Genomic DNA, 56,924 nt, shown 5'->3' with positions numbered 1-56,924 from the left:
GGCCTGCTGCTGGCGGCCGGGCTGCTGCACGAGACGGTACCGCCGTCGATGGTCGTCGTGACGGTCGTCGTGGTCGGCTGCGTGGCGGGCGCGAAATACTTCTCGAAAGTGGCACCCGTGCGGCGCGCGGGCTGACGCGCGCGCGTGGTGGAGGGAACGGGCGCGACCCGCCGCAGGTCGCGCCCGTTCGCGCTCAATCGTCCGGGGTGCATACGCGCAAGCGGTGGCCGTCCGGGTCGAGCGCGACGAACGTCAGGCCGAACACGGCCGTCATCGGCGCCTGCTCGAACGTCACGCCGAGCGCCTTCCACGCTTCGTACAGGCGCCGCACCTCGTGGTCGTCGTCGACCCTAACGGATCGTGTGGCCGTTCGCGCTCGGCTATTTCAATGACGTGCGCATCCTGGCGGCGTGGTGCGAAGGCCGGAACGATTTCCGGCATTTCCGGACGGATCGCATCGTCGCGCTCGAACGGCTGGACATGCGCTATCCGCGGCGGCGCGCGGCGTTGCTGAAGGCGTGGCGTGCGGCGGGCGCCGACGTGCGCGTGACGGTGAGGTGAGGGGGCGAGATGCGCAGGCCGCGCACCCCGTTCCGTCGTGCCGGCCTTACTCGAACGTTTCGAGGGCGAGCAATTCGTCGATCGTCTGCCGGCGGCGGATCAGCCGCGGCGTGCCGCGATCGACGAGCACTTCCGGCGCGAGCGGCCGGCTGTTGTAGTTCGAGGACATCGACGCGCCGTACGCGCCCGCGTCGTGCAGGAACAGCAGGTCGCCGATCTGCGGCTGCGCGAGCTTGCGGTGCGTGACCACGCCGCCCGCGTCCTGCGTGAACACGTCGCCCGACTCGCACAGCGGCCCCGCGATCGCGAGGTCGACCAGCGGCCGTCCGGCCGGCAGCGCGCCGTCGTGCGCGTGCACCGACACCGCGTGGTAGCTGCCGTACATCGACGGGCGCATCAGGTCGTTGAAGCCCGCGTCGATCAGCACGAAATCGTGCTTCGGCCGGCGGTTGACGGCCTGCACTTCGGTGACGAGCGTGCCGGCTTCGGCGACGAGGAAGCGGCCCGGTTCGATCTCGATGCGCACCGGGTGGCCGAGATGCCGTTCGATCCGCTTGCGCGCGGCGTCCCACTGGCTGAAGTAGTGCCCGACGTCGACGCGCGGCTCGCCGTCGCGATACGGGATCGACAGGCCGCCGCCGGCCGAGATCGCGTCGATGTCATGGCCGAGCGACGTGACGAGGTCGACCATCGCATCGCATACCTGCGACAGGTGGCCGTAGTCGACGCCCGACCCGATATGCATGTGGATGCCGACCAGCTTCAGCCCGTACTGGCGCACGATCTCGATCGCGCGCGGCACGTCGTCGATCCAGATGCCGTGCTTGCTCTGCGGGCCGCCGGTGTTGGTCTTGTTGCTGTGGCCGTGGCCGAAACCGGGGTTGACGCGCAGCCACACGCGGTGGCCGGGCGCATGCTCGCCGATGCGCGCGAGCATGTCGAGCGAACCGGCGTTGACGGTCACGCCGTGCTTCAGCACCGCCGCGAGCGTCGGGCGGTCGATCAGGTCGGCCGTGAACACGACGCCTTCCGGCTCGCCGGCCGGGCTGAACCCGGCCGCGAGGCTGCGCTCGATCTCGCCGAGCGACACGGCATCGACGCACGCGCCTTCCTCGCGCATCAGCTTCAGGATATGGACGTTCGAGTTGGCCTTCTGCGCATAGCGGATCACGTCGAACTGACGCAGTTGGGCGATGCGGTCGCGGATGACGTCGGCGTCGTACACCCACAGCGGGGTGCCGTATTGCTGCGCGAGCGTCGCGAGCTGGCGGGAATCGAGGGACATGGCGGATGAATCGGGTCGAATGAACGGATAACGTGAATGATGCGCCTGTTTATCTATGCAGTAAAATGCCTATTTATCGAAATTCGATTCATATTTGATATAGAAGATCATGCTCACGCACCGCCATATCGAGGTCTTTCGCGCGCTGATGGTCACCGGCAGCACGACGCGCGCGGCCGAGATGCTCTATACGTCGCAACCGACGATCAGCCGCGAGCTCGCGCGCATGGAGCAGGTCGTCGGCTTCGCGCTGTTCGAGCGCGCGCACGGCCGGTTGCGGCCGACGATGGCCGCGCTCACGCTGTTCGACGACGTGCGGCTCGCGTATGTGGGGCTTGAACGCGTCGCGGCCACGGCCGCGCGCCTGCGCGAGTTTCGCGACGGTCAACTGTCGGTGATCGCGCTGCCGGCGTTCTCGCACGCGATCCTCCCCGGCGCGGCGCGCCGGTTTCGCGACGCCCATGCGGGCGTCAGCCTGTCGGTCGAAACGCAGGAATCGCCGATGCTCGAAGAGTGGCTGACCGCGCAGCGTTACGACCTCGGGCTGACCGAGCACGACGTCGCGCCGGCCGGCACCGTGCTCACGCCGTTGCTCGAAGTCGACGAAGTATGCGTGCTGCCCGACGGCCATCCGCTGCTCGCGCAGGATGCGATCGATCTGCCGGATCTCGCCGATCGCCCGTTCGTGAGCCTGTCGCTGAACGATCCGTATCGCATCCTGATCGACGAGGCGTTTGCGCAGCTCGGCGTGGCGCCGCGCTCGGTCGTCGACACGCCGTCGGCCGTGTCGGTGTGCGCGTTCGTGCGGCAGGGGCTCGGCGTCGCGATCGTCAATCCGCTGACCGCGCTCGATTTCGTCGGGCGCGATCTGCACGTGCGGCCGCTCACACGGTCGTTTCCGTACCGCGTCAGCGTGATCGTGCCCGAGCACCGGCCGAAAAACCTGCTCGTCGACGCGTTCACCGATGCGCTGCGCGGCGAGGCGAAGGCGATCCGCCGCCGGTTGGCCGCGGTCCTCGGCTGACGCGGCCGTATGATGGGCGTTTCGCCGCCAACGCCGTTTTTTCGTCTTTTCCGGAACCGCTCATGACCACCGATGTTTCCGCTTTCCTCGAGCAACCGATTCTCACCGGCGAACGCGTCGAACTGCGGCCGCTCGAACGATCCGATCGGCAGGCGCTGCTGGACGCTGCCGCGGACGGCCTGTTGTGGAACCTGAAGGTCACGGTCGTGCCGGGTCCGGACACGATCGACGCCTACATCGACACGGCATTGCAGGGGCGTTCGGCCGGCACCGTGATGCCGTTCACGATCGTCGATCGCGCGTCCGGCCGTGCGATCGGCAGCACGCGTTTCTGGAAGATCGATCGCAAGAACCGCAAGCTCGAGATCGGCCATACGTGGCTGAGCGAATCGGCGCAGCGCACGCGTGCGAACACCGAAGCGAAATCGTTGCTGCTGGGTTATGCGTTCGACGTGCTGCAATGCGTGCGCGTGCAGTTCACGACCGACGAGCTGAACGAGAAATCGCGCGCGGCGATCCTGCGGCTCGGTGCGAAGCAGGAAGGCATCGTGCGGCACGAACGGATCATGCCGGATGGCCGCAAGCGCAATTCGGTACGCTTCAGCATCATCGACGACGAATGGCCGGAGGTGAGGGCGCGGTTGATGGCGAAGCTCGCGACATAACCTGTCACGTAAGACGCCTGGCGTGCGTCGCGTCGCCGGAGGGGGGCGACGCGACGACAGGGGAAGAACCCGTGCGCCGCGCACGGCGCGCGGCGCGGCGGCGCGTTACTGCGCCGATGCGAGGTGGTGGCGCTCCGCGAGCTTCTGCGCGTCGGCGTAATGCTTCTGCAGGATCGGCAGCGACTGGCGTGCGACTTCCTTCAGCTTCGTGTCGCGGCCCGATGCGATTTCGGCCTGGAAGGCCGAGATGGCCTTCTGCTGGCCGGCGAGCGCGACCTGCTCGATGTACGCCTTGTCGAACTCGGCGCCGCGCAGGGTCTTGATGCTGTTCAGCACGGCCGTGTCGGGGTCGTTGGCGGGCACGTCGACGCCGCGCGGGCTGGCTGCGCGCATCGCCTGGATGATCTTTTCATCGTCGGCCGACACGCGTTGCGCGAACGCCTTGACCTGGCTGTCCGACGTGCGCGAATCGGCGATGCGCGCCGCGTCGTGCTGCGTCGACACCGTTTTCGTGCCGTCGGTGATGAATGCCTGGTCGGCTTCGTGGATGCGCGTCGCAGCGGCGGCCGGTGCGGCCGGTGCAGCCGGTGCCGGTTGTGCGGTTTGCGCGGTCGCCGTCACGGCGACGAGAAGCAGGCCAGCGGCAGACAAAGCAAGGCGCGAGACGTGGGGAAAGCGGTTCATGGGGACCTCCTTTCAATCGGGGCTCTGGTTGAAAAACGGATCGGGTGATCCGTTGCTGTGCGAGAGACCGGGCGCGCCCGGGCCGGATTCGACCGCCGCTCTGCCGCGGCGCCGGTCGAAGTGTTTCCCGGCCCGACTGATTCTAGGAGGGCGATCCGGTAGCAGGTGCAACCGCGCTGTGGTTTGTGTAACGGTTGGTAAGACGAATCGATGAGCATGCGTGTCGGCAGGTATTGCGTACCTGTCGCGTGCGTGGCGGCGGCAATTTTTGCGCGCATGCGGCGTGCGGGATGCACGTGGGTGTCATCTGGCAGTCATCGTCACGCCGCGGTGACGTGCGCGTCGAGCGTCGACGCTGGCCGGCTCGCGATGCGCGCGAACGCGTCACACGCGGTCGAGCAATGCGTCGAGACGCGGCAGCAACGGCGTCGCGCAATGTGCCTGCAACGCGTCCGGCGCGGTGTAGCCCCACGCGACCCCCTGGAATGCGATGCGCGCGCGTCGTGCCGCGTCGGCGTCGCGGATTTCATCGCCCACGTACAGCACTTCGTCGTTGCGCAGGCCGGCTTCGTGAACGAGTGCGCGCAGGCGACGTGCCTTGCCGAACAGCGGAATGCCGCACGCGAAATGTTCGACGCGGCTGCTGGCGTGCGGGCCGAGCCGGTCGCGCACGATCTCCTCGGTGTTCGACGTGGCGATCGCGATGCGGATGCCGCGCGCGGCGAGCGCGTCGAACGTTTCGCCGACGCCGGGGAACAACGCCACTTGCGCGACGCGCGGCCGCATCAGGCGACGCATGTCGATCGTCACGCGCGGCACTTTCCACATCGGCACGTCGAGCGCGCGAATGATGTCGCGCGCCGACATCCCGCGCAGTGCCGGGCGCAGCTCGGGCGTGGCGTCGCGAAAGCCGTGCATGCGCGACGCTTCCGACAGCGCCGCGAGAAAACTGTCGAGCGAATCGGCGAGCGTGCCGTCGAAGTCGAATGCGATGAGGCGGTAGGGCATGAAGCAGCGTGGCGGGTTATCGGGCAGACGACATTGTCACCGAATCGGGGCCCGTCGCCCGCACGGTCGGTTGCGCCCGCGGCGAAACGAGAGGGTCGAGCCGCTGCTTCGCGTCGTCCGGATGATCGGTGCTGTCCCTTGTCCCTCGCCGCGCTGCGCGGTATCGTCGACGCTTCGCTTTCCACCACCCCGACCGGAGACCGACGTGCCTGCTGCCACCCCCGCCACGCTGAGATTTTCCACCGACAAACGCGAACTCGACGTCGACGCGATCTTCGACTTCCTGCATCGCGACGCGTACTGGTCGCAGGGTATTCCGCGCGACGTGGTGGAGAAGGCGATCGAGGGTTCCCTGTGCTTCGGCGCGTATATCGGCGACCGGCTCGTCGGCTTCGCGCGCCTTGTGACCGATCACGCGACGTTCGCGTACCTGTGCGACGTGTTCGTGTTGCCGGCCGAACGCGGCAACGGCTACGGCCGCGCGCTGATCGACCACGTGTTCGCGCAGGAGATGGTGCAGGGCCTGCGCCGCATCATGCTCGTGACGTCCGATGCGCACGAGCTGTACCGGCCGGTCGGCTTCGGGCCGTGCGCGAACCCCGAGCGGGTGATGGAGATCCGCCGCCCGGACATCTACGCGAAACGCTGACGCGCGGCGCAGCGCATACAATACGCGCTTTCCGTTTTTGCCGAAGAGAAACCCATCATGACCGAACAGGAAGCCGAACAGCTCGCGACGCATCGCCATTACAAGGGCGGGCTGTATCGCTACATCGGCGTTGCCCGCCATTCCGAAACCGAGGAATCGGTGGTCGTGTACGAACACCTGTGGCCGCATGCGCGCGGGTTGTGGGTGCGGCCGGAAGCGATGTTCAACGGGAACCTCGAAGACGGCACGCCGCGTTTCCGCAAGCTGCGCGACTGATCCTCGGCCGGCCGCGTAAGCCGGCCTTGCGGGCCGGCTGCGCGAGCCGAATGTCGAGCCGAATGTGCGGGTATCAGTCGCCGGCCAGCGCCCTCACCAGTTCCGGCGGTGCGTGCCGGGTCGTGACTTCCGGCGTGCCGTGCCATGCCGCGAGTTTCTTCACCGCCTTCGCGACATCGGCGGCGAGCCCCGTGCCGAACCGCACGCCCGGCTCGACATGCACGGCCTTCAGTTCGAACGTGCGGAGCGTGCGATGCGCCTTCGCGTCGACGCGCCCGACCAGCCGGCCGCGATGCAGCACCGGCAGGCAGAAATAGCCATAACGCCGCTTGTGCTCGGGCGTATAGCATTCGATCGTGTAATCGAAACCGAATAGCGTCGATGCACGCCGCCGGTCCCATACGACCGGGTCGAACGGCGACAGCAGCGTCGTGACCGTCGAGCGCAGCGTGTCGGCCTCGGCGGCCGGCAGCAACGCTTCGAGCGAGCGATGCACGTAGGCCGGCTCCTTCCAGTCGTCGATCGCCACCGGGATCAGGTCGCCCGCGTCGGCGAGCTGCTCGAGCTCCGCGCGGTACGAGCGGCGCGGCAGCCGGTAGTAGTCGGCCACCCAGTCCGCGCGCACGACGCCGAGTGCACGGCACGTGTAGTCGAGCAGCGCGGGCAGCACGGCTTCGCGCGGCGGCAGGTCGCGCGTGTCGTCCCAGTCGGGCAGCACGCGCTCGCGCACGTCGTACACGCGCTGGAAATTGCGGCGTTCCGACACCATCAGGTCGCCCGTCGTGAACAGCACTTCCAGGTGGCGCTTCTCGGGCTTGCGATCCCACCAGCCGTTGCCCTTCACGCCATCCTCGCGGACGAAATCCGCCGACTTCACCGGGCCTTCTTCGCGAATCCGCGCGAGCAGCCGCTCGATCTCGGGACGATTCTGTTCATGCCATTCGGCCGCATATTTCCAGCCCATCCCCGACGGATCGAGCATCTTGTAGCGCATCAGGCCGAACTGCTCGACCGGCAGGAAGCACGCTTCGTGCGACCAGTATTCGAACAGGCGCGCCTCAGCGAGATGCTCGTCGAGCCACTGCGGCGAGAAATCGCCGAGACGGCTGAACAGCACGAGATACGGGCTGCGCGCGACGACGTGGATGGTGTCGATCTGCAACTGCGCCATCCGGCGGATCGTGTCGAGCACGTCGGCTTTGGTCGCCTTGCGGCGGGGCGGTGTCAGCAGGCCCTGCGCGGCGAGATGCAGGGCGCGGGCGGCGGCGGGCGAGAGCGTAAGCATCGGAGGGGCGGCCGGGAGTGATGGTCGGGAACCACTTTAGCGCGAAAGCGGCGCGCGCGTGCGACGTGCCGATGCAACGTGTCTGACAATGGTTGACAGATACGTTTCGCAAGTTTCCCTATAGTGCAGTCCATGGCGCGACGAAATGTGCGCGCAACGATTCCGCTTCCGACGCACATATGTCCATGGCACGCAGGAAGCGAATCCGGGATTCTCAACCCCCATCGGGAGACCCGGAGCCCTGAGCGGACATCCATGCGGCTGTGCACCGGCCCCGTGTGGATGTCCGCTGATTTTTTTGTTTTTTCCGGTTTTCGTCCGTTGCCGCGCAGGTCATGCCGCGGCGCTCGTCTCTCCGGGCCGCAGCGCGCGGGACAGGTCGTAGTGCTTCGCCGCGCCGTAACGCGGCGAGCCGAAGTGCCAGTCGTAGTTGCCGCGAATATACGAGTGGGCCTCGTCGAGCAGGCGCAGCGACGCGCGATCGTCGGTGCGCGTACGCACCTTTTTTTCCAGATCGAGATAGCGCGCGAGATAGCCGTTGTGGATGTCCGCCGCCGCGTCGAGCGCGGCTTGCGGCGCGAGCCCGTGTTCGTGCATCAGGACGCAGACGAGATTGCTGCTCGATTCGCCCGCCTCCTTCGGATACGAAAAGATGTCGTTGCACAGGCAGAGGATCAGGCCGGACAGCTTGCGCAGGCGCTCGACTTCTTCGTCGGCGTAGAACGCGGCGGGCGCTTCGTAGCCCCCGGCGATGTCGATCAGCGCGAACGCGCCTTCGCCGCATCCGTTGTAGGTGCGACCGGAGAGATACTCGGCCTCGCCGGGCACGACGTCGGTCGCGAACCGGCCGGCTTCCCACAGCGTCGAGAACAGGAACGTCATCATCCCTGCCACCCAGCGTGCGTACTGCACGCGCGTGGACGCGGCCGCGATGCGCGCGCACACGTCCTGCGTCGCCCGTTGCAGGGCGGGCAGGAACGCGGCCATGTGCGGCAGGCGCGCCGCCAGCGCGGCGCGCAGCGGCGCTGGATCGCGGCCGGTCGGATCGGCGATCATTTCGTACAGCCACAGGTAGAGTGCACCGAGGTCGCCCGGAGCGCGCGCGACGCCGTGCAGGCTGCACAGGCCGTCGTCGATCGCGAAGATCCAGCCGTACGCGCGGGTCGTCGTGCACAGGCCGTCGAAGGTTGCGTGCGCATAGACGCGGGAGCAGTATTCGCCGATCTTGCCGTGACGGATGCCGTTGGCCCAGCGCGGATCGTCGAGCAAGCCATGGCCGTTCATCCACGCGAGCAGGTCGGCTTCGGCGCGGTCGGCGTCGGGATGCACGGGCGTGTCGAACGGGTGGAACAGGTGCGGAAGCACGAGTGCGGGCGCGGCGGCTTCGGCGGCAACGGTTTCGACGGTGGACATGGCGTACCTCGCGGATGGCGGGTGGCAACAGGTGTCGTGAAGGCAGTCCGGCCTACTTGCCGAACCGGCGCGCGCGCTTGCCGTACGCATCGATGGCCTGTTCGAAATCGTCGCGTCCGAAATCGGGCCAGCACGTCGGCGTGAAATAGAACTCGGAGAAAGCGGTTTGCCACAGCATGAAATTCGACAGGCGCTGCTCGCCCGACGTGCGGATCACGAGGTCCGGCTCCGGCTGGCCGGCCGTGTAGAGCCGGCTCGCGATCAACTCCGGGCTGAGCTGCGCGAGCAACTGATCGACGGTGCCGGCCGCGACGTGTTCCGCGATCAGCGAGCGGACGGCGTGCAGCAGGTCGAGGCGGCCGCTGTAGGCGACGGCGATGTTCACGTCGAGTCCGTGCGCGTGGGCCGTGCGTTGCTGCGCGGCGCCGATGCGGTCGGCCGTGGCGGGCGGCAACTGCGTCAGGTCGCCGATCACGTGGAGCCGCCAGCGGCCGCTGGCGGCGAGCTCGTCGAAGACGTCGGCGATCACCGCGAGCAGGCCGCGCAATTCCGCGGCGTCGCGCTGGAGATTTTCGGTGGACAGCGGCCACAGTGTCACGAACGGGATCCCGGCCTCTTCGCACCACGACAGCAGCGCATGCACGTTGCGCCCGCCGGCCCGATAGCCGTCGGCGGCCGGCAGGCCGAGGCGGTCCGCCCAGCGCCGGTTGCCGTCGAGAATGACGGCGAGATGCGTGGGCAATGGCGGCCGGGCCGTATCCGATACGGCGGGCGAGTCGATGGCGAATGTTTCCGGCGCGCGCAGAATCAGCTCTTGAGTCATGGAGACTCCTTCGAGGCGAGGAAGCGATCGAAACGTGAAACAGCGGGTGGGATCGTCGTGGCGACTGCTGCAATCCGGCGTGGAGATCATGTTCGCGCCAATGCGAGCGATCATTATTGATCAATGAATTTCGGATTTTCAAGTCATTCGTATGCACGATATCGGGGCGCGCCGATGCAAGCGACCGCGCCGGCATTACGCGGCGCCGGCAGATCCCGGGCGCGACGATAGGCAGTCGATTTTCGGCGCGATGCCATTTCGACGCACGGATTCAACGAGCGCTTTTCGTGTGTTTCGCACGATTGAATAAATCGTGGAATTGGAAAATAAAAGCGATGCAATACGCGGGCGCTCGATTGCGGCGGAAACGATTCCGCCGCGTCGGCCGTCGGTTGCTTATTGCCGCTTGCCGCGCGCGACTTCGTCGCCGGCGCCGGGCGGCAGCCGCCGCGTGATCGGAATCGATGCGAACGAGCACAGCCCGACCACGACGAACGCGGGCCAGAAATCCGACCACACCATCTTCTGATGACCCTGCAGCCAGTGCGAAACGTGCAGCACGAGGCCGGCCACCGTCACGCCGAGACCGAGCGACATCTGCTGCACGACGCTGCCGAGGCTGGTCGCGCGGCCCGCGTCGCGCGGCGAGATGTCCGCATAGATCATCGAGTTCAGGCTCGTGAACTGCAGCGCGGGGAAGATGCCGCCGACGAGCACGATCAGCCAGATCGCCCAGGTCGCCATGCCGGGATGGAACACGCCGTACGCGGCGATCGCGAGCCCCGCGAATGCCGCGTTGTAGATCAGTACCGTGCGGAAGCCGAAGCGGCGCAGCGTGTGGGTGGCCGTCGAGCGGCTCATCGCGCCGCCGAACGCGGACGCGCACGTGATGAGCCCCGAATGGAACGCGCTCATGCCGAGCCCTTCCTGCAGCGCGAGCGGCAGCAGGAACGGCACCGCGCCGAGGCCGATGCGGAACAGCGACCCGCCGACGACGCTCGCGTGATACGTCGGGATCTTGAGGAAGCTGAGGTCGAGCACCGGGCGTTCCTTGCGGCGCGCGTACGGCACGTAGAGCGCGAGCAGGACGGTGCCGGTCACGCACATGGCGAGGGCGTTCGAGCGTGACGTGAGTGCACCGTCGATCAGCGTGAGGCCCATCAGCAGCAGTGCGGCGCCGCTGGCCGACAGCAGGAATCCGAACCAGTCGAGCGGGCCCGGGTCGGGCTCGTGCGTGTTCGCGATGTGCTTGCTCGCGAGGTAGATCCCGTAGATGCCGATCGGCACGTTGATGAAGAAGATCATCCGCCAGTGCAGGTAGGTCGTGATGAAGCCGCCGACGAGCGGCCCGACCGTGGGCCCGAACAGCGCGGGAATCGCGAGGTAGTTCATCGCGCGCACGAGATCCGAGCGCGGCACGGCGCGGAAAATGATGATGCGGCCGACGGGCACCATCATCGCGCCGCCGACGCCCTGGATGAAGCGCGCGAACGTGAGCACGCCGAGGGAATTGGATGCCGCGCACATCAGCGAGCCGACGACGAAGATGCCGATCGCGGTGCGGAACACGGAGCGCGCGCTGAAGCGGTCGGCCAGCCAGCCGCAGATCGGAATGAACACGCCGAGCCCGACCACGTAGGCCGTGATCGCGATGTTCAACGTGACGGGGTTGTGCCCGAAGTCCCTCGCCATCGCGGGCAGGGCGGTGACGATGATGTTCGCGTCGACGCTTTCCATGAACAACGCACAGGCAACGATGAGCGGTGCTAGAAAGACGGGCGACATGGGCTGGGCGCGCGGTAAAGACGCCATTATGCCCACAATGTGACCATTGAGTCACGTATGACAACAGATGTTCCGCATAGTGCAACAGTCGTTCTTTTAGCGGGCGGCGCGGAAAGAACGACTGCGCAAACGCCGAGCATGCCTGCGCGAGCCGCGCGAATCGAAACTTGCTTGATGTGCACGTTTCGTGCGACAGTCAGGCCCACTCGCAACACAAAACGACGCGCATCGATCGAGGGCCATCGAGACGAGCGCGCGCGCGAACGAGACCTCGTGCCGACCCACTCACCATCGAAAGGAGGGGACACGTCATGACGTCACGTCGTGCCGCATCGATTGCATCTCGCATCTCAACGCGCATCCCAACCCGCGTCTCAACCCGCTTTCCGCTTCATCGCTCACCGCCGCTCGGGCGCCCCGCGCCGCGTCTTCGCTGGGCCGCCGCACTAGCCGTCGCGTATCTCGCCGTTGCCGGCTGCGCCGCGCAGGCCGACAACGCGAACCGGGCCGCCGCGCAGGCGGTCGATCAGTCGGCGGCGCCCGCGACGGCCGCGGTTGCCGGCCCCGCGTCGGGCACGCTGCTGCCGCCGCCGAGCCAGCTCTACGGCGACCTGTTCGTCGCGGTGCAGACCGCGCAGATCTATTCCGACCAGAAGACCTTCGTCGACGCGACGCCCGACAGCGATCCCGCGACGATCGTGCAGTTGTATCAGCAACAGAAATCGCAGCCGGGCTTCTCGCTGAAGGCGTTCGTCGGCCAGCATTTCACGCCGCCCCCGGAAGGCGGCGTCACGCCGCCGCCGAACCAGACGCTGCGCCAGCACATCGACTGGCTGTGGCCGCAGCTCACGCGCACGAGCACGACGGTGCCGCCCTACAGTTCGCTGATTCCGCTGCCGAAGCCGTATGTCGTGCCGGGCGGCCGCTTCCGCGAAGGCTACTACTGGGATACCTATTTCACGATGCTCGGGCTGCAGGTGTCGGGCCGCGAGGATCTCGTCGACGACATGCTCGACAACTTCGCCCATCTGATCGACACGATCGGGCACATCCCGAACGGCAACCGCACGTACTACGCGAGCCGCTCGCAGCCGCCGTTCTTCGCCTATATGGTCACGCTTGCCGCACAGGCCGAAGGCGACAAGGTCTACCAGAAATATCTGCCGGAACTGCGCAAGGAGTACGCGTACTGGATGCAGGGCGAAACCACGACGCCGCGCGGGCAGGCCGCGCGCAATGTGGTCGCGATGCCCGACGGCGCGGTGCTGAACCGCTACTGGGATGCGAGCGATACGCCGCGCGACGAGTCGTATCTCGAGGACGTGACGACCGCGAAGTCGGCGCCGGGGCGTCCGGCGAACGAGGTGTACCGCGACCTGCGCGCGGGCGCCGAAAGCGGCTGGGACTACAGCTCGCGCTGGTTCGGCGACGGCAAGACGCTCGCGACGATCCGCACGACGTCGATCGTGCCGGTCGACCTGAACAGCCTGATGTTCCATCTCGAGACGACGATCGTGAAGGGCTGCGCGCTTACGCGCGACGTGGCCTGCGTGACCGATTTTTCCGGGCGCGCGGCGCGGCGTGCGGCCGCGATCAACCGCTATCTGTGGAACCGTCGCGGCTACTACGGCGACTACGACTGGCAGTTGCGCAAGCCGCGCGACGCCGTGACGGCCGCCGCGCTGTATCCGTTGTTCGCGGGCGTTGCGTGGCCCGAGCGCGCGAAGGCGACCGCGCGCGAGGTGCGCAAGACGCTGCTGCAGCCGGGCGGCCTCGCGACGACCACCGAGAACACGGGGCAGCAGTGGGACGCGCCGAACGGCTGGGCGCCGTTGCAGTGGATCGCGATCGACGGGCTGCGGCGCTACGGCGAACCGGCGCTCGCGAAGGACATCGGCACGCGTTTCCTGTCCGACGTGAAGCACGTGTATGCGACCGAAGGCAAGCTCGTCGAGAAATACGTGGTCGAAGGCGCCGGCACGGGCGGCGGCGGGGGCGGCGAATATCCGCTGCAGGACGGCTTCGGCTGGACCAACGGCGTCACGCTGAAACTGCTCGGGCTGTACGGCGAGTGACGCGCGGCACGGGCCGCGCGCTTGCCCCGCGAGAGAACGCACGGGCCGGACTGTCGCGTGAGCGGCCGTCCGGCCCGTGTCTGCATCCGGCGTGCGTCAGAACACGATCGTCGTGCGCACGCCGACCACCGTTTCGTCCCCGATGCGCGCACCGGCCGCGTTCGGGTTCGGGATGCCGCCGCCCGGACGGAAGAAGTGCTGCAGGTCGGCCTGCAATTGCCACCACGGCGTGACCTGGTACTGGTAGGTCGCCTCGACGACCGTTTCCGCGCGGCGTACCGGATAGCCGGGTGTCGTGTATGCGCCGGTGTCGCCGTCGAGGCCGCGCGCATGCGAGCCGATCTTCGTGTAGCCGACCGCGAGACCCGCGACGTCGTTGTCGCGCCCCTTGAACGGCGCCTTCAGCGTCACGCCTGCATTGGCGGCGAAATCGACGGTATTGCGATCGCCCGGCGCGCCCATCACGCGCGCGAACACGCCCACCGAGCGCGGGCTGTCCGGCGACGGCCGCCACACCATCTGGTCCGCGACCGCATAAAAACTGTAGTTGCCGCGATGCGTGGCCGGCATGCCGTTGCTCGCCGGATTCGCGAGCGACAGGCCGTCGGTGCCGTAGCGCGGATCGTTCGCATGCTGCGACTGATACCAGAAGCCGAGCTTGTACGTGCCCGGCAGGCCGGCCGGCTGCGGCGCCTTCGGATCGGCGGGCGGCGCGTTCAGCGCATACTGGACTTCGCCGATCACGAACGCGCCGCTGCGCAGGTTGAAGTTGGTGCCGTGCGCGTTCAGTACCTGCGCATCGCCGTCGGTGCGGCCGGCCGGGTTGCCGTCGAACACGCCGACCATCGCGGTCCACGCATCGGCGGGCTTCACGCGCAGCCGCACGCCGAGCGACGACATCGGATACGCGGGGCCGCCGGCCGGCAGATCGGTCGACGGCAGCACGGGCCAGCCGAACGTGGCGTTCATGAAGGCCGACGCGTTCTGGCTCACCATGAATTCCTGGTCGACGCTCTGCTGGCCGACCTTCACGTCGACCTTGTCGTCGAGCAGCGACTGCTGGTACCAGAGCTCCCACAGGCGCGTGGTCGAATTCGCCTCGATGCCGGTCGCGGTCTGCAGCGTCTGCAGATAGCGCTGCGTGAGGTTGGTGCCGTGAATCTGCAGCGCCGACACGTTGAACGTGCCGCCCGGCAGGCCGATCGCCTTACCGGTGTCGACGTCGAAGCCGAACTGCGTGAGCCCCTGGTAGGCGCCGCCGCGACCCGTGCCGCCCGACGTGTTGTACAGGTACTCGCTGGTCTCCTGCAGGTTCAGCGTGATGCCGTGATCGCCCAGCACGTCGCGCAGGCCGCTCATGTTGCCGAGCAGGTTCGAGCGCTCCCGGAAGCTGGTGGGCGCGGCTGCCTGTTGTGCGGGAGCGGCGGCGTCGCCGGCGCCGGCCGCCGGTTCGGCCGAGGCGGGCAGCGACGATTGCGCGAACGCGGGCGCGGCGGCGAGCGACAGCAGCAGCGCGGCGAGCGCATCGAGGCGGAGCATGCGCGGGACGGGTTCGAGGTAGTTCTTCATGTGGGTTCCGTCGGTGGTTTGATTAGTTTGGCTGAAGAAACGAAAACGTGGTGCGGAGAGCTTTACGCGGCGGTACATGGCACATGCCACCGCCGCGCGGGGCGGGGCTTACGGCAGCCAGCCGCCGATACGCCACACCTGCGCGAAGCCGAGGCGCGGCGCGGCCGAGCACAGCAGCGCGACGAGCGCGACCGCGGCCGCCATCACGGCGAACAGCAGGCAGTCGAGCGGGCGGGGCGCTGCCGGCACGTGGGCGAGCGCCGAGCTGCGCCAGTTGCCGAGCGCATGGGCGAGCGGCGAGAGGCCGGAAACGAACGAGCGGTCGCATGCGACATGCACGATGCGCTTGAGCCTGACCGCGAGCGATTGAAGAAACATGACGCTGCCTCCGTCCGGTCCGGCGAAGGCCGGACGACGTGATCGAGCGCGGGCGCGTGACGCGGCCTGCGATCGGAGGGTGGAACGTAACGGAGCGTGCAACGGACGAACCGGCGATGGCCGGCCCGGAAGGAAGCGCGCTAACCCGACGAATGCGAGCTAGCGGCGTAAGACATGCGTCTGGCTGCTATCTCGCGATGGCTTGGCCGGCCTGGACCGGCGTCGAACTGCAACTAGAGCATGTGTCCACGGAGGGACTCCTGTGATGAATTGCGGCGGATTGTATTCGCGTCGTTTGCTGCAGTGCAAGTAAAAAACGCATGAAAGGCGCCGTGTGTGGCGGATGCATCGCCGTGGAGCGCGAGGGTGCGAGGCCGCCACGACGAGGCGACGGCCGGGTGCCGCGCCGTTGTTCGCACACATCGGATGGTGACCGTGACATGACGCGCTGAAAGGTTTCGGCACGTCGTTTCAAGGGCAATTCTTTCAGTGCCGCGAAGGCGGAAATTTATTTCGGGAAATGGGGTTTGGCGGGGTTGACTTCACTTTCGGGCCGTCCATAGAATCCGGCATCTTCACTCTTGGGGCCGCCGCCTTGGACGCCTGCAGTAGTCGATCTTCGAACGAAATTTCCGCCTGAGCGACCGACGTCCGCGCCTCATCGAAGCCGCCGTTTGTCCCCCGGGCAAACGGTGCGCGCAGCAGTATTCCGCAGCAAATTCCTACGTGCACCCTGATTCGCGCCGGTTAGCGTGATGCGTTTTCGCATGCGCCGTCCGGTTTCACCGCCGCCCGGCAGGCGGCCGCGTTCGCGCACGCCTTTCCCCGGCGCGCGAATGCCGGCCCGCACGCCTGACGGCGGTCAACCGTGTTCTCCGGAACACCGCACAGGAGCCGCCATGAACGACAGTGACAGTTGTCCCTTACGCCCGTTGCACGCACAGACCCTTTTGAACCCGGGTCGCAGGGACAATCCGGCCGACTAGCCTGACACGCCGTTCAGGCGCCGGACTGGCCCCGCGCCCACCACGCGGCCGGCACGCTCGCCGTCGCCGCACGGAGCCAGACCATGAACTTCGGCCTTCTGCTGTCGAATCTCCCGCACGTCACGGAATCGCGCAACCACTACGACGCGATGCTGATGCTCGACGCCCGTCCGCGAGTGTTCTCCCGCCTGTTGAACCGGCTGAAATCGCTGATCCGCTGAAAGAAGCGCCGAGCGCGCCTCGGCATGCGCACGCGCGGCCGCCATCGGGCGGTCGCCCCGCGCGCATCCCAAGGTCGCACGCTCACCAGATAACCATTAGCCGTACGGAACACATCATGTCCACGCCATCCAACGTTTCTCCACCGATCGCCGTCGAACGCGCCGCCGTGCTCGACGAGGCCCACCTTGGCGACATCCGCGGTGCGCTCGGTACGATCGCGCATCACGACACCGGCACGCGCGGCTCGTGGTGGGCGCGCCTGCGCACGCTGCTCGCGATCATCGGCCCGGGCCTCATCGTGATGGTGGGCGACAACGACGCCGGCGCATTCGGTACCTACACGCAGGCCGGCCAGAACTACGGCACGACGCTGCTGTGGACGCTGCTGCTGCTCGTGCCCGTGCTGTACGTGAACCAGGAAATGGTGCTGCGCCTCGGCGCGGTGACGGGTGTCGGCCACGCACGGCTGATCTTCGAGCGCTTCGGCAAGTTCTGGGGCGCGTTCAGCGTGATCGACCTGTTCCTGCTCAATGCGCTCACCATCGTCACCGAGTTCATCGGCATCACGTTCGTGCTGGATTTCTTCGGGCTACCGAAGGTCGCGGGCGTGTGCGTGGCCGCGGCGCTGACCATGGCCGCGGTGAGTACCGGGGATTTCAGGCGATTCGAGCGGTTCGCGATCGGGCTGTGCGTGCTGAGCCTGCTGCTCGTGCCGGTGCTCGTGTCGATCCATCCGCCCGTCGCGCAGATGACGCGCGATTTCTTCGTGCCGAACTGGCCCGCGCACGCGAAGCTGTCGGACGTGATGCTGCTCGTGATCGGCATCGTCGGCACGACCGTCGCGCCGTGGCAGCTGTTCTTCCAGCAGAGCTATGTGATCGACAAGCGCATCACGCCGCGCTTCATGAAGTATGAAAAGGCCGACCTGTGGATCGGCATCGCGTTCGTGCTGATCGGTGCGGTCGCCATGATCGGTTTCAGCGCCGCGCTGTTCAACGGGCATCCGGAAGCCGGCAACTTCGCCGACGCGGGCGGCATCATCGCGGGCCTCGAGAAGTATGCCGGCCGCACGAGCGCAACGCTGTTCGCGGTGGCGCTGCTCGACGCGTGCATCATCGGCGCGGCGGCCGTGTCGCTGTCAACGGCCTATGCGATCGGCGACGTGTTCAAGATCCGCCACTCGCTGCACCGCGGCGTGTCCGATGCGAAGGGGTTCTATCTCGTGTATTTCGGCATCGTCGCGGCCGCGGCCACGTTGGTGCTGATTCCGGGCAGCCCGCTCGGCCTGCTGACCGAAGCGGTGCAGACGCTCGCGGGCGTGCTGCTGCCGAGCGCGACGGTGTTCCTGCTGGTGCTGTGCAACGACCGCCAGGTGCTCGGCCCGTGGGTCAACTCGACGAAGCTCAACGTGTTCACCGGTGCGGTGATCTGGGTGCTCGTGCTGCTGTCGATCATCCTCACCGCGTCGGTGATGTATCCGGATATCAGCGGCGAAGCGATCGTCGACGTGCTGGTCGGCGGCACCGTGCTCGCGATCACGGGCTATATCGTGACGGTATTGATCCGTCGCAACAAGCGCGTGATCGAACCGGCCATCGATCGCACGTTGCGCGACACGTGGCGCATGCCGCCGCTCGATACGCTCGAGCCGCAGAACATGACGCTGGCGACGCGAATCTGGATGGCCGTGCTGCGCGGCTATCTCGTGATCGCGGTCGGTCTCGTGATCGTCAAGGTGGTGCAGATGACGCTGCTGAAGTAACGCAGGCCGTCTGCCAGGAAGCGGCGCCGCGCCGCAGCCCGCACATGCCGGCCTCCGTGGCCGGCATGTGCGTTTACGCGCTTGCTTGCGGCACGTCGCACGCGCTGCGCGACGGTCAGATCAATTCGAGCTTCGACGTCAGGTACGTGAGCTGGATCCGGTTCGCGACGCCGAAGCGCTTGCGCAGCTTGCGCAGGTGATAGTCGACGTTGTGCGCGCTGGTGTCGAGGCGCCGGCCGATCTCCTTGTCGGATGCGCCTTCGGCGATGCCGAGCAGCAGTTCCTGCTCGAACGGCGTGAGCCCGTTCACCGCGCGCTCGCGCGAGGTCGAGATCAACTGCGGCGACGCGAACTTGTGTACCGACAGCCCGATCGACAGCGCCTGCTCGATCGTCGCCGGCGTGATCCATTCGCGCGTGCGGCGCGGCGCGGTGAAGCTCATGAACGCATGCAGCCGCGTGCCGGGCACGGCCATCGAATACATGATGCCGCTGCACATCCCGTCGTCCTGCATCGTCTGCAGGAAGCCGTCGAGCGCGGCCGGCGTCGCGCGCGGGCCGGCGTCGCGCTCGCGGTGTTCGCGGCGCAACTGCTGCAGGTCCCACACGATCGGCATGTTGCACACGCGTGCGCCGAGCGTGCGCGGATCGACGTCGTGATGGTGGTGGCGCACGTAGTCGCCGCGGTAGGTGGACGGCGTGAATGCTTCGTGCAGGTAGAGACTTTCGACCCGCTCGTGCGCGAATTCGAGCGCGAAGTACGCGAACGTCGAGAAACCCGTCAGGTGCAGCAGGCTTGCGACGATCCGGCTGCGCTCGGCCGTGCTCTGCGCGTGCGCGAGCGTATCGGCCACGCCGAGTTTCGGCGCGTGCGGCTGCGTGACGTCGCCGCGCTTCACGTCGTCGCACCAGACGACCTGTACGGAGCGCTCCCGCAGCGCGTCGGGGCACGCGCTGGGCCCGTGCGACGGGCGGGGAAAGGTTGAGGCGACCGCTTCTTCATGCAATGCAATGTCGGACATGTGCCATCCCTCGGAATCGACGCATCTCGCCTGACGGCGGCCGTATCGTGTACGGCCGTCGCGGCGGTGCGATCGAGCATCGGTGTGATATGCGCGGATCGTCATCCATGACGCAGCGCGGGGGCATTGTACAAAAACGCTTGTGTACGCGTAATATGCCGTAATACTAATGGCGGCGGAAGATTCCTATTCGCACGCAAATAACGAAGACCAGAAAATCCATCGAGACAAGACCAGATCGTGACGGGGCGCAGGTTCACATATTGGGAAAGGGCGGGCTCCTCATGACATACGCTGACGGCGCACCACGCGTCGAATGGTTTTCGCAGGCCGATATCGCAACGGCCGCGGCTTATTCGAATGAATATCAGGCAATCGGGAACGACGTTTTTACCGGCGCGCAAATCGAATTCGGTAAAACCGACCCGGCTTTGGTCGATTTCGCGCAGTGCCATGCGCGCTTGCGGCAAATCGGTTTCAGTACGCTCGGTTACGGCGCTTTCGAAATGATCGGGCGGCGCATCCTGTGCGCGCACCTGCTTCGCGACCTCGCTCCCGCGACGTTCATGCAGCCGTTTTTCGAGGGCATGCTCTACGAGAGCGACCCGCGGTTCGCGCAGGTGCGGCAGAGCGGCTTTCCGGTCGCGTGGCAGCTCGACGAGATCGAGGCGGCCGCGCAGGGCAGCGGCGACCGCAAGATGCTGGCGCTCGCCGGCCATCTGCGTGCGCACGCGATGAACAGCGGCGTACTGTTCGGCCTGTCGGCGCCGCGCCTCGACCTGCGTGTCGCGGTGAACGTGACGTCGGAGACGCACGGCACCGAATGGATCGACGATCGCGTGATCGGCGGCGCGCTGTCGGTCAGCCTCGCGGTGCATCGTGTCGCGCTGCCGTTCCTCGAGGCACGCATCGCGCGCATGCGCGGCTTCGCGCTCGGCGACGAGCAACTACAGGTGCTCGACCGCCTCGTGCACGGTCTGTCCGACCAGGAGATCGCGAGTGCGCTGCGCACGTCGCTGCACAAGGTCGGCCACCATATCCGCTCGCTCGAAAAACTCTTCAACGTGCAGAACCGCGCGCAGCTCGCCTACCTGGCGGCCCGCCGGCTGCCGTCCTGACCCCGCGCATCCGCCGCGTTCGTCCCCGTTTTTACCCCGCGATCGATGACCGTCGGGCCGGCCCGTGCGTGGCCGGCCCGACGGGCTGCTGCGGCCGCGCGCGCCGGCGTGCCGCGCACACGATGCTTGACAGCGGTTTTTTCGAGTGATTGGCGAGTTCACCTATGAATTATTGCTGATTTATTTCTTCGTAATATGGCCCGGTCGTCACGCCGGATGGCGGGCCGCGAGGTTGCGCCGTGCGTGACGGAACTGGTCAACAGGGGCAGACAAATCAATGTGCGGAATCGACGGCTTTTTGAATAGCGTCGCCTGCGATGAGGAGACAGCGCGCGGCACGCTCGCGCGCATGACGGCGAGCCTTGCGCATCGCGGGCCGGACGGGCAGGGGATCTGGGTCGACCCGGAGGCCGGCATCGCGCTCGGCCACCGGCGGCTCGCGATCGTCGACCTGTCGGTACACGGCCGACAGCCGATGGCATCCGCGTGCGGTCGCTACGTCATGGTCTTCAACGGCGAAATCTACAACCATCGCGAACTGCGCGCGGAGCTCGAGCGCGCGGGGCGCGCACCGGCGTGGCGCGGCCACTCCGACAGCGAGGTGCTGATCGCGGCGATCGTCGCGTGGGGTGTCGACGCGACGCTGCGGCGCGCGACCGGCATGTTTGCGTTCGCGCTGTGGAATCGGGCATCGCGGGTGCTGACGCTCGCGCGTGACCGGATCGGCGAAAAACCGCTCTATTACGGCCGGATCGGCGACGCGCTCGTGTTCGCGTCCGAACTGAAGGCGCTGCGCGGCTATCCGGGCTTCGACGGCGCGATCGATCGCGATGCGCTGTGCCTGTACCTGCGCCAGTCGAGCGTGCCCGCGCCGCATACGATCTATCGCGGCATCCACAAGCTGCCGCCCGGCACGTATATCCAGTTCGAGCATGCGCGCGACACGCCGCGCCTGCGTGCGTACTGGACGCTCGAACAGGTGATCGAGGACGGTCGCGCGGAGCCGTTCGAGGGCAGTGCCGACGACGCGGTGGGCCAGCTCGACGTGGTCCTGCGCCAGGCCGTCGCGCGGCAGATGGAAGCCGACGTGCCGCTCGGTGCGTTCCTGTCCGGCGGCATCGATTCATCGACGATCGTCGCGCTGATGCAGGCGCAATCGTCGACACCGGTCGATACGTTCACGATCGGCTTCCATGAGGCCGGCTACGACGAGGCCGGTTATGCGAAGGCCGTCGCGCGCCATCTCGGCACGCGCCATACCGAGCTCTACGTCACGGCCGACCATGCGCTCGGCGTCGTGCCGAAGCTGCCGTCGATCTACGACGAGCCGTTTTCCGATGCATCGCAGATCCCGACCTTTCTCGTGTCGGAGCTGACGCGCCGGCACGTGAAGGTGAGCCTGTCCGGCGACGGCGGCGACGAGCTGTTCGGCGGCTACACGCGCTACTTCCTGACGCCGCGCCTGTGGCGCAAGCTGCATCGCGTGCCGGGCGCCGTGCGCGCGCGGATCGCCGCCGCGCTGCATGCGTTGCGGCCCGATCACGCGGATCAGCTTGCGGCCGTCGCGCAGGGGGCGTGGGGCGGCGTGGATGCACGTGAATCGGCGGCGCGCATCGGCGATCGCCTGCACAAGCTCGGCCATGTGATGACCGCCGAGAGCCGCATCGGGCTGTACCGGCTGCTGATGTCGTCGGTGCATCATCCCGAGCGCCTCGCGCTGTCGGGGCAGGAGCCGGCGACGCCGCTCGACACCGTATCCGCATGGCCCGCGCACCTGAGCTTCGCCGAGCAGGCGATGGCGATCGACACGCTCACGTACCTGCCGACCGACATCCTCGCGAAAGTCGATCGCGCGGCGATGGCGGTGAGCCTCGAAACGCGCATGCCGTTCCTCGACCATCACGTCGTCGAATTCGCGTGGCGCGTGCCGGTGCACGTGCGCTTGCCGGAAGGGCAATCGAAGGCGCTGCTGCGCCGGCTGCTCGACCGCTACGTGCCGTCCGCGCTGATCGACCGGCCGAAGCAGGGCTTCTGCGCGCCCGTCGATCACTGGCTGCGCGGCGCGCTGCGCGACTGGGCCGAGGCGCTGCTGCGGCCGTCGCGATTGCGCGAGGAAGGCTATTTCGATGCGGACGCGGTCGAACGTCTGTGGCGGCAGCACGTGACCGGCCGGATGAACTGGCAGCACCAGCTGTGGACGGTGCTGATGTTCCAGGCGTGGCTGGAAGCGCAGCGCGCCGCATGAGGCGGCGCGCTGCGCGTCGTTACTGATCGAGGCAGCGCATGCAGCGCCGCTTCGCGTCGTTCGAGTGCAGGCCGCGACACATCGTCATCACGGGCCGCGCATGGCACGAAGGCGGATCGGCGGAGGCCGCCGGCGAAGCTTGCCGGCGCACGCGATCGGGCGGGGTGGTCGCAGCGGCATCCATCCGTCGCTGGCGCGCGGGCGGCGTGTCGCGACCGGCGCTGCCGTCATCGGGATCGCCCGGCGTCATCGACGCGATGTGAAGCGTGGTGTCGTTTGCCGCGTGCGCAACGGGCGGCGCGGTGCACACGAGTGCGACCAGCGCGGCCAACGCGCAATGGCAGGCGACGGCGGTTCGCGAATCGCGCATCTTCATGATCGTTCCGTTCGTTCCGGGCCGGCGGCGCGGAGGGCGCGCGGCTACCGGGTCGATTGTAGGGACGGCGATGGTCGCGTGTCACGCCGGATTCCGTAGTCGCGGGCATCGGCGGCGGCCCGAGTGGCCGCGATGAAGCGTGATGTCGTGCGGCCGCCGGCGTCCAAAAGCGACCGCCGCCCGGAGGCGGCGGTCGGGTCGCGACTGGCTGGCGGGCCGGGCGGCGTGCGGGCCGCGCCCGACGGGCGTGCCGCGAAGCGCTGCGGATCGGCGCAGCGCGGTGGGGGGAGCTCGCAGGCGAGCCGCATGCATGCGGCTCGCGGGTAAATCGTCAGGCGTAGTCGGCGGCCATCACGGCTTGCGGTGCCGCGCGCAGGATCGGCGCGGCTTCGTGGCGCTCGACGTGCGTCATCGCCGCACCGAACAGCACCAGGCGATAGCCGACCGCATAGATCGGAATGATCCGCAGGTTCTTGTCGTGATCGAGTTGCAGCTTCGAGCGGATACGCGAGATATGGGTGTCGAGCGTGCGCGACGACACACCGAGTTCACGGCCCCACACGGCTTCCTGGATTGCCTGCCGCGGCACGATCTTGTTCATGTTGTCGAGCAGGAATTCGACGACGTCGAATTCACGCGGCGTGACGTCGACGATCTTGTTGTCGATTTCGATCGTGCGGCGCACGAAGTTGATTTTTATGTTGTCGATGTACAGGTATTTGCAATCCATGGTGGCCCTCGCATGTCCATAAAGGAGTGTTTGCGGGTCCTGTGCTGCAACTTCCGGGCCAGGGAAGGGATCGTCATGTCACGACAGGGGGCGGCACCCGAGCGGACGGCGCTGTGGCCTTGAATTTAAAAGAATTTTTAAGGAGTGGCGTGCCGCGGGTAGGGAAAGGGTCCGAGCAAAGGTGAAGGATTGTTACGTAGCATCGGCGGCTGACGTTACGGGCGTTACGTCTGACGTAACGCGGGGGGAGCCGCAGGGGCAACATGCGCGTGATCGGATCGGCAGCAGGGGATTGGAACCCTACATGGAACCCTACATGGAACCCTACATGGAACCCTACATGGAACCCTACATGGATCAATGAAAAATCATTATAAATCAGTAGCATAAGTGACTATAATTACCGACATCAAACCCTACATGAAACCCTACACGGAAGCATGACGACCGTCGCCACCTTTGAGCCGTTGTTTCCCGAAGATCGCGTACTCGATCCGCTGCTTGAGCAGGCCGCCGAACTCGTCGATTCGTCGCAGCAGTTGCTTGCCGTACGCGATACCCCGCTGGCGACTGCGCTCGTGCCGCAACTCCGCGCGATGAATTCGTACTACACGAACAAGATCGAAGGCCAGCACACCACGCCGGCCAAGATCGAGGCGGCGCTGCATCGGGATTATTCGACCGATATCGTCGAACGCCGGAAGCAGCGCTTCGCGGTGGCGCATATCGCGACGGAAACGGCGCTCGAGGAGGAGTGGCGAGCGCTTCCGGTCGCCGCGCTGTTCGAACCGGCGCGAATCGCGACCATTCACGATCGCTTCTTTTCCTGCCTGCATGACGATGAACGATTGACCGGCGACGGGGATATCGTCGTCCCGGGCGAATTTCGTCGATCGGATGTGACGGTGGGGCGTCATCTGGCGCCGGAACCCGAAATGATCGAACCGTTGCTTCAGGCCTGGGCGACCCGTTATGCCCGCATTCGCGCCAAGGAATACCAACTGATCGGCATCGCCTGTTCGCATCATCGTCTCGCGTGGGTGCACCCGTTCATGGACGGCAACGGTCGCGTCGCCCGCTTGCATTCGCATCTCGGATTGCGCGCGGCCGATTTGACCCACGGTCTCTGGTCGCCGCTTCGAGGGCTGGCGCGAGAGCAGGAGCAGTATTACGCCAGGCTGAGCGAAGCCGATCAGACACGGCGCAACGATCTGGACGGCCGGGGCAATCTATCCCAGGAAGGACTGGTCAGGTTTGCGCGTTTTTTTCTCGACTGCTGTCAGGACCAGGTCGGGTTTATGGTGCATATGACCCAGTTCGACGGGGTGACGGGAAGGCTGCTGGATTTGCTGAGATTTCTGGAGGCCAATTCGTGGACGATCCGCTCGGAAAAATCCGTTATCAAAGCGGAAGCCGCGGCGCTCGCGATGGAGTTCGTCGCGCTGCGCCGAACCGTCACGCGCGCGGAATTTGCGCAGATGCTGGGTGTGAGCGACGTATTGGCGCGCAGGATCGTTCGATCGCTGCTGGATTACGGTCTGCTGACTTCGCCTTCGCATCGCGGTGAACTTTCGTTCGGATTGCCGCTGAGCAGCCTCCGGTTTCTGTTTCCGAGGCTTTGGCCGGAAGTCGAGCAGGAGTAAGAGGGCCGACGGGCCGCGCGAGGTCGGGCGGCGTCGGCTCGAACCGGCACGACATTCCCGCGATGCATTGAAAACGCCGGCCGCAGGGCGTCTCCGCCCCGCGGCCGGCGTGTCGCCCCGCCGTCAAGCCTTCGCGCTATCCGCCGAATCGAACGGCAGCACGTAATGCCGCTTGCCCGTTGCCGCGAAGATCGCGTTCGCGACCGCGGGCCCGACCGGCGCGACGCCCGGCTCACCGACCCCGGTCGGCGCTTCGGCCGACGGCACGATATGCACCTCGACCTTCGGCATCTCCGCGATGCGCAGCACGTGGTAGCCGTCGAAGTTGCGCTGTTCGACCTGGCCGTCCTTCAGCGTGATCGCGCTGTGCATCACCGCGCCGAGCCCGAAGCCGATGCCGCCCTCCATCTGCGCGGCGACGATGTCGGGATTGATCGCGATCCCGCAATCGACCGCGCACACCACGCGCTCGACCTTCACCTTGCCGTCCGCGTCGACCGACACCTCGGCCACCTGCGCGACATAGCTCTTGAACGCCTCGGCGACGGCGATCCCGCGCCCGCGGCCCTTCGGCAGCGGCTTGGCCGGATCCCAGCCGGCCTTCTGCGCGGCCAGGTCCAGCACCGCGCGCATGCGCGGCTCCTTCGCGAGCAGGTCGCGGCGGAATGCGTACGGATCCTTGCCCGCCGTGTGCGCGGCTTCGTCGATGAACGCCTCGACGGCATACGCGGTGTGCGAGCTGCCGACCACGCGCCACCACAGCACGGGCAGGCCCACCTTGGTGGTGGTGAGCTCGACCGACACGTTCGGCACCGCGTACGGCAGGTTCGCCGCGCCCTCGACCGAGGTGGCGTCGATGCCGTTCTTGACCATGAACGCTTCGAACGGCGTGCCGGCGAGAATCGACTGGCCGACGATCCGGTGGCGCCAGCCGACCAGCTTGCCGTCCGCGGTCAGCCCCGCGTCGAGCTTGTGGAAGTACATCGGCCGGTAGAAGCCGCCCTGGATGTCGTCCTCGCGCGTCCATTGCAGCTTGACGGGCTTGCCGTCAGCGCCGAGCGCCTTCGCGATCGACACGGCCTCGACCACGTAGTCGGACCACGCGTTCGCGCGCCGGCCGAAGCTGCCGCCCGCGTACAGCGTGTGGATCTGCACCTGTTCGGGCTTCAGGCCGGCCGTCCTGGCCGCGTTGGCCTGGTCGACCGTCTGGAACTGGTCGCCGGCCCAGATTTCGCAGCTGTCCGCCGTCAGCTTGACGACCGCGTCGAGCGGCTCCATCGGCGCGTGCGCGAGATACGGGAATTCGTACGTCGCGCCGATCTTGCGCGCGGCGCCCGAGATCGCCGCATCGGCATCGCCGTCCTTGCGTGCCGACGTGCCCGGCTTGTCGGCGAGCTGCCGGTATTCGCGCATGATCTCGTCCGAGCTGCGCTTTTCGGCGTGCGCTTCGTCCCATTCGACCTTCAGCGCGTCGCGACCCTGTTTCGCGGCCCAGAAGCCGGTTCCGACGACCGCGACGCCGCCCGGCACCTGCACGACCGACACGACACCCGGCACGGCCTTGGCGGCCGTCGCGTCGAACGATTTCACCGTGGCGCCGAAGCGCGGCGGGCGCTGCAGCAGCGCGACCCGCATGCCGGGGAAGGTCGTGTCGAGCGTGAAATGCGCAGTGCCGTTCGATTTCGGCGACGCGTCGACGCGCGGAATCCGCTGGCCGATCAGCTTGAAATCGGCCGGCTGCTTCAGCACGACCTTGTCCGGCACCGGCAGCTTCGACGCATCGGCGACGAGCGTGCCGTACGCGGCCTTCTTGCCGCTCTTCGCGTGCGTGACGACGCCGTTGGCGGTCGTCAGCTCGCCGGCCGGAACCTTCCAGCGGGCCGCTGCGGCCGACACCAGCATCGCACGGGCCTTGCCGCCCGCTTCGCGCAGTTGCTGCCACGAGTTCGCCATCGCCGAGCTGCCGCCCGTGCCCTGCATCGTGCCGAACGCGAGGTTCGCGTAGCGTTTCGCATCGGCCGGCGCGCTTTCGACGCGCACGGTCGACCAGTCGGCGTCGAGCTCCTCGGCGACGATCGTCGCGATGCCCGTATACGCGCCCTGGCCCATTTCGACGTGCTTCGCGATGACCGTGACGGCGCCGTCGGGCGTGATGCGCAGGAACGCATTCGGCGCGAAGTCCGCGGCGGGCGCGGTCGCGGCCAGCGCGCGGCGGCCGAGGCCGGTCCATTCGAAGCCGATGGTCAGGCTGACGGCGGCCGCGGCACCCGCGGCCTTCAGGAACGTGCGGCGCGACGGACGCACCGACCCGGTGTTGTCGAGTTCGATCGTCATGGTCAGGCTCCCAGCGTCGCGGCCGCGTCGTGGATCGCCGCCCGGATGCGGGCGTAGGTCGCACAGCGGCACAGGTTGCCGTTCATCGCGGCGTCGATGTCCGCGTCGGTCGGCTTCGGGTTCTGTTCGAGCAGCGCGGTGGCCGACATGATCTGGCCGGACTGGCAGTAGCCGCACTGCGGCACCTGCAGCTTGACCCAGGCGGCCTGCACGGCCTGCGCGGGCTTGCTCTGCAGTCCTTCGATCGTCGTGATGTGCTTGCCCGCGATACCGGCGAGCGGCAGCACGCACGAGCGGACGGCCTGGCCTTCGAGATGCACGGTGCACGCGCCGCACTGCGCCATGCCGCAGCCGAACTTCGTGCCGGTCAGTCCCGCGTGTTCGCGAATCGCCCAGAGGACGGGCATCGACGGATCGGCGTCGAGCGTGACGTTCTTGCCGTTCAGGACAAAGGAGGTAGGCATTTTGATTGTCTCCGTGGGGAAAACCCGGCATGCGCCCGGTTAGCGGGCAGTGTGCGCGAGGCACCGGCTTTTGCGTCTACCCAATCCTGCAAATTTATTGAACAATCCTGCAAATCCCCGGCAGGCTCCGGGCGGTTTCGCTATGCTCCCGCGACATGAGGAAATCTATCGAGGAAGTGTCATGGACATGACCGATATCGTGACGTCGCGCGAATCCGGGCGGCGCGAGCTGGCGACGCTGATCGGCCGTTTCGCGCCGGCGGACGGCTCGCATTCGACGGCCGTGCCGGGCCTGATGCTGCACCGGCACTCGCGTCCGGTCGATCTCGGCTGCGGCGTGTCGCGGGCCGCGCTCGTGATCGCCGCGCAGGGCGCGAAGCGCGTGATCGTCGCCGGCCAGGCTTACGAGTACGACACGCAGAATTGCCTGATTACATCGATCGACTTGCCGATCCTGTCGCGCGTGACGCACGCGTCGCCGGAAGCGCCTTACCTGTGCCTGTCGCTGACGCTCGATCCGCAGCGCATCGTCGAGCTCGCGGCCGAGATGCGGCTGCCCGAACCCGACGCGGGCCCCGAAGGCGAGGGGATCGCGCTCGCCGAGCTCACGCCGCCGCTGCTCGATGCCGCGCTGCGCCTGACGCGGCTGCTCGATACGCCGGCCGACATTCCGGTCGTCGCGCCGCTGATCGAAAAGGAACTGCTGTACCGGCTGATGACGAGCGGGCAGGGCACGCGGCTGCGGCACATGGCGATCGCGGGCAGCCAGACGCACCGGATCGCGCGCGCGATCGAATGGCTCCGCGATCACTTCGCGGAGCCGATGCGCGTCGAGTCGCTCGCGCAGGCGGTCAACATGAGCGTGTCGTCGCTGCACCACCATTTCAAGCACGTGACGACGCTGAGCCCGCTGCAGTACCAGAAGCAGCTGCGGCTACACGAGGCGCGGCGGCTGTTGCTGCGGCAGGGCGGCGATGTCGGGTCGGTGGCGGCCGTCGTCGGCTACGAAAGCGCGTCGCAGTTCAGCCGCGAATACAGCCGGCTGTTCGGCGCGCCGCCGATGCGCGACGTCGTGCAACTGCGGAAGAAGGAACTGCTCGGCTGACGGCCGGCAGCCGGCGCGCGGCCGGTCGCCGGTCATTTCATCGGGCGACCACCGTCGTCTGCAGGAACGTCGGCGCGATCCGCCAGTCCGGCACGTAATGCGCCGGCCACGCGCCCGGCGTATCGACCGCGTTGAAATACACGACCGCCTTCAGCAGCGGATAGCGCCACAGCGACCGCTGGAGTTCGTCGAGTGCCTCGCGCTTGCGCGAACCGGACCCGTCGACGCCGAGCTCCGTGATCATCACCGGCAGCCCGTAATCGGTCACCCGCTCGTATTTGGTCCGCAGGATGCTCGCGGCGGACGCATGGCCGCCGGCCGGCCAGATCGCGCAGCGCGGGCAGTCGAACACGGACAGGCCGACGGCGTCCACATAACCGCGGCCCGGAAAATAGTCGTCGAGGTTCCGGTTGCCGGCCGGCGACCACACGTAGCGGAGCTGGTCGGTCATCGCGCGGCACGTGGTCACGACGCGCCGGTACGCCTCCACGTAGGCCGGCGCATCGCCGATGGCCCACGGGTAGCGCCCGGTGTCGGCCTCCATCTCGTGGCCCCAGCGCACGAACACGGGGCCCTTCAACGCGGCGAGCGCCGAGCAGGTGGCCGCGATCCGCGTGTCGTAGCGCCCGAGCGCGATATCCGCGAGCAGTGCGCCTGGGCGCGTGTCGCCCGCCGCCCAGGGCTCGACGGTCAGCATCAGCGAGCGGTTCCGTGCCTGGGCGCTCCGGTAGGCTGCATCGATTTCCGCGCGGATGTCGGGCGCGTTCCATGACACGAACACATGGTCGAACGCGAGATTCCGGTCGGCCGCGAGCGTGTTGTCTGGATCGTATGCGCCGAGTTCGGGCTGCTTCACCGGTTCGCCCGGCGCGGGCGCGACCACGGCCGGCAGGCCCGAGCGCCACATCATCGCCTGCCAGCCTTTCGGCGCGCGCAGCCCGATGCCCGCGAGCAGCATCGCGAGCGCGAACACGAACAGCGCGTTGCGCACGGGCAGGCGGCTGAAGAACATCTGCCGGAACGCCGACCATTCGAGCCCTTGCTCCCTGCCGTGATTCACCGCGACGACGGCCGCGATCACGAGATACAGGATGCTCGTCAGCATCGAGAACAGATAGAAGCCCGCGGCATTGCGCGGATTCTCGACCGTGACGACGGGCAGGCTGCAGAACAGCGAGATCAGCAGGTACGGCGCGACCACGCGCAGCGGCGCGTCCTGTTCGATCGTGCCGCCCTTCGGCGTGACCTTGAACGGAAATTCCTTGCCGCGCACGAAGTCGAACACCGCCGACGCGCAGCCGAGCACGACCCACGGCCAGCGCGCGAACACGAACGACAGCCCTTCCCACGACAGCAGCTTCGTATTCAGCGGGCGGCACGACTGGGTCGAATGCGTGGCCCACGTCACGACGCACAGGAGCAGCACGGCCAGCGGCAGCGCGTAGGTGAGGTACGTGAGGTAGTCGACGTGCGCCCACACGCGGCCGGTGAGCAGCGCGACGACCGGAATCACGACGCCGCCGGCCATCGCGAGCGCGCACAGCGGGTACCACAGCTGGCAGAACAGGAACTGCGCCTTCAGCTTCAGCGGCAGCCCCATGAAGTAATGGCGCGTGTAGCGCAGCATGATGATCATCACGCTCTTGGACCACTGGAACTCCTGCGTGGCGAGGTCGCCGAACGTGCGCGGCCCTTCGCCGTTCGCGATCGCGTTCAGCGCGTGCATGCCGCGCCAGCCCTTCGAATTGAAGATCATCGTGGTCGAGTGATCCTCGGCGAGCTCGGGCCCGAGCCCGCCGATCTCGCGCAGCGCACGGCAGCGCACCGCATAGTGCGAGCCGATGCACAGCGGCGCGAGGCCGCCCGCATAACCGGCCTGCATCGTGCCGTGCAGCGGCCCCTCGACGTTCACGCGCCCGCGCGCGCTCCAGCTCCCGGCCGCGTTGCTGTCGCAGATGCTCGGTGCCGACACGTAGCCCACGTTCGGATCGACGAACGGCCGCAGCATCTCCTCGAGATAGGTGCGGGTCGGCACGTGGTCGGCGTCGAGCTGCGACACGAAATCGTAGTTGTCGTAGCCGACCATGTCGTAGAAGTACGCGAGATTGCCTTCCTTGCATTTGGTGCGGCGCGGCCAGCTCGCGCGGTGGTATGCGGCGATGCCGCGCCGCGTCGACACGAATACGCCGTGCTCGCGGCACCAGTCGAGCGTCTCGGGCGACGGGTCCTCATCGGCGAGCCACGTATCGTGCGGGTAGGTCTGGTCGAGCATCGCGAGCAGCGTCGTGCGGACGATGTCGAACGGCTCCGACGGCGCCTTGGTGACGACCATCGCGACGCGCCAGTCGCGCGGCACCGGCAGCGCGGGGTTCGGCACGACCGCCGAGCGGATGATGAAGATGAAGTAGCCCGGAATGAAGGTGGTCCAGAACAGCACGAAGCAGTTGACGCCGAAGCGGAATGCGTCGACGTAGTGCTCGTCGCGCAGCCACCAGCGCCAGAAGATGCCCAGCGCGACGAACCAGCACAGCGCGAGGATGTGGAAGACGATTCTGGTCCCGCTGTCCATCAACGGGACGACGAGCGGGACGTCTGCCTGCTGCGATTCGGTGCGAACGGCTTCGGTGTCGGGTTCGGCGGTATCGGCGGTATCCGGCACGGAGCCGCCCGCAAGCGACGCAACCAGCTTCTTCATGGTGCTCTCCCGTCAAGGTCGGATCATCAGTCTTGAAGCAGGCCGCGTTGCGGCCGGGTGTCCTCGCTGGCGTGCTGTTGTTCCGGTGCCGGGGCCGCCGGCGTGCGCTCGCCGCACGAGCGGCCCACGCGTTCGTAGCGGCGAAAGCCGCTGTCGACGGCCAGCCGTTCGCTGAACAGGTTGCGCATGTCGAGCATCACGGGGTCGGCCATGTGATCCGCGAGGTCGGCGAGATCGAGTGCCTCGAACGCCTTCCATTCGGTCATCACGACGACGGCGTCCGCGCTGCGCACCGCGTCGATCGCGGAGCCCTCCATGAATACCTGCGGCAGCAGCCGCGACGCTTCGTGCGGACGCGCCGGGTCGTATGCGCGGATATGCGCGCCCGCGCCGACGAGCAACTGGATCACGTCGATGCTCGGGCTTTCGCGCACGTCGTCGGTCTGGCCTTTGAACGTGAGGCCGAGCACCGCGATGCGCTTGTCCTTGATCGAGCCGCCGCAGGCCTTCTCGATGCGGCGCAGGATCTGCTCCTTGCGCAGCGCGTTCGATTCGATCGCCGCGCTGACGATGCGCAGCGGCACCGCGTGTTCGGAGGCCGTCGCCTTCAGCGCGCGCGTGTCCTTCGGAAAGCACGAGCCGCCCCAGCCGGGGCCGGCTTTCAGGAACGATGCGCCGATGCGGCGGTCGAGGCCCATTCCGTTCGCGACCAGTTCGACATCGGCGCCGACCGCTTCGCACAGGTCCGAGATCTCGTTGATGTAGCTGATCTTCACCGCGAGGAACGCATTCGCCGCGTATTTCACGAGTTCGGCCGTTTCGATCTCGGTCGCGAGCACGAGGTGGCCCGTCGCTTCGAGGGGCGCGTAGATGGCCTTCATGATCTCGATCGCGCGCGGATGCTCGGCGCCGAACACGACGCGGTCCGGATGCATGAAATCGTCGATCGCCGAGCCTTCGCGCAGGAATTCCGGATTCGATGCGATCGCCGCGTCGACGCCTGCCGGCGCGTGGCGTTCGACGATCTGCTTGACGACCCGGTTGGTGCCGACCGGCACCGTCGACTTCGTGACGACGACCGCGAAACCGGTCAGGTTCGACGCGATCTCGCGCGCGGCTGCCTCGACGTACTGCAGGTCTGCCTGGTCGGTGCCCGGCAGCGTCGGCGTGCCGACCGCGATGAATACCGCGTCGCGATCGCGCACGCTCGCCGCGAGGTCGCTGCTGAAGCGCAGCGTGCCGCGTTCGACGTTGCGTGCGACGAGTGCGTCGAGGCCCGGTTCGTAGATCGGGATGCGGCCTTCGTTCAGCGCGTCGATCTTGCCGCGATTGTTGTCGATGCAGACGACGTCATGCCCGAGATCCGCAAAGCACGCGCCGCTCACCAGCCCGACGTAACCGGTGCCAACGATGGCGATCCGCACATTCATGGTGATTCCCCTGGGTGGCGTTCAAGGAAACTTGCTCACTTGCCGGATTCGACTTGCAGTGCTTTCTGAAACCAGGCCGCGGCGTGTTCGACCATCGGTTCGATCGCGGTGAAACGCGGCCGCCAGCCGAGCACGAGCGCGGCTTTCGTGGCGTCGGCGTACAGCTCGGGCGGGTCGCCCGGGCGGCGCGCGGCCGTCACCGTCGGCACGCGGCGGCCCGTCACGGCTTCGACGGCGCGCAGCGCGTCGAGCACCGACGTCCCTTTGCCGGTGCCGAGATTCAATGCGACGCTGTGGCCGCCGCCGCACAGATAGGCGGTCGCCTGCAGGTGCGCGTCGGCGAGGTCGCTCACGTGCACGTAGTCGCGAATCGCCGAGCCGTCGGGCGTCGGGTAGTCGGTGCCCATCACCTGGAACGCGTCGCCCGTGCCGAGTGCCGCGCGGATCGCGAGCGGCAGCGCGTGCGTTTCCGGTTCGTGGCATTCGCCGATCATGCCGTCAGGGTCCGCGCCTGCCGCGTTGAAGTAGCGCAGCGCGACCCACCTGGTTCCGTACGCGCGCTCGAAATCGGCGGCCATCCGTTCCATCGCGTACTTGGTGAAGCCGTACGGATTGATCGGCCGCAGCGGCGTGCGTTCCGAGATCGGCAGCACGTCCGGAATGCCGTACGTCGCGCATGACGACGACATCACGATCCGTCCGACGCCGGCCGCGCGCATCGCGCTCAGCAGCATGCAGGTGCCCGTGACGTTGACCGTGTAATAGCGCTCGGGCGCGAGCACCGATTCGCCGACGTAGGCGAGCGCGGCGAAATGGATCACGACGTCGGGCCGATGCACGGCGAATGCCTTCGACAGCGCGTCGCGATCGAGAATGTCGGCCGCGACGAGCGGCCCCCACCGAACGGCGTCGCGATGGCCGGTCGACAGATTGTCGTAGGCGACCGGCTCGTGTCCCGCTGCCGCGAGCGCCTTGCAGGTATGGCTGCCGATATAGCCCGCTCCGCCTGTCACGAGCACCTTCATGCCGTGGCCCCGGTCATGCGCAGCACCGGTTCGAGCCACAGTTCCCGGCTGAAATAGTCGACGGTCCGGCGCAGCCCTTCGTCGAGATCGACGGCCGGCCGCCAGCCGAGCTCGGCCGCCGCGATCGAGATGTCGGGCCTGCGCTGGTGCGGATCGTCGATCGGCAGCGGCCGGAACAGGATCTCCGATTTCGAGCCCGTCATCGCGAGCACTTTCTCCGCGAGTTCGAGCATCGTGAATTCGCCGGGGTTGCCGATGTTGACCGGCGTGCCGATGTTGCGCTCGGCACTCATCAGGCAGAAGAAGCCGTCGACGAGATCGGTCGCGAAGCAGAACGAGCGTGTCTGCATGCCGTCGCCGTAGATTTCGAGCGGCGCGCCGTTGAGCGCGCCGACGATGAAGTTCGACACGACGCGGCCGTCGCGCGGCGACATCCGCGGGCCGTAGGTGTTGAAGATGCGCGCGACGCGCACGTCGATGCCGTGCATGCGGTAGTAGTCGTAGCACAGCGCCTCGGCCGCGCGCTTGCCTTCGTCGTAGCACGCGCGCGGGCCGATCGTGTTCACGTTGCCGCGATAGGTTTCCGTCTGCGGATGCACGGCCGGGTCGCCGTAAATCTCGCTGGTCGACGCCTGGAACACGCGCGCGCCCGTCTTGCGCGCGAGCGCGAGGCAGTGGTGCATGCCGAGCACGTTCGTCATCATCGTGTGGACGGGATCGATCTGGTAGGTGGGCGGCGATGCCGCGCACGCGAGATTCCAGATCTCGTTCACCTGCAGTTGCGGCAGGCCGAGCGAGACGTCGCCCTTCACGAACTCGAAGCGGCCGGACGCCTTCAGATCGGCGACGTTGAGCTTGCGTCCCGTCAGCAGGCTGTCGATGCACGTGACGGATGCGCCTTCCATGACCAGGCGCTCGCATACATAGCTGCCGAGAAAGCCGGCGCCGCCGGTGACGAGGACACGCTGCCCGGCGCGCGTCTCGAGCGTGACCCTGTCATTCATGGCTTTCACCTTCGTCGTTCAGCTCGGGGAACCACACGTCGATCAGTTCGACGGCGGCGCGCACGCGTTCCATCCCGCTGCACGGGTGTCGCTTCGGCAAGCGCCGGTTCGCATGTGCGGATGTCGACGAAGCGCCGCGACAGGCGCTCCGGTTTCGCTGACTACCCCGTTGATGCTTGAACGACGCGAGCGTCGATCGATCGGTGGTGATCTTCATCGCCTTTTCCCCGATACGCTGATTGACGAGCAGGCCGCCGTTCGTGATCTTGTGCCACGGCGTGCCGCTCGGTGAGAGTCGGATATCAGGCAATCGGCATGCCATGAACGATGTCGACACGATGCGCACGGGCGCGGCGGCGAGATTGCAGCGTGATATGCGCGCTTCTGTTTCATGCGTGAATCGTGGGGCCAGAAAAGCCCGCAGGCCGATTGCCGGATCGATGCGATTCGATACGACGAAACACGAGATAAATCAGGCTTTTGCGGGATTCGATTCGTCAAGAAGGTGTTGAGCGGGAATGTTTCATCAATGAGAAATGAGCGGATAAAGGACTAAAACGTTTCTCGAACGTGCAGCCCATCTGGAGATCGGGTGATTGAAAGGCTATGGAATGAAAGTGAAAAAATGTTGTGTGGCGTCCGGGCGAGGCCGCGTGTTTTCATTTGTTTTAATTATTACGCCGGTGCGAAAGTTTTAATTTTTACGGTTATTTCGACGCTTGAGTAGAGCGTGATCCTGTCGGTATTTTCACGAATGAATCAAATTCGTTTCGGTCATCCGGAGAAACGCGTGCCGACGGCATGCAGGAGGCTGATGTACCGGGCTCTCCGGGCATTGTGCCGGGCGAATCGATTCTCGTTTGTGATGGCACGGCAGGGGCCGTACGCGCGTCGACCGGCGGTTCGCAAGCCGAAATGCCGGCTCCGCCGGCCCTGCGCGGCCATGCGCTTCTCAAGTTTGAAACACTCGTTCATCTGACCACCCGGCGCACGCCTGCGAGCCGGATTCGTCCGTCAAATCCGGCAGTTGCGTCGCGGCGCCCGACAAGCGCCGGAGGTGTCGAACCGCCATTACGATACATTCCTGAAACAAAAAATGTCGTTCCTGGCGATGCAGGCAGCCGTGGCGGCCGTTTGCCGTGTGCAATCTCCGGTGGAATAACGAGTGGCACGCTGCTTGCGGTACTGGACGCACCGGCGGGCGGTCGACACGAAGCAACGAACAGGTGGGGCGGCCAACTCGTCAATATGCAGTCGGGGAAACGGCGATGAAGACCATAAGCTGTAGGTTGATCGGCGCGTACTTTGCGCATCAGTGGGGTAGTCGGAAAGGCCGGGGTGACGCTCGCGACGCTGTGCCAGCATCGCGGGTTGCGCTGTCCCGGTTTCTTGCCCGCCGCGCGCTTCGCGTGCTGGCGCGGTTGTCGCGCCGCACGGCAGTCGGGCGACAGCGACACTCACTTTCATTCGGTTCATCGGGATGGATCAGGCTGTTCGTGCCGGACAGCGTGATGCCGATTCGTCTTCGGCCGTGCAGGGCCGCTTCGATCGCGCCTGGCCCATGCCGGCGCCGGCCGGATTAGATCGAACGACCGTCGGCCGGATTATCCGGAAGACCTTTCGTCGACAGCTCAGGGAGACGACATGCCACCTGGCTGCAATGCAGGCCCGTTGTCGCCTGAATAAAAGGTGTATTTTTCAACGTCGCTGCATTTGCGGTGGTTAATGTATTCGCGAATTTTCGATTCCGGAATGGAGTGCCGCGTGCCGGCACGCCGACCGGCGGGGTATCGAATATCGCGGGTCGGAAATGTGTCTGCATCTTTCCGGCTTGTCAGGCCGATTGTGTTTTTTTAATAAATCCAATGTTCATAAAAATAATAGAAAACACCTACCAAAAAAATTTGGATAACCAAAAAACACGAGACTAAGCTTCGTCTGGCCAAATTCGCAAAAAACAGAAATTGAAAAGGCAGCATGATTTCTTAATTTGATAGTGATCCTTAATTTCGAGGATTGCTCAAGTCAGGAAGGTTGATGGCGTGCGATCTTCCTGACTCACTCCGTCCACGCCGTTTTGGAGTCGACCATGAAGAAGCTTCTGATTGCAGCAGCAGTTCTGGCGGTTTCGGGTGCAGCGTTCGCAGGTAGCGGCACGGTGTCGAGCAGCAGCTCGTCGAGCGGCGGTTCGACGATGGCAGGCGTTGCCGGCTTCGGCCATTTCACCGCGACCGATTCCGGCTCGGCACTCGGTGCAGCCGGCGCACTTGCCGGTGGCCCGGGCAGCGGTTCGGTCTCGTACACGAACCACACGCAATCGTCGTCGGTTAGCGGTTTCGGCTTCGGTGGCGCACAGGCAGGTGGCACCAGCGGCGCGAATGCCGGCTCGATCGGCTGGACGGTTCACCACTATTAAGCCGCGACGCGTAGCGTTCGTCATTGGCTGGCGGTACGGATGCCGGGTTCCGCTCGATGGGGGTAGACCCGGCTCCGCCACCGCCGAACTTACTCACAGCAAGGAATTGCTATGAAAGCCAAAGTCATTTTCGCGACAGCGCTCACCGTCATATCGTCGGCTGCATTGGCAGCGGGTTCCTCCACGACCAACCAGACACAGTCCGTTGCGGCGGGTGTTTCCGGTTCGGTTCTGGTCGGCTCTGGCAGCTATACCAGCAATTCGACTTCGACGGCGGGCGCGAACGCGGGCAGTACGGTGACACCCGCTGGTTCCGCCGGCACGGCATCCGCCTTCCACAACACGACCTCGACGGCCAGCGGTTCGGGCACGAACGGGGGCGCGTTCGCGGCAGGCGGCGGTATCGGTGCCGCAGGCTCGTACGGTGGAAACAGCAAAACGAACGAGAACGCGAATGCGCTGTCGGGAGGGGTGAGTGCCACGATCGTGCTGGGCGCAAACCACTACACGGCCAGCAGCGCGAACGACCAGGGCAATGCCAACGCGGGTGCCGCTGGGCTGACCGGCAGTGCTGGGTCAGGCGCGATCACGGGTTCGAATCACTACAACTCGTCGACCGTGTGGAGTACCGGTTCGGCCGGCTCGCCGTCCGCATCGGGCGGAAGCAACGCCAGTTCAAGTGCGACCGGAAGCAGTCATTAGTCAGGTGTGGGGGGGACCAGTTTCCCAGCGACGCTGGTCTCTTTTGCCCACATTGTTGTCACGTAAGGAGTTGGCATGAAGCAGAAACTGATTGCCGCCGCTCTGATGCTCGCGTCTCTGACGGCGTATGGCGCTGACCGTATTGCCAACGACGTGCAATCGAATTTGCAGACGTCAAACAACCCTGACCAGACAACCAAACCGTCAGAACAACAAACGCTTTCTTCGGGCAGTGCCATCGGCGGACCAGACGCTCAGCAGTGGCAGGGCATGTCGGCCGGCTCGTGGTCCCAGCTGGGCAACGGCTGGAAGCAGTTCGGGGAAGCAGGCAAAGCTGAAGGGAATCAGGGGAATTAGTACGGTTGCCTGGGTGGGAGGTAAAACCTCGTCCGGAGAGTGAAATGAACAGCAACAGGATCAAGGTGGCATGCGCTGCGATGTTCGCGATGACCACGATCGGCGCCCAAGCGCAAACCGCCGATTCGACTTCGAGCGCGCAGTCGTCGACGTCGTCGACGGCAGTCAGCCAGGGCGGCGGCTCGAGCATGAACACGAACACCACGAGCTCGCGCGGCGGCAACGCCACCAGCTCCAGCGGGGTTCGCAGCAGCGGCAATTCGAGCGTGAACGTGAACGTGACGATGCCGTCCAGCACGAGCGGCGGCACGAACGTGACGCCGCAGTCGCTGCAGTCATCCGGCGCGCCCGGCACCAACCCGTACAACACCCAGTCGTCGGAAAACGTCAACTACTCCGGCACGCAGACGATCAAGACGAACCCCGCGATCCAGGCGCCGGGCCTCACGACCACGCTGTCCGATACCTGCATGGGATCGGTGAGCGTCGGCGTGTCGTTCCCGGGGTTCGGCGCGACGGGCGGCACGACGCTGGTCGACCAGGCCTGCGTGCGGCGTCTCGATGCGCGTGAATTCCGTGCGATGGGCCTGACCGACGTGGCGCTCGCGCTGCTCTGCCAGAGCGACGCGAACCGGCGTGCGGTGGAAGCGACCGGGCATCTGTGCCCGGGCACGACGACGCCGCTCGCACGTTCGAACGTGGCGCCGAGCGTGGAAGCGACGGTCGCCGACGACGTGAAGTATCGCGATCCGATCGTGCGTGACCGCATGGGCTTGCCGCCGCTGGGCGCAGCCGCGCCGGCACCGGCGCAGGTCCGCCCGGTGGCGACGACCTCGGTGCAGGCGGCGCCCGTGTCGGTGCCGGTACCCGTGCCCGTGCCGTCGATCGCGCCGGTTGCCGCCGCGCCGGCCGTTGCCGCACCGGCTGTTGCTGCCGTAGCCCCTGCCGTTGCCAAACCCGCCATTGCAGCCGCGGCACCGGCCGTCGCCGCAGCGCCTGCGGTGGCTGCCGCACCCGCTGTCGCGGCCGCACCCGCAGCCTCGGTCGTACCGGCGGCCGCGATCGCCGCCGTGCCGGCTGCCGCCGTGCTCGCCGCGCCGGCCGTTGCGGAAAAGGCATCGCCGGTACCTGCCGCGCCAGTCGCCGACACGAAGGCCCCCGAACCCGTGCAGCCCGTCGCCGACAAGGCACCGGAGCCCGCGCCGGCGGTCGCCGACAAGGCACCGGAGCCCGCGCCGGCGGTTGCCGACAAGGCGCCCGAACCCGCACCGGCAATCGCCGACAAGGCCCCCGAGCCTGTGCAGCCCGTCGCCGACAAGGCACCGGAGCCGATGCCGGCCGCGACCGACAACGCAGCGCAGGCCGCTGCCGCGCCGGCTGCGGACACGACGCCGGCCGCTGCCGTCGTCGCGGCGCCCGCAGCCGAGGCCGCGATGCCCGCACCGGCAGCCGATGCGAAGGCCGCCGAACCGGCTCCGGTCGCCGCGGAAGCGCCCGCACCGGAACCCGCGCAGCCTGCAGCCGCCGCGGCCGCAGCGCCTGCCGACATGCCGGCAGCCGATGCGAAGGTGCCGGACCAGGCAGCCGCGCAGCCCGCCGAGATGCCGGCGTTGTCCGATCCGGCGCAAGGATTGCCGGCGGCTCCGGTCGACCAGCAGGCCGCCCCGGCTGTACCGGTCTTGCCGGCTCCGGCCGTCATCTCGACGAGCACGTCGTCGTAAGCACGCGGGTCTGGCTCCCGTGCGCCGGAATGGTGGCGCACGGGAACCGTCCGGACCCGATGCCCGACGGTCGTTTCCTGTTTGACGGGTGTTGGTCCCATCCCCGAGGTCAACACCTCTTTTTGCCTGACGAGGATGCAAGGAGGCCTCAATCATGAGGATCTTTTTGGTCGCTCTGTTGTTGTACAGCGCACAAGCCGCAGCACAGGCGGTATTTCAGAACCCGGCGGTCTTCGTGATCCTGGGCGAGCAGACGGCGGCAAACGCCGCGAGCGTCGCGCAGGCGCTGACGACGCTCGGTCGCGCCGACAACACGGCGTGCGCGCCGATGATGATGATCGGCGATCCGCAGATGATCTACATGATGCCGGAGGAGGGTCACGCGCCGTCGTGGCAATCGCCGGTGTACGGCCGTGGCGCGCCGTTCGAGGCGCAGAGGGGGCCGACGCCGACCGGCAAGACGGTCGGCGCGATGCAGCATGCCGAGGACATGCAGACGCAGCCATGGAGCGACGGCAGCGCGATCACGCAGAAGATCGCAGGCGATGCGAGCGTGACGGCGGCGGACCAGGTGAGCGGCTGGCAGCGCAACGGGCTCAGCTCGATCGAGACGGCCCGTGCGACGGAAGTGACGGTGAACGGCAAGACCTACCGGGCCTATCGTGACGACCTCAACGGTGCCGCGAAGCCGGTCGTCGAGCCGCAGATCTACACGCAGCGCGTCGTTTTCTGCCGATAACGAACGTCAATCCGAGAACGGCCCGGCGCCGTGTCGCGGGACCACGGTGCCCCGCTCCACGCGATCCGGCAACGGCCGTTTCGACAACCAACCCAAGCGACGAGGCCATCGTGAACCATTGCTGCCAGATCAGGGTGTCGGGCCCGCAGGATCTCGAACGCGATGCGGGGACGGCGCCGTTCATTGCCGTCCGGCGCAACCATGTCGTGCCGTCGCGGCCGCTCGTCTACCTGTCGCAGCAGCACGACACCGCGCTCGTCGATTGTCTCGCGTCGCGCGGCTGGGACGTGTGGCGCGCGAAAACCGTTGCGGACGCACTGAATCTCGTCAGGGCGAACCGTCTGCATGCGGGCATCGTCGATTTCGGCAGCTTCGCGTCGCCCGACGTCACGTCGTTCGAGGCGCTGCTGCGCGACCCGCGCGTCGGCTGGCTCGCGTTCGCCGACGACGAGCGGCTGCGGGATATTTCCATCGCGCGCCTGATTCGCCACTGCTGTTTCGATTACGTGCGCAACGCGACTGCGTACACGACGATCGGCTATCTGGTCGGCCACGCGTACGGGATGCTGAGGCTCGCGGACGGCAGCCCGGACGCCGATGCGGCGCCCCCCGGCGGCACGATGATCGGCTCGTGCGACGCGATGCGCCGGCTGTTCGCGACGATCCGCAAGGTCGCGAATACGGAGGCGACCGTTTTCATCGCCGGTGAGTCCGGCACCGGCAAGGAGCTGACGGCGGCGGCGATTCACCAGCAGTCGTCGCGCGCCGACGCGCCGTTCGTCGCCGTGAACTGCGCGGCCATTCCGTCGACGCTGCTGCAGGCCGAACTGTTCGGCCACGAGCGCGGCGCGTTCACGGGCGCGCACCAGCGCAAGATCGGCCGTATCGAGGCGGCGCACGGCGGTACGCTGTTTCTCGATGAAATCGGCGACATGCCGTTCGAGAGCCAGGCGAGCCTGCTGCGTTTCCTGCAGGAAGGCACGATCGAGCGCCTCGGCGGGCACGCGTCGATTCCGGTGGACGTGCGGATCGTGTCGGCGACCCACGTCGATCTCGAGGCCGCGATGCAGGCGGGGCGGTTCCGTGCCGACCTGTACTACCGCCTGTGCGTGCTGCGCATCGACGAACCGCCGCTGCGCGTGCGCGGCCGCGACATCATGCTGCTCGCCGACCATGTGCTGCGGCGCTATCGCGGCGACAATGCGCAACGGATTCGCGGCTTCATGCCGAGCGCGGTCGAAGCGATCCACAACTATCCGTGGCCGGGCAACGTGCGCGAGCTGATCAACCGGATCCGGCTCGCGGTCGTGATGACGAACGGCCCGATGATCTCGGCCGCCGATCTCGAGCTGCACCAGTACACGTCGCGGCAGCCGCCGACGCTCGCCGAAACGCGCCGGCGCGCCGAGCGGCGCGCGATCGAGGAAACGCTGATGCGCCACCGCCACCAGCATGCCGATGTGGCGGCCGAGCTGGGCATCTCGCGCGCGACGCTGTATCGGCTGATGACCGCGCACGGGCTGCACGGCTGACGCGCCGCGGCGCGCAGCCGCTCAAGACCGCGCGACGTCGGCCGTTAAGACATGAAACGGCCCGTCCGGACCGCCGCGCGGCGATGCGCGCGCGGCCGGCATGCGGCGCATCACGCTTATCCGAGGTTACCGTGGCAGAGTGCAGTCACTGCGGCAGGACGTTCCTGGTCGGCGGGCGGTCGATCGACGGCCGCCGCTATTGCCGTCCGGCGTGCGCCCGGGCGCATTCGATCGTCGTCGAGGCGGAGCGGGTGCCCGACGCAAAGGTCTGGGAGTACGTACACGACTGGCGTTACGGGCCGTGCCCGATCTGCCGTCGCGACGACCGGCCGGTCGATGTCCATGCGTCGCATCGCGTCGTGTCGCTGCTGTTCGTCACGCGCTGGGCGACACGGCGCCACGTATGCTGCCGGCGTTGCGGCCGCAGGAAGCAGGCGGTCGCGTTGCTGGCGTCGGCCGCGTTCGGCTGGTGGGGGCTGCCGTGGGGCCTCGTGCTGACGCCGATCCAGCTCGCGCGCAACGCGCTCGGGCTGGCCGCGCGCGATCCGCAGGTCGCGACGCGGCAGTTCGAGCAGCTCGTGCGGCGCAAGCTGGCGGCGCGCCGGCTGCAGCGCGCGCGGCAGGGCGCCGGCGCCTGAGCGTGCGGCGCGGCGTGCCGCGCGATCAGGAGGCCGGCCGCTCGAAGCCCGAGGCGACCCAGCGCTCGGCACCGGCCTTGTTGAGCTTGAAACCGGCCGACACCTTGGCTTCGGCCAGCAGCTCGCCATACGGATCGAATGCCTTGAGCTGCGCGTACGGCTCGAATTCGTCCGGCACGATGTCGAGCGTCACCGACACATCCTGGCCGTCCTCGCCCTGAACCGTCACTTCCTTGTGCAGCATCGCGCGCCGCTGCTGCTCGTGGCGCATCAGCACCTCGCTCGCGGTCTTCACGAGCGTGCGGAACGCGTTCGCGTCCATCGGCTTGGGGTTCTTCTTGTCGCGGCCCATGGTCCACGGCCCGACGAGCGCGGGCTCGGACTCGCCGTCCTTGATCATTTCGACGGCCCAGCCGTCGTCGTCTTCGTTCTTGATGATGCGGGCCGTCCAGCCGTTGTCGCGCCAGAGGCCGTCTTCGTGGATGGAGGTGTCGTCGGATTGCAGGTCGGATTCGGTCATGAGGAAAGCGGGGCGGGGCCACCGGAGTACGGGCGCGGGCACGGGGCGGTGGCGCGCGGCCGGCATCGGCGCGTCGCTCGCCGCCGGCGGCCCGGCGCGGCATGCAAAGGCGTCGATTTTACCTGCTGGCCGGCCGGATGGCCCGTGTGGCCCGCCACGCCGGCCATCCGGCCGATGTTCCGAGGTGCCGGCCGCTCCGGGACGGCCGCTCGAACCGGCGCAAATATCAAACTCGTATTACGTCCCTGACGACCAATCCCGTTACCGTCCGATATCCCGTCCGCGTGCGGCTTCATAGAATCGGTGTGCAGGCTAAAAATAGCCTGAACGTCCGATCAACGCCAAACCGGCCGTGCGCGCTCCGCGTCGCGCGGCCGATGAACCACCGGGAACCACGCATGAGGAAATTCAACGTTCGCATCGTCTTCGCGTACGACTGGCCGTTGACGCTGGCCGGCATCGAGCAGGTCGCAGGCAGCGCCTGCGCGATCGAGCTCGTCGCGGTATGCCGGAATGTGGCCGAGCTGGCCGCGTCGCTCGGCGGCGTCGACTGCGATGTCGTGCTGGTCGACTATGCGATCCGCGGGGACGCGCAGATGGACGGCCTCGGGCTGCTCGACTGGCTGCGGCGCACGCGTCCGAACGTCGGGGTCGTCGTGCTGGTCGCGAACGAGAATCCGCTGATCGTCGGGTCGATCCTCGCGATCGGCGGCGTGAGCGTCGTCAGCAAGTTCGACGAGGTCGGCCATATCGTCACGGCCATTCATTCGAGCTACAGCGGCGGGCATTACCTGTCGCCGCTCGTCAGGCGCGCGGTCGATGCGGCCGGCGAGCGCGGCGAGGCGCCCGTGAAGCTGTCGGCGCGCGAAATCGAGGTCATTCGCCTGTATCTGTCCGGGGTGCCGATCAAGACGATCGCGCAGCGTCTGAGCAAGGGCAAGCAGACGGTCAGTGCGCAGAAGATCAGCGCGATGAAGAAGCTCGGCGTGAACAACGACGTCGAGCTGGTCCGGCGGGCGGCGGGGCTGGGGCTCGGCACCGGTGCGGCCGCGCCGCGGCCCGGCGACGCGGCGTGAGCCCGCGTGCGCCGGACGGCCGCCGTCAGGCCGGCAACGCAAACCGCGTCACGGCGTCCCGCAGCGCCTCGGCCTGATCGCGCAGCGAATGCGCGGCGGCCGCCGCTTCTTCGACGAGCGCCGCGTTCTGCTGCGTGACCTGGTCCATCTCGCCCACCGCGCGATTGACCTGCTCGATGCCGGCGCTCTGTTCGCGCGACGCATGGCTGATCTCGTCGAGGATCTCGTTCACGCGCCGCACCGACTGCACGATCTCGGCCATCGTCTCGCCCGCGTGCGTGACGAGCGCCGCGCCTTGCTCGACGGTCTCGTTCGACGACACGATCAGCGACTTGATTTCCTTCGCCGCCGTCGCCGAGCGTTGCGCGAGCGAGCGCACTTCGGCCGCGACCACCGCGAAGCCGCGGCCCTGTTCGCCCGCGCGCGCGGCTTCGACGGCCGCATTCAGCGCGAGGATGTTGGTCTGGAACGCGATCCCGTCGATCACGCCGATGATGTCGCCGATCTTGTGCGAGCGGTCGGTGATCTCGTTCATCGTGCGCACGACGTCGTCGACCACCGCGCTGCCGCGCGTCGCGACCTGCGCGGCCTGGCCGGCGAGCGACGCGGCCTGGGCGGCGCTGTCCGCGTTCTGCTTCACGTTCGCGGTCATCTGGTCCATGCTCGACGCGGTCTGCACGAGCGCGGCCGCCTGTTCCTCGGTGCGCTGCGACAGGTCCGTGTTGCCCGACGCGATCTCGCTTGCGCCGACGTTGATGTTCTCGGTACCCATCCGCACGCGCGACACCATGTCGATCAGCCCGCCTTGCATCGTGTGCAGCGCGTGCAGCAGGCTGCCGCGATCGTCGTGCTTCACGGCGACGTGCGCGGTCAGGTCGCCCTGCGCGATGCGCTGCGCGGCGTCGAGTGCCACTTCCAGCTCGCCGCCGAGGTTCGCGCGCACGCTTTTCAGCACCAGCACCATCACGGCGGTCGCGATCCCGCCGAGCACGGTCGTCATCGCGAGCCAGCGGCCGACGCTTTCGAGCACGGCGGTGCGCACGTCGTTCATGTACATGCCGGTCACGATGTACCAGTCCCAGGGTGCGAAGCGCTGCACGGCGCTGGTTTTCTCCTGCGGCTTGTCGGCGCCCGGCTTCGGCCACAGATACTCGACGAAGCCCTTGCCGCCTTCGAGGTTGCCGGCCTTCACGATCTCGACGAACAGGTGCTTGCCGTTCGGGTCGGTGAAATTCGACACGTCCTTGCCGTTGAGGTCGGCCTTGATCGGATGCATCACGATCACGGGCTTCGAGTCGTTGACGGAGATGTAGCCGTCGGCGCCGGAACGCATCGCGGCGATCGCCTCGAGTGCCTTCTGCTTCGCGTCGGCTTCCGGCAGCGCGTTCTGCTGCGACAGCTTGTAGTAATGATCGGTCACGCTCGCGGCCTGCGCGACCAGCGACGCGAGCTGGTCGCGGCGGTCCGCGATCATCGATGCGCGCGTCTGCCAGGCCCCGAGCCCGGCGATCACGAGCAGGCCGAGCCAGAGGATGACGATCATCGAGGCGAGTTTCTGATTCAGGGAAAGGTTGCGCATGGTGTGTGGTCGGTCAGTCGTGAAAGCTCGCCGGGGCGGCGTGACGGGATAAGTATCTTGACGGCGCCCGACGTGCGTTGCCGTAGGCGGGTTATCCCTAGGAGCCCGGCGCCGTCGCCGATGCCGTCGACACCGACAAGGGCATCTATGCATATGCATAACGGGCGTCGCTATACTGTCGGGGCGTTTGAATGCGCGCCGCGCGCGCGGCGCGGCGGCGAATGAAACCGAAAGGAGGCAACGATGCGAATTCTGGTGGTGGGGGCCGGCGCGGTCGGCGGATACTTCGGCGGCCGGCTGGCCGCGGCGGGGCGCGACGTGACGTTCCTGGTGCGCGACGGCCGCGCGGCCGCGCTGGCGCGCGACGGGCTGCTGATCCGCAGCCCGCGCGGCGACCTGACGCTCGCGAACGTGCAGACCGTGCGCGCGGGCGACGCGGGTGCCGGTGTCGCGCCGTTCGACCTCGTGCTGCTGAGCTGCAAGGCGTACAGCCTCGACGACGCGATTGAGTCGTTCGCGCCGTTCGTCGGCCCGCAGACGCTGATCCTGCCCATGCTCAACGGGATGCGCCATCTCGACGTGCTGCGCGAGCGGTTCGGCGCCGCGCAGGTGCTCGGCGGGCTGTGCGTGATCGCGGCGACGCTCGATCGCGAGCAGCGCATCGTGCACCTCAACGACACGCACGGGGTCACGTTCGGCGAACTCGCGGGCGGCGAATCGCCGCGTGTGCGCGCGGTGGCCGAGGTGCTCGGCGGCGCGGGTTTCGATGCGACGCTCAGTGACGACGTGGCCGCGCGGATGTGGGAAAAATGGGTGTTCCTCGCGACGCTCGCCGCGAGCACGTCGCTGTTCCGCGCCTCGGTCGGCGACATTCTCGCCGCGCCGGACGGCCGCTGCCTGCTCGAGACGATGCTCGGCGAATGCAGTGCGATTGCCGAGCACAACGGCCACCGGCCCGATCCGGCCGCCATCGAGCGGATGCAGCGGATGGTGCTGACGCCGTCGCCGCTGACCGCGTCGATGCTGCGCGACGTCGAAAACCATGCGCGCGTCGAAGCCGATCACGTGATCGGCGACCTGCTCGCGCGCCGCGACCCGCAGGCGGCCGATGCGCTGTCGCTGCTGCGGATCGCGTACAACCACCTGAAGGCGTACGAAGCGCGTACCGCGCGCGAGCACGCGGCCGCGTAAGCGCCGGGCGGGCGGCCGTCAGGCCGTTCCGCACTGCACAAATTTGCCATCCGGCGCCATTTGCGGCCGGAATGGGCAAAAAAGTATCGAAAATCAGGCGTAAAGTTGGTGGAGCCGCGCGCTCGATCGACCTACATTGCTTCCCATGCGACCGGTCGCGTCGCCGCGTGAAATACGCGGCGCACGCGCAAAACGAACCGGCCGGCGAGACACGGGAATGGAGACGCCCACATGATGCACCCCGATCTGGAAGTGGTCGAAGTGCGACGCGACGAGTCGTTCAAGGTCTGGTCGCACGGTTATCCGTATCGCACGATCCGCTGGCACTTCCATCCCGAATTCGAGTTGCACCTGATCGTCGCGACGCGCGGCAAGTATTTCGTCGGCGACCACATCGGCTCGTTCGGCCCCGGCCATCTCGTGCTGCTCGGCCCGAACCTGCCGCACAACTGGGTCAGCGACATGGCCGAAGGCGAAACCGTCGAACGCCGCAATCTCGTGATCCAGTTCGAACCGGCGTTCGTGCGCCGCTGCATGGACGCGTTCCCCGAATGCCGCGACGCGCAGGCGTTGCTCGACGATGCGCGGCGCGGGGTCGGCTTCGACGCGGCGACCAGCGCCGCGATCGCGCCGCTGTTCGACGAGCTGCTGGCCGCGCGCGGCATGCGCCGCATCGCGCTGTTCATGACGATCCTCGAACGGCTGTGCGGGGCGGCCGAACGCACGCTGCTCGCGAGCCCCGCGTACGACCAGGCCGATGTCACGCCGACGCGGCTCAGCCATGCGCTGTCGTACATCGGCAAGAACCTCGCGTCCGAGCTGCGCGAATCCGATCTCGCGCAACTGACCGGGCAGAGCGTCAGCGCGTTCTCGCGCGCGTTTCATCGCCAGACGGGCATGCCGTTCGTCCAGTACGTGAATCGTCTGCGGATTGAATCCGCGTGCCAGCTGCTGCTCGCCGACGACGCGAACATCACCGATATCTGCTTCCAGGCCGGCTTCAACAACGTGTCGAACTTCAACCGCCAGTTCCGCGCGGTGAAGGGGATGGCGCCGTCCGAATTCCGCGCACTGCAGCGCCTGAACGCGCGCAGCCGCGAACTGGCGCTGCACGCGGCGCCCACCGGCAATCCGCTGCCGCCGCGCGTCGTGACGCCCGGCGCGCCCGAACTCGCTCCGCAGCCCGGATGATCGCGGGGCCGCCGCCGGCCCGAGTTTTCCACGCCGTTTCACCCAGCCGATCGCGCCGCCCGCGTCGCGAGGGGCTTGCTCACCCACGAAAAAGCCTTATACAACCGGAGACACCGTCATGACGCCTGCATCGCCCGCCTCATCCCCCCGTCGCGCCGCCCGCCTGGCGGCGGTTGCCGCGTTCGCCGCCGCGGCCTGGCTGCCCGCCGCCGTGCAGGCCGCACCGCTGCGGATCGGCATGACGTTCCAGGAGCTCAACAACCCGTATTTCGTGACGATGCAGAAGGCGCTGAACGACGCGGCCGCGTCGATCGGCGCGCAGGTCGTCGTCACCGACGCGCATCACGACGTCAGCAAGCAGGTGAGCGACGTCGAGGACATGCTGCAGAAGAAGATCGACATCCTGCTCGTGAACCCGACCGATTCGACCGGCATCCAGTCGGCGATCACGCAGGCGAAGAAGGCCGGCGCGGTGGTCGTGGCCGTCGATGCGAACGCGAACGGCCCGGTCGATTCGTTCGTCGGCTCGAAGAACTACGACGCGGGCGTGATGTCGTGCGACTACCTCGCGAAAGCGATCGGCGGCAGCGGCGAGGTGGCGATCCTCGACGGCATTCCGGTCGTGCCGATTCTCGAACGCGTGCGCGGTTGCAAGGCGGGCCTCGCGAAATACCCGAACGTGAAGCTGGTCGACACGCAGAACGGCAAGCAGGAGCGTGCGACCGCGCTGTCGGTGACCGAGAACCTGATCTCCGCGCACCCGAAGCTGAAGGGCGTCTTCAGCGTGAACGACGGCGGCGCGATGGGCGCGCTCGCCGCGATCGAGAGCTCGGGCAAGGACATCAAGCTGACGAGCGTCGACGGCGCGCCCGAGGCGATCGCCGCGATCCAGAAGCCGAATTCGAAGTTCATCGAAACGACCGCGCAGTTCCCGGCCGACCAGGTGCGTATCGCGCTCGGCATCGCGATTGCGCGCAAGTGGGGCGCGACGGTGCCGAAGGCGATCCCGGTCGACGTGAAGGTGGTCGACCGCGGCAACGCGAAGGGCTTCAGCTGGTGAACGACGTGCAATGCGACTCGAAGGGCGGCGGCACGGCCGGCGCCTTTCGCACGGAGAAACCGATGGACACGATACTCCGGCTCAGCGACATCGCGAAAAGCTTTCCGGGCGTGAAGGCGCTGTCCGGCATTCATCTCGAGATCGCACGCGGCGAGATTCACGCGCTGCTCGGCGAGAACGGCGCGGGCAAGTCGACACTGATGAAGATCCTGTGCGGCATTCATCGGCCGGATACCGGCACGATCGAGATCGACGGCGAGGTGCGTCGTTTCGCGGACTATCGCGACGCGGTCGCGGCGGGTGTCGGCATCGTGTTCCAGGAATTCAGCCTGATCCCGCATCTCGATGCCGTCGACAACCTGTTCCTCGGCCGCGAGCTGCGCAACCGCTGGGGCGCACGCGACCGCAAGCGGATGCGTCGCGCGGCGGCCGGCATCTTCGCGCGGCTCGGCGTCGCGATCGATCTCGATGCGCCGATCCGTGCGCTGTCGGTCGCGCAGCAGCAGTTCGTCGAGATCGGCAAGGCGCTGTCGCTCGACGCGCGCATCCTGATCCTCGACGAACCGACCGCCACGCTCACGCCGGCCGAGGCCGGGCATCTGTTCGCGATCATGCGCGAGCTGAAGCGGCAGGGCGTCGCGATGATCTTCATCTCGCATCATCTCGAGGAAATCTTCGCGGTGTGCGACCGCATCACGGTGCTGCGCGACGGCCAGTACGTTGCGACGACCGACGTCGCGAGCACCGACGTCGAGCAGCTGGTGCGGATGATGGTCGGGCGGCGGATCGAGAGCAGTTTTCCGCCGAAGCCGGCGCGCGCGGCGGATGCGCCGCGGGTACTGGAGGTCGATGCGCTGCAGATCGAGCGCGACGGCCCCGTGAACCGCTTCGCGCTGCATGCGGGCGAGATTCTCGGCTTCGCCGGGCTGGTCGGCTCGGGCCGCACCGAAACCGCGCTCGCGGTGATCGGCGCGACGCGTGCGCATCGCAAGGACGTGCGCGTGCGCGGCACGGCGGCGACGCTCGCCGATCCGGCCGACGCGTTGCGCGCGGGCATCGGCATCCTGCCGGAAAGCCGCAAGACGGAAGGGCTCGTCACGTCGTTCTCGATTCGCGACAACATCTCGCTGAACAACCTCGGCAAGTACCGGTCGATGCGCTGGCTGATCGACCGCCGCGGCGAGGCGCGCGCGACGCACGACGTGATGCGGCGCGTCGGCGTGAAGGCGCCGTCGATCCATGCCGAGGTCGCGACGCTGTCCGGCGGCAACCAGCAGAAGGTCGTGATTGCGCGCTGGCTCAACCATCACACGTCGGTGCTGATCTTCGACGAGCCGACGCGCGGCATCGACGTCGGCGCGAAAGCCGAAATCTACGGGCTGATGCGCGAACTCACCGCGCGCGGCTACGCCATCATCATGATCTCGTCCGAGCTGCCGGAGATCGTCGGCATGTGCGATCGCGTCGCCGTGTTCCGGCAGGGGCGCATCGAGGCGACGCTCGAAGGCGACGAGATCGATCCCGACACGGTCATGACCTATGCCACGGCCGGCACGCGAGGAGCGACCCATGAACCTGCCTGATTCTTCTTCCACGCCTTCCCCGACCCTCGCGGCTGCCGCCGGAAACGGCGACGCACCGCCGCCGCGCGCGATGTGGGCGCAGTTGCGACGCTCGACGCTGTTCTATCCGCTCGTCGGCCTGATCGTCGTGTGCATCGCGATGATGATCGCGAGCCCGAGCTTCCTGTCCGCCGCGAACCTGGAGAACGTGCTGCGCCAGGTGTCGATCAACGCGATCATCGCGGTGGGCATGACCTGCGTGATCCTGACCGGCGGGATCGACCTGTCGGTCGGCTCGGTGATGGCGCTGTCGGGCACGCTCGCGGCCGGGCTGATGGTCGCCGGCGTGAACGCGGTGGCCGCGCTCGCGATCGGCATCGCGGTCGGCCTCGGGTTCGGCTTCCTGAACGGCCTGTTCGTCGCGTTCGCGGGGATGCCGCCGATCATCGTCACGCTCGCGACGATGGGCATCGCGCGCGGCCTGGCACTGATCTACACGGGCGGCTATCCGATCGACGGGCTGCCCGACTGGGTCGCGTTCTTCGGCAGCGGCAAGGTGTTCGGCATCCAGGCGCCGGTACTGATCATGCTGGCGGTCTATGCAATCGCGTGGCTGCTGCTCGACCGGATGCCGTTCGGCCGCTACGTGTATGCGATCGGCGGCAACGAGCAGGCGACGCGGCTCACCGGCGTGCGCGTGGCGCGCGTGAAGCTGATCGTCTACACGCTCGCCGGGCTCACGTCGGCACTCGCCGCGATCGTGCTGACCGGGCGGCTGATGAGCGGGCAGCCGAATGCCGGCGTGGGCTTCGAGCTCGACGCGATCGCGGCCGTCGTGATGGGCGGCACGTCGATCTCGGGCGGGCGCGGCGCGATCCTCGGCACGCTGGTCGGCGCGCTGCTGCTCGGCGTGCTCAACAACGGGCTGAACATGATCGGCGTGAACCCGTATGTGCAGAACGTGATCAAGGGCGGAATCATCCTGCTCGCGATCTACATCAGCCGCGAACGGTCGCGGTAACGCATCTTCCGTCAGACATCCGAATCATCACTGAAAGAGACTACCCATGACGACACCCGAAGCCCCGCCGCGGATGACCGCGGTCGTTTGCCACGGCCCCGAGGACTACCGCGTCGAACAGGTCGCGAAGCCGCGCCCCGGCACGAACGAACTCGTGATCCGCATCACCGCGTGCGGCATCTGCGCAAGCGACTGTAAGTGCTATACGGGCGCGAAGATGTTCTGGGGCGGCCCGAACCCGTGGGTCAAGGCGCCCGTGATTCCCGGCCACGAATTTTTCGGCCATGTCGAAGCGCTCGGCGACGGCGCGGCCGAGCACTTCGGCGTGACGGTGGGCGATCGCGTGATCGCCGAGCAGATCGTGCCGTGCGGCAAGTGCCGTTATTGCCGGTCGGGCCAGTACTGGATGTGCGAAGTGCACAACATCTTCGGCTTCCAGCGCGAGGTGGCCGACGGCGGAATGGCCGAATACATGCGCATTCCGCCCACCGCGATCGTCCACAAGATCCCGCTCGGCGTGTCGCTCGAAGACGCCGCGATCATCGAGCCGCTGTCGTGCGCGATCCATACGGTGAACCGCGGCGACCTGCAGCTCGACGATGTGGTCGTGATCGCCGGAGCGGGCCCGCTCGGGCTGATGATGACGCAGGTCGCGCACCTGAAGACGCCGAAGAAACTCGTCGTGATCGACCTGATCGACGAGCGGCTCGAACTCGCGCGGCAGTACGGCGCCGACGTGACGATCAACCCGACGCGCGACGATGCACGCGAGATCGTCCGGTCGCTCACCGACGGCTACGGCTGCGACGTCTATGTCGAGACGACCGGCGCGCCGGTCGGCGTGAGCCAGGGGCTCGACCTGATCCGCAAGCTCGGCCGCTTCGTCGAATTCAGCGTGTTCGGCGAGGATGCGACCGTCGACTGGTCGATCATCGGCGACCGCAAGGAGCTCGACGTGCGCGGCGCGCACCTGGGGCCATACTGCTACCCGGTCGCGATCGACCTGCTCGCGCGCGGACTCGTCACGTCGAAAGGCATCGTCACGCACGACTTCGCGCTCGAGGAGTGGGACGACGCGATCCGCGTCGCGAAATCGCCCGAATCGATCAAGGTGCTGCTGAAGCCGGCCCGCTGACGGCCGGCGTGCGCCTCACCGGAGACATCATGGAATACGTCATAGGCGTGGACATCGGCACGCAGAGCACCAAGGCGCTGCTCGTCGACCGGCACGGCACGATCGTCGCGCGGCGCTCGGCCGGCTACCAGCCCGATACGCCGCGCCCGCTGTGGGCCGAGCAATGGCCGCAGGTGTGGTTCGACGCCGTGCTCGAATGCATCGCCGGCTGCGTGAGCGATGCGCGCGCGCAGGGTGTGCCGGCCGACGCGATCCGCGCGGTGTGCGTGGGCAGCCTGTACGGCGGCTCGGGCATTCCGGTCGACAGCGACATGCGGCCGGTCCATCCGTGCCTGATCTGGATGGACCGGCGTGCGACCGCGGAAGTCGACTGGATCAATGCGAACGTGAACGTCGAGCGGCTGCGCGTGATCACGGGCAACGGCGTCGACAGCTATTACGGCTTCACGAAGATGCTGTGGCTGCGCGACCAGCGGCCGGACGTGTGGGCGAACGTGCGCTACTTCCTGCCGCCGAACGCCTACGTGATCTACCTGCTGACCGGCGAGGTTGCAGTCGATCACAGCTCGGCCGGCAACATCGGCGGCGTGTACGACGTCGCGCGCCGCGAATGGTCCGACGATGCGCTCGACATGCTCGGCATCCCGGCGACGATGATGCCCGAGCGGCTCGTCGAATCGACGGACGTCGTCGGCGGCCTGCTGTCGCAATGGACGGAGCAGCTCGGGCTGCCGGCCGGCACGCCCGTCGTCGCGGGCGGCGTCGATGCGGCCGTCGCGACCTTCGCGGCCGGCGCGACGCGCGCGGGGCAGCATGTCGCGATGATCGGCACCAGCATGTGCTGGGGTTACGTGAGCCGGCACGTCGATGCGCGGCACGGGCTCGTCAGCATGCCGCACGTGTTCGACGGGCAGCGCGACCTGTACGTGTTCGGCGGCGCGATCACGGCAGGCGCGTCGGTCGCGTGGTTTCGCGACCAGTTCTGTCACGCGGAGATCGATGCGGCACGCCTGCTGCCGCACGGCGATCCGCACGTGTTGCTCGAGGAGGCGGCCGAAAGCGTGCCGCCGGGCGCCGATGGCGTGCTGTTCCTGCCGTACCTGATGGGCGAACGCAGCCCGGTGTGGGACGCGAAGGCGAGCGGCGCATTCGTCGGGCTGAGTCTCGCGCACACGCGCGCGCACCTGTATCGCGCGGTGCTCGAAGGTGTCGCGTTCGCGTTGCGGCACAACATCGAGGCCGGCCGACTCGGCGCGGCCTCGCTCGACGACCGGCTGATCGTCGTGGGCGGGGCCGCGCATTCGGCGCTGTGGATGCAGATCATCGCGGACGTGACGGGCTTCCCGGTGTGGACGATCGAGCAGGACGTCGAAGCCGCGATGGGGGCGGCCCTGCTCGCGGGAGTCGGGGTGGGGCTCGTGTCGCACGAGGATGCACAAGGCGGATGGGTCACGCTCGTCGAGCGCGCGCGGCCCGATGCCGAACGCGCGGCAGCCTATACGGCGCGCTTTGCGCTCTATACGGCGCTGTATCCGGCGCTCGAACCGATCATGCACGGGTTGCACACGCCATCATGAAAAGTCGATTCGATTTCGGCGGTTCGCGGGTGCTCGTCACGGGCGCGTCGAGCGGGATCGGGCGCGCGTGCGCGGTCGCGCTGGCGCGGGCGGGCGCGCAGGTCGTCGCGGCGGGGCGCGACATGGCCGCGCTCGACGCGCTGGCCGGCGAGGCTGCGTGCGAGACGTTGCGCGTCGATGTCGGTGGCGACGAGCACGCGATCGACGCGGCGCTTGCCGCGCACGACGCGTTCGACGGCCTCGTGAATTGCGCGGGGATCGCGTCGCTCGAATCGGCGCTCGACGTGAGCGCCGCGCATTTCGATCGCGTGATGGCGGTCAACGCGCGCGGCGCGGCGCTCGTCGCACGGGCCGTCGCGCGGAAGATGATCGCGCGCGACGGACGTGGCGCAGCGCAGGCGCGGGGCAGCATCGTCAACGTATCGAGCCAGGCCGCGCTCGTCGGCCTGCCCGCGCATCTGGGCTATTGCGCGTCGAAGGCGGCGATGGACGCGATCACGCGCGTGCTGTGCATCGAACTCGGGCCGCACGGCATTCGTGTGAACAGTGTGAACCCGACAGTCACCCTCACGCCGATGGCGCAGTTCGCGTGGAGCGATCCGGAAAAGCGTGCGCCGATGCTGGCCGCGATTCCGCTCGGCCGATTCGCGGAGCCGGACGAGGTCGTCGAGCCGATCCTGTTCCTGCTGAGCGATGCGGCATCGATGGTCAGCGGCGTATCGCTGCCGATCGACGGCGGGTACACGGCGCGTTAGGCAACGTCGTGCGCGGGCGCCGCATGACCGGAACCCGTGGCGAATGCACGGCGAATGTGCGGCGCGGCCGCCCGGCGGCTAGACCGGATCCTTGCTCGGCGGTCCGTCCGGTTGTTGCGGGTTGTCGTGATGGCCGGGCGGCGACGACAGCGGGTCGTCTTCCGGGTCGCGGTTCGGGTCGGCCGGTGGCTCGGGCGTCGGGGTCGTGTGATCGGTCATGGAGAACTCGCGCAGTGCGTGACGGCGGTGGCGCGGCGGAGGCGCCTCGTCTTCGTTATAGGCAATCGGCCGTGCATTTGCAGCGGGATTGTCGCGGTGGGGCGCCTTTCGTCAGGGCAATCCGCGCGGGCGCGGTTTTCGTGCCGACACCTGCTGCGCGGGAGCGGGCCATGCGCCGCTCCGCGTGCGGGGCGGGATCGGCGTCAGCGCAAATCCGCGGGTGTATCGACGTCGCGCACGATGCCCGGATCGTCGACGTCGAGCAGCCTGACCGGTGCACTGGCGAACAGCGC

Annotated in this window: 52 protein-coding genes and 1 pseudogene (2 of these 53 only partly in view); 29 read left to right on the top strand and 24 right to left on the bottom strand. The window is 67.3% G+C overall.

Features of this window, described 5'->3' with window-relative positions:
* Positions 1-135, top strand: the 3' end of a protein-coding gene (locus tag ABIC51_RS18815; RefSeq protein WP_027789544.1) for a DMT family transporter. It extends 753 nt beyond the left edge of the window; 135 of the gene's 888 nt are visible here — the last part of the coding sequence; the start codon falls outside the window, past its left edge; it ends in the stop codon at positions 133-135.
* Positions 136-193: 58 nt separating this feature from the next.
* Here ABIC51_RS18815 and ABIC51_RS18810 read toward each other — a convergent pair whose 3' ends face one another.
* Positions 194-331 (bottom strand): VOC family protein, encoded by a 138-nt coding sequence (locus ABIC51_RS18810; RefSeq protein ID WP_226128018.1) that lies wholly within the window; start codon positions 329-331, stop codon positions 194-196.
* Positions 332-360: 29 nt separating this feature from the next.
* Here ABIC51_RS18810 and ABIC51_RS18805 point away from each other — a divergent pair, with 29 nt between their 5' ends.
* On the top strand, positions 361-561 hold the full coding sequence (locus ABIC51_RS18805) for a WYL domain-containing protein (protein WP_027789543.1): 201 nt from the start codon (positions 361-363) through the stop codon (positions 559-561).
* Positions 562-607: 46 nt separating this feature from the next.
* Here ABIC51_RS18805 and lysA read toward each other — a convergent pair whose 3' ends face one another.
* On the bottom strand, positions 608-1,846 hold the full coding sequence (gene lysA / locus ABIC51_RS18800; RefSeq protein ID WP_027789542.1) for a diaminopimelate decarboxylase: 1,239 nt from the start codon (positions 1,844-1,846) through the stop codon (positions 608-610).
* 109 nt (positions 1,847-1,955) lie between these two features.
* On the opposite strand from lysA, the gene ABIC51_RS18795 reads away from it, so the two are divergent.
* Both ABIC51_RS18795 and ABIC51_RS18790 read left to right on the top strand, forming a co-directional pair.
* Positions 1,956-2,870, top strand: coding sequence for a LysR family transcriptional regulator (locus ABIC51_RS18795; RefSeq protein WP_027789541.1), 915 nt, complete (start codon positions 1,956-1,958; stop codon positions 2,868-2,870).
* A 62-nt stretch (positions 2,871-2,932) separates the two neighbouring features.
* Positions 2,933-3,535, top strand: coding sequence for a GNAT family N-acetyltransferase (locus ABIC51_RS18790; protein WP_354006583.1), 603 nt, complete (start codon positions 2,933-2,935; stop codon positions 3,533-3,535).
* A 105-nt stretch (positions 3,536-3,640) separates the two neighbouring features.
* Here ABIC51_RS18790 and ABIC51_RS18785 read toward each other — a convergent pair whose 3' ends face one another.
* Together ABIC51_RS18785 and ABIC51_RS18780 are read right to left on the bottom strand one after the other, a co-directional pair.
* Positions 3,641-4,219: a DUF4142 domain-containing protein gene (locus ABIC51_RS18785; protein WP_027789539.1), complete on the bottom strand. Its 579-nt coding sequence runs from the start codon at positions 4,217-4,219 to the stop codon at positions 3,641-3,643.
* 384 nt (positions 4,220-4,603) lie between these two features.
* Positions 4,604-5,227 (bottom strand): HAD hydrolase-like protein, encoded by a 624-nt coding sequence (locus ABIC51_RS18780; protein WP_059587015.1) that lies wholly within the window; start codon positions 5,225-5,227, stop codon positions 4,604-4,606.
* Positions 5,228-5,432: 205 nt separating this feature from the next.
* Here ABIC51_RS18780 and ABIC51_RS18775 point away from each other — a divergent pair, with 205 nt between their 5' ends.
* Positions 5,433-5,876, top strand: coding sequence for a GNAT family N-acetyltransferase (locus ABIC51_RS18775; RefSeq protein ID WP_027789537.1), 444 nt, complete (start codon positions 5,433-5,435; stop codon positions 5,874-5,876).
* A 57-nt stretch (positions 5,877-5,933) separates the two neighbouring features.
* On the top strand, positions 5,934-6,152 hold the full coding sequence (locus tag ABIC51_RS18770) for a DUF1653 domain-containing protein (RefSeq protein ID WP_006480837.1): 219 nt from the start codon (positions 5,934-5,936) through the stop codon (positions 6,150-6,152).
* 73 nt (positions 6,153-6,225) lie between these two features.
* Here ABIC51_RS18770 and ABIC51_RS18765 read toward each other — a convergent pair whose 3' ends face one another.
* From ABIC51_RS18765 to ABIC51_RS18750, 4 genes are all read right to left on the bottom strand, one after another.
* The gene (locus ABIC51_RS18765) at positions 6,226-7,437 is read right to left on the bottom strand and encodes a winged helix-turn-helix domain-containing protein (protein WP_175861248.1); all 1,212 of its coding nucleotides are present in this window, start codon (positions 7,435-7,437) and stop codon (positions 6,226-6,228) included.
* Between the two features lie 333 nt (positions 7,438-7,770).
* Positions 7,771-8,850: a terpene synthase family protein gene (locus ABIC51_RS18760; protein ID WP_027789534.1), complete on the bottom strand. Its 1,080-nt coding sequence runs from the start codon at positions 8,848-8,850 to the stop codon at positions 7,771-7,773.
* Positions 8,851-8,902: 52 nt separating this feature from the next.
* Entirely contained in the window at positions 8,903-9,673 is a 771-nt protein-coding gene (gene uppS / locus ABIC51_RS18755; protein ID WP_027789533.1) for a polyprenyl diphosphate synthase, read from the bottom strand.
* Between the two features lie 396 nt (positions 9,674-10,069).
* Entirely contained in the window at positions 10,070-11,458 is a 1,389-nt protein-coding gene (locus tag ABIC51_RS18750) for an MFS transporter (protein WP_027789532.1), read from the bottom strand.
* A 311-nt stretch (positions 11,459-11,769) separates the two neighbouring features.
* Here ABIC51_RS18750 and treA point away from each other — a divergent pair, with 311 nt between their 5' ends.
* The gene (gene treA, locus ABIC51_RS18745; RefSeq protein ID WP_027789531.1) at positions 11,770-13,533 is read left to right on the top strand and encodes an alpha,alpha-trehalase TreA; all 1,764 of its coding nucleotides are present in this window, start codon (positions 11,770-11,772) and stop codon (positions 13,531-13,533) included.
* A 96-nt stretch (positions 13,534-13,629) separates the two neighbouring features.
* On the opposite strand, the gene ABIC51_RS18740 is transcribed toward treA, so the two are convergent.
* Together ABIC51_RS18740 and ABIC51_RS18735 are read right to left on the bottom strand one after the other, a co-directional pair.
* Positions 13,630-15,102: a carbohydrate porin gene (locus tag ABIC51_RS18740; RefSeq protein WP_175897629.1), complete on the bottom strand. Its 1,473-nt coding sequence runs from the start codon at positions 15,100-15,102 to the stop codon at positions 13,630-13,632.
* Between the two features lie 108 nt (positions 15,103-15,210).
* On the bottom strand, positions 15,211-15,480 hold the full coding sequence (locus tag ABIC51_RS18735; RefSeq protein ID WP_027789529.1) for a hypothetical protein: 270 nt from the start codon (positions 15,478-15,480) through the stop codon (positions 15,211-15,213).
* Between the two features lie 1,069 nt (positions 15,481-16,549).
* On the opposite strand from ABIC51_RS18735, the gene ABIC51_RS18730 reads away from it, so the two are divergent.
* Positions 16,550-16,687, top strand: a complete 138-nt coding sequence (locus ABIC51_RS18730; protein ID WP_162923104.1) for a hypothetical protein — start codon at positions 16,550-16,552, stop codon at positions 16,685-16,687.
* Between the two features lie 116 nt (positions 16,688-16,803).
* Entirely contained in the window at positions 16,804-18,450 is a 1,647-nt protein-coding gene (locus ABIC51_RS18725; protein WP_175854366.1) for an NRAMP family divalent metal transporter, read from the top strand.
* 115 nt (positions 18,451-18,565) lie between these two features.
* On the opposite strand, the gene ABIC51_RS18720 is transcribed toward ABIC51_RS18725, so the two are convergent.
* On the bottom strand, positions 18,566-19,471 hold the full coding sequence (locus ABIC51_RS18720) for a helix-turn-helix transcriptional regulator (protein WP_175854368.1): 906 nt from the start codon (positions 19,469-19,471) through the stop codon (positions 18,566-18,568).
* Between the two features lie 284 nt (positions 19,472-19,755).
* On the opposite strand from ABIC51_RS18720, the gene ABIC51_RS18715 reads away from it, so the two are divergent.
* Positions 19,756-20,589: a helix-turn-helix transcriptional regulator gene (locus tag ABIC51_RS18715; RefSeq protein ID WP_059698639.1), complete on the top strand. Its 834-nt coding sequence runs from the start codon at positions 19,756-19,758 to the stop codon at positions 20,587-20,589.
* Positions 20,590-20,866: 277 nt separating this feature from the next.
* Entirely contained in the window at positions 20,867-22,834 is a 1,968-nt protein-coding gene (gene asnB, locus ABIC51_RS18710; RefSeq protein ID WP_175897628.1) for an asparagine synthase (glutamine-hydrolyzing), read from the top strand.
* 19 nt (positions 22,835-22,853) lie between these two features.
* Here the strand turns inward: asnB and ABIC51_RS18705 are convergent.
* Together ABIC51_RS18705 and ABIC51_RS18700 are read right to left on the bottom strand one after the other, a co-directional pair.
* Positions 22,854-23,045 (bottom strand): annotated as a pseudogene (locus ABIC51_RS18705) (lytic transglycosylase); the annotation flags it as partial.
* A 496-nt stretch (positions 23,046-23,541) separates the two neighbouring features.
* A complete protein-coding gene (locus ABIC51_RS18700; RefSeq protein WP_027789523.1) occupies positions 23,542-23,940 on the bottom strand; it encodes a winged helix-turn-helix domain-containing protein in 399 nt (132 codons plus the stop codon).
* A gap of 440 nt (positions 23,941-24,380) precedes the next feature.
* Between ABIC51_RS18700 and ABIC51_RS18695 the strand changes: the two genes are divergently transcribed.
* Positions 24,381-25,583, top strand: a complete 1,203-nt coding sequence (locus ABIC51_RS18695; protein ID WP_146254727.1) for a Fic family protein — start codon at positions 24,381-24,383, stop codon at positions 25,581-25,583.
* 123 nt (positions 25,584-25,706) lie between these two features.
* On the opposite strand, the gene ABIC51_RS18690 is transcribed toward ABIC51_RS18695, so the two are convergent.
* Together ABIC51_RS18690 and ABIC51_RS18685 are read right to left on the bottom strand one after the other, a co-directional pair.
* A complete protein-coding gene (locus ABIC51_RS18690) occupies positions 25,707-27,917 on the bottom strand; it encodes a xanthine dehydrogenase family protein molybdopterin-binding subunit (RefSeq protein ID WP_175897627.1) in 2,211 nt (736 codons plus the stop codon).
* Between the two features lie 2 nt (positions 27,918-27,919).
* Complete coding sequence (locus ABIC51_RS18685) at positions 27,920-28,381, bottom strand: (2Fe-2S)-binding protein (protein ID WP_021162969.1); 462 nt, start codon at positions 28,379-28,381, stop codon at positions 27,920-27,922.
* Between the two features lie 181 nt (positions 28,382-28,562).
* Here ABIC51_RS18685 and ABIC51_RS18680 point away from each other — a divergent pair, with 181 nt between their 5' ends.
* Positions 28,563-29,486: an AraC family transcriptional regulator gene (locus ABIC51_RS18680; protein WP_027789521.1), complete on the top strand. Its 924-nt coding sequence runs from the start codon at positions 28,563-28,565 to the stop codon at positions 29,484-29,486.
* Positions 29,487-29,523: 37 nt separating this feature from the next.
* Here the strand turns inward: ABIC51_RS18680 and ABIC51_RS18675 are convergent, their stop codons facing one another.
* The 5 genes from ABIC51_RS18675 to ABIC51_RS18655 are packed head-to-tail and all read right to left on the bottom strand — an operon-like array spanning position 29,524 to position 35,986.
* Entirely contained in the window at positions 29,524-32,181 is a 2,658-nt protein-coding gene (locus tag ABIC51_RS18675) for a glycosyltransferase (protein WP_226128015.1), read from the bottom strand.
* Between the two features lie 26 nt (positions 32,182-32,207).
* Complete coding sequence (locus ABIC51_RS18670) at positions 32,208-33,611, bottom strand: UDP-glucose dehydrogenase family protein (RefSeq protein WP_124817318.1); 1,404 nt, start codon at positions 33,609-33,611, stop codon at positions 32,208-32,210.
* 35 nt (positions 33,612-33,646) lie between these two features.
* Complete coding sequence (gene galE / locus ABIC51_RS18665; RefSeq protein WP_354006582.1) at positions 33,647-34,636, bottom strand: UDP-glucose 4-epimerase GalE; 990 nt, start codon at positions 34,634-34,636, stop codon at positions 33,647-33,649.
* Complete coding sequence (locus tag ABIC51_RS18660) at positions 34,633-35,640, bottom strand: UDP-glucuronic acid decarboxylase family protein (RefSeq protein WP_027789517.1); 1,008 nt, start codon at positions 35,638-35,640, stop codon at positions 34,633-34,635. The genes galE and ABIC51_RS18660 overlap by 4 nt, the downstream gene beginning before the upstream one ends.
* Positions 35,633-35,986: a hypothetical protein gene (locus ABIC51_RS18655; RefSeq protein WP_027789516.1), complete on the bottom strand. Its 354-nt coding sequence runs from the start codon at positions 35,984-35,986 to the stop codon at positions 35,633-35,635. The genes ABIC51_RS18660 and ABIC51_RS18655 overlap by 8 nt, the downstream gene beginning before the upstream one ends.
* Before the next feature lie 1,743 nt (positions 35,987-37,729).
* Here ABIC51_RS18655 and ABIC51_RS18650 point away from each other — a divergent pair.
* The 7 genes from ABIC51_RS18650 to ABIC51_RS18620 all read left to right on the top strand — a co-directional run bounded on the left by ABIC51_RS18650 (position 37,730) and on the right by ABIC51_RS18620 (position 43,745).
* Positions 37,730-38,056, top strand: coding sequence for a hypothetical protein (locus ABIC51_RS18650; RefSeq protein ID WP_027789515.1), 327 nt, complete (start codon positions 37,730-37,732; stop codon positions 38,054-38,056).
* Between the two features lie 111 nt (positions 38,057-38,167).
* A complete protein-coding gene (locus ABIC51_RS18645; protein ID WP_034195965.1) occupies positions 38,168-38,758 on the top strand; it encodes a hypothetical protein in 591 nt (196 codons plus the stop codon).
* 75 nt (positions 38,759-38,833) lie between these two features.
* Positions 38,834-39,115 carry a hypothetical protein gene (locus ABIC51_RS18640; protein ID WP_011354481.1) on the top strand — a complete coding sequence of 94 codons (282 nt, stop codon included), beginning with the start codon at positions 38,834-38,836 and terminating at the stop codon, positions 39,113-39,115.
* Positions 39,116-39,159: 44 nt separating this feature from the next.
* On the top strand, positions 39,160-40,836 hold the full coding sequence (locus tag ABIC51_RS18635) for a chemotaxis protein CheA (RefSeq protein WP_354006581.1): 1,677 nt from the start codon (positions 39,160-39,162) through the stop codon (positions 40,834-40,836).
* Positions 40,837-40,990: 154 nt separating this feature from the next.
* Complete coding sequence (locus tag ABIC51_RS18630) at positions 40,991-41,575, top strand: hypothetical protein (RefSeq protein ID WP_027789512.1); 585 nt, start codon at positions 40,991-40,993, stop codon at positions 41,573-41,575.
* 110 nt (positions 41,576-41,685) lie between these two features.
* Positions 41,686-43,107, top strand: a complete 1,422-nt coding sequence (locus ABIC51_RS18625; RefSeq protein ID WP_134257623.1) for a sigma-54 dependent transcriptional regulator — start codon at positions 41,686-41,688, stop codon at positions 43,105-43,107.
* A gap of 131 nt (positions 43,108-43,238) precedes the next feature.
* Positions 43,239-43,745: a hypothetical protein gene (locus ABIC51_RS18620; protein ID WP_146254720.1), complete on the top strand. Its 507-nt coding sequence runs from the start codon at positions 43,239-43,241 to the stop codon at positions 43,743-43,745.
* Positions 43,746-43,770: 25 nt separating this feature from the next.
* Here ABIC51_RS18620 and ABIC51_RS18615 read toward each other — a convergent pair whose 3' ends face one another.
* Complete coding sequence (locus ABIC51_RS18615) at positions 43,771-44,265, bottom strand: hypothetical protein (RefSeq protein WP_027789509.1); 495 nt, start codon at positions 44,263-44,265, stop codon at positions 43,771-43,773.
* 398 nt (positions 44,266-44,663) lie between these two features.
* Between ABIC51_RS18615 and ABIC51_RS18610 the strand changes: the two genes are divergently transcribed.
* The gene (locus ABIC51_RS18610; RefSeq protein ID WP_027789508.1) at positions 44,664-45,341 is read left to right on the top strand and encodes a LuxR C-terminal-related transcriptional regulator; all 678 of its coding nucleotides are present in this window, start codon (positions 44,664-44,666) and stop codon (positions 45,339-45,341) included.
* A gap of 25 nt (positions 45,342-45,366) precedes the next feature.
* Here the strand turns inward: ABIC51_RS18610 and ABIC51_RS18605 are convergent, their stop codons facing one another.
* Positions 45,367-46,920 carry a methyl-accepting chemotaxis protein gene (locus ABIC51_RS18605; protein WP_027789507.1) on the bottom strand — a complete coding sequence of 518 codons (1,554 nt, stop codon included), beginning with the start codon at positions 46,918-46,920 and terminating at the stop codon, positions 45,367-45,369.
* Positions 46,921-47,163: 243 nt separating this feature from the next.
* On the opposite strand from ABIC51_RS18605, the gene panE reads away from it, so the two are divergent.
* The 8 genes from panE (at position 47,164) to ABIC51_RS18565 (ending at position 56,412) form a co-directional block, all read left to right on the top strand.
* A complete protein-coding gene (gene panE, locus ABIC51_RS18600; protein WP_301763990.1) occupies positions 47,164-48,111 on the top strand; it encodes a 2-dehydropantoate 2-reductase in 948 nt (315 codons plus the stop codon).
* 231 nt (positions 48,112-48,342) lie between these two features.
* A complete protein-coding gene (locus tag ABIC51_RS18595; protein ID WP_301763989.1) occupies positions 48,343-49,302 on the top strand; it encodes an AraC family transcriptional regulator in 960 nt (319 codons plus the stop codon).
* Positions 49,303-49,420: 118 nt separating this feature from the next.
* Entirely contained in the window at positions 49,421-50,362 is a 942-nt protein-coding gene (locus ABIC51_RS18590) for a substrate-binding domain-containing protein (RefSeq protein ID WP_059710443.1), read from the top strand.
* A 62-nt stretch (positions 50,363-50,424) separates the two neighbouring features.
* A complete protein-coding gene (locus ABIC51_RS18585) occupies positions 50,425-51,945 on the top strand; it encodes a sugar ABC transporter ATP-binding protein (RefSeq protein WP_301762094.1) in 1,521 nt (506 codons plus the stop codon).
* Complete coding sequence (locus ABIC51_RS18580; RefSeq protein ID WP_060173289.1) at positions 51,932-52,945, top strand: ABC transporter permease; 1,014 nt, start codon at positions 51,932-51,934, stop codon at positions 52,943-52,945. The genes ABIC51_RS18585 and ABIC51_RS18580 overlap by 14 nt, the downstream gene beginning before the upstream one ends.
* Positions 52,946-52,991: 46 nt before the next feature.
* A complete protein-coding gene (locus ABIC51_RS18575; protein ID WP_175854386.1) occupies positions 52,992-54,080 on the top strand; it encodes an alcohol dehydrogenase catalytic domain-containing protein in 1,089 nt (362 codons plus the stop codon).
* A gap of 29 nt (positions 54,081-54,109) precedes the next feature.
* Positions 54,110-55,657 carry an FGGY-family carbohydrate kinase gene (locus ABIC51_RS18570; protein ID WP_146254717.1) on the top strand — a complete coding sequence of 516 codons (1,548 nt, stop codon included), beginning with the start codon at positions 54,110-54,112 and terminating at the stop codon, positions 55,655-55,657.
* Positions 55,654-56,412 carry an SDR family oxidoreductase gene (locus ABIC51_RS18565; RefSeq protein WP_060173286.1) on the top strand — a complete coding sequence of 253 codons (759 nt, stop codon included), beginning with the start codon at positions 55,654-55,656 and terminating at the stop codon, positions 56,410-56,412. The genes ABIC51_RS18570 and ABIC51_RS18565 overlap by 4 nt, the downstream gene beginning before the upstream one ends.
* 78 nt (positions 56,413-56,490) lie before the next feature.
* Here the strand turns inward: ABIC51_RS18565 and ABIC51_RS18560 are convergent, their stop codons facing one another.
* Positions 56,491-56,631, bottom strand: a complete 141-nt coding sequence (locus ABIC51_RS18560) for a hypothetical protein (protein WP_021158153.1) — start codon at positions 56,629-56,631, stop codon at positions 56,491-56,493.
* A 203-nt stretch (positions 56,632-56,834) separates the two neighbouring features.
* Positions 56,835-56,924: the 3' end of a nucleotidyltransferase family protein gene (locus ABIC51_RS18555; protein ID WP_021158154.1), read on the bottom strand. It continues 495 nt past the right edge of the window; 90 of the gene's 585 nt are visible here — the last part of the coding sequence; the start codon falls outside the window, past its right edge; it ends in the stop codon at positions 56,835-56,837.

Source organism: Burkholderia sp. 572, assembly GCF_040545135.1.
GTDB classification, from domain to species: Bacteria; Pseudomonadota; Gammaproteobacteria; order Burkholderiales; family Burkholderiaceae; genus Burkholderia; species Burkholderia cepacia.
The sequence above is the reverse complement of the archived record's forward strand: the minus strand, read 5'-3'. Positions and strand labels throughout refer to the sequence as shown.

Bases quoted from the DNA above. Each gene is read 5' to 3' on its own strand.
- lysA (WP_027789542.1), bottom strand. From the start codon at position 1,846: ATGTCCCTCGATTCCCGCCAGCTCGCGACGCTCGCGCAGCAATACGGC.
- ABIC51_RS18795 (WP_027789541.1), top strand. From the start codon at position 1,956: ATGCTCACGCACCGCCATATCGAGGTCTTTCGCGCGCTGATGGTCACC.
- ABIC51_RS18790 (WP_354006583.1), top strand. From the start codon at position 2,933: ATGACCACCGATGTTTCCGCTTTCCTCGAGCAACCGATTCTCACCGGC.
- ABIC51_RS18785 (WP_027789539.1), bottom strand. From the start codon at position 4,219: ATGAACCGCTTTCCCCACGTCTCGCGCCTTGCTTTGTCTGCCGCTGGC.
- ABIC51_RS18780 (WP_059587015.1), bottom strand. From the start codon at position 5,227: ATGCCCTACCGCCTCATCGCATTCGACTTCGACGGCACGCTCGCCGAT.
- ABIC51_RS18770 (WP_006480837.1), top strand. From the start codon at position 5,934: ATGACCGAACAGGAAGCCGAACAGCTCGCGACGCATCGCCATTACAAG.
- ABIC51_RS18765 (WP_175861248.1), bottom strand. From the start codon at position 7,437: ATGCTTACGCTCTCGCCCGCCGCCGCCCGCGCCCTGCATCTCGCCGCG.
- ABIC51_RS18760 (WP_027789534.1), bottom strand. From the start codon at position 8,850: ATGTCCACCGTCGAAACCGTTGCCGCCGAAGCCGCCGCGCCCGCACTC.
- uppS (WP_027789533.1), bottom strand. From the start codon at position 9,673: ATGACTCAAGAGCTGATTCTGCGCGCGCCGGAAACATTCGCCATCGAC.
- ABIC51_RS18750 (WP_027789532.1), bottom strand. From the start codon at position 11,458: ATGTCGCCCGTCTTTCTAGCACCGCTCATCGTTGCCTGTGCGTTGTTC.
- treA (WP_027789531.1), top strand. From the start codon at position 11,770: ATGACGTCACGTCGTGCCGCATCGATTGCATCTCGCATCTCAACGCGC.
- ABIC51_RS18740 (WP_175897629.1), bottom strand. From the start codon at position 15,102: ATGAAGAACTACCTCGAACCCGTCCCGCGCATGCTCCGCCTCGATGCG.
- ABIC51_RS18735 (WP_027789529.1), bottom strand. From the start codon at position 15,480: ATGTTTCTTCAATCGCTCGCGGTCAGGCTCAAGCGCATCGTGCATGTC.
- ABIC51_RS18730 (WP_162923104.1), top strand. From the start codon at position 16,550: ATGAACTTCGGCCTTCTGCTGTCGAATCTCCCGCACGTCACGGAATCG.
- ABIC51_RS18725 (WP_175854366.1), top strand. From the start codon at position 16,804: ATGTCCACGCCATCCAACGTTTCTCCACCGATCGCCGTCGAACGCGCC.
- ABIC51_RS18720 (WP_175854368.1), bottom strand. From the start codon at position 19,471: ATGTCCGACATTGCATTGCATGAAGAAGCGGTCGCCTCAACCTTTCCC.
- ABIC51_RS18715 (WP_059698639.1), top strand. From the start codon at position 19,756: ATGACATACGCTGACGGCGCACCACGCGTCGAATGGTTTTCGCAGGCC.
- asnB (WP_175897628.1), top strand. From the start codon at position 20,867: ATGTGCGGAATCGACGGCTTTTTGAATAGCGTCGCCTGCGATGAGGAG.
- ABIC51_RS18700 (WP_027789523.1), bottom strand. From the start codon at position 23,940: ATGGATTGCAAATACCTGTACATCGACAACATAAAAATCAACTTCGTG.
- ABIC51_RS18695 (WP_146254727.1), top strand. From the start codon at position 24,381: ATGACGACCGTCGCCACCTTTGAGCCGTTGTTTCCCGAAGATCGCGTA.
- ABIC51_RS18690 (WP_175897627.1), bottom strand. From the start codon at position 27,917: ATGACGATCGAACTCGACAACACCGGGTCGGTGCGTCCGTCGCGCCGC.
- ABIC51_RS18685 (WP_021162969.1), bottom strand. From the start codon at position 28,381: ATGCCTACCTCCTTTGTCCTGAACGGCAAGAACGTCACGCTCGACGCC.
- ABIC51_RS18680 (WP_027789521.1), top strand. From the start codon at position 28,563: ATGGACATGACCGATATCGTGACGTCGCGCGAATCCGGGCGGCGCGAG.
- ABIC51_RS18675 (WP_226128015.1), bottom strand. From the start codon at position 32,181: ATGAAGAAGCTGGTTGCGTCGCTTGCGGGCGGCTCCGTGCCGGATACC.
- ABIC51_RS18670 (WP_124817318.1), bottom strand. From the start codon at position 33,611: ATGAATGTGCGGATCGCCATCGTTGGCACCGGTTACGTCGGGCTGGTG.
- galE (WP_354006582.1), bottom strand. From the start codon at position 34,636: ATGAAGGTGCTCGTGACAGGCGGAGCGGGCTATATCGGCAGCCATACC.
- ABIC51_RS18660 (WP_027789517.1), bottom strand. From the start codon at position 35,640: ATGAATGACAGGGTCACGCTCGAGACGCGCGCCGGGCAGCGTGTCCTC.
- ABIC51_RS18650 (WP_027789515.1), top strand. From the start codon at position 37,730: ATGAAGAAGCTTCTGATTGCAGCAGCAGTTCTGGCGGTTTCGGGTGCA.
- ABIC51_RS18645 (WP_034195965.1), top strand. From the start codon at position 38,168: ATGAAAGCCAAAGTCATTTTCGCGACAGCGCTCACCGTCATATCGTCG.
- ABIC51_RS18640 (WP_011354481.1), top strand. From the start codon at position 38,834: ATGAAGCAGAAACTGATTGCCGCCGCTCTGATGCTCGCGTCTCTGACG.
- ABIC51_RS18635 (WP_354006581.1), top strand. From the start codon at position 39,160: ATGAACAGCAACAGGATCAAGGTGGCATGCGCTGCGATGTTCGCGATG.
- ABIC51_RS18630 (WP_027789512.1), top strand. From the start codon at position 40,991: ATGAGGATCTTTTTGGTCGCTCTGTTGTTGTACAGCGCACAAGCCGCA.
- ABIC51_RS18615 (WP_027789509.1), bottom strand. From the start codon at position 44,265: ATGACCGAATCCGACCTGCAATCCGACGACACCTCCATCCACGAAGAC.
- ABIC51_RS18610 (WP_027789508.1), top strand. From the start codon at position 44,664: ATGAGGAAATTCAACGTTCGCATCGTCTTCGCGTACGACTGGCCGTTG.
- ABIC51_RS18605 (WP_027789507.1), bottom strand. From the start codon at position 46,920: ATGCGCAACCTTTCCCTGAATCAGAAACTCGCCTCGATGATCGTCATC.
- panE (WP_301763990.1), top strand. From the start codon at position 47,164: ATGCGAATTCTGGTGGTGGGGGCCGGCGCGGTCGGCGGATACTTCGGC.
- ABIC51_RS18595 (WP_301763989.1), top strand. From the start codon at position 48,343: ATGATGCACCCCGATCTGGAAGTGGTCGAAGTGCGACGCGACGAGTCG.
- ABIC51_RS18590 (WP_059710443.1), top strand. From the start codon at position 49,421: ATGACGCCTGCATCGCCCGCCTCATCCCCCCGTCGCGCCGCCCGCCTG.
- ABIC51_RS18585 (WP_301762094.1), top strand. From the start codon at position 50,425: ATGGACACGATACTCCGGCTCAGCGACATCGCGAAAAGCTTTCCGGGC.
- ABIC51_RS18580 (WP_060173289.1), top strand. From the start codon at position 51,932: ATGAACCTGCCTGATTCTTCTTCCACGCCTTCCCCGACCCTCGCGGCT.
- ABIC51_RS18575 (WP_175854386.1), top strand. From the start codon at position 52,992: ATGACGACACCCGAAGCCCCGCCGCGGATGACCGCGGTCGTTTGCCAC.
- ABIC51_RS18570 (WP_146254717.1), top strand. From the start codon at position 54,110: ATGGAATACGTCATAGGCGTGGACATCGGCACGCAGAGCACCAAGGCG.
- ABIC51_RS18565 (WP_060173286.1), top strand. From the start codon at position 55,654: ATGAAAAGTCGATTCGATTTCGGCGGTTCGCGGGTGCTCGTCACGGGC.
- ABIC51_RS18560 (WP_021158153.1), bottom strand. From the start codon at position 56,631: ATGACCGATCACACGACCCCGACGCCCGAGCCACCGGCCGACCCGAAC.